General features: G+C 55.2%; 52 protein-coding genes (2 of these 52 only partly in view). 26 read left to right on the top strand and 26 right to left on the bottom strand.

Annotated elements, in window-relative coordinates:
- The 13 genes from HCU74_RS04050 to HCU74_RS03990 form a co-directional block, all read left to right on the top strand.
- Positions 1–140, top strand: the end of a protein-coding gene (locus HCU74_RS04050) for a phenylacetate--CoA ligase family protein (protein ID WP_168449103.1). It extends 1,171 nt beyond the left edge of the window; the window shows 140 of its 1,311 coding nt (coding positions 1,172–1,311); its start codon lies off the left edge, out of view; its stop codon occupies positions 138–140.
- Positions 137–829, top strand: coding sequence for a hypothetical protein (locus tag HCU74_RS04045; RefSeq protein ID WP_168449102.1), 693 nt, complete (start codon positions 137–139; stop codon positions 827–829). Before HCU74_RS04050 ends, HCU74_RS04045 begins: the two co-directional genes overlap by 4 nt.
- A 66-nt stretch (positions 830–895) precedes the next feature.
- The gene (locus tag HCU74_RS04040; protein WP_168449101.1) at positions 896–2,443 is read left to right on the top strand and encodes an AMP-binding protein; all 1,548 of its coding nucleotides are present in this window, start codon (positions 896–898) and stop codon (positions 2,441–2,443) included.
- A gap of 38 nt (positions 2,444–2,481) precedes the next feature.
- On the top strand, positions 2,482–2,814 hold the full coding sequence (locus HCU74_RS04035) for a hypothetical protein (protein ID WP_168449100.1): 333 nt from the start codon (positions 2,482–2,484) through the stop codon (positions 2,812–2,814).
- A gap of 60 nt (positions 2,815–2,874) precedes the next feature.
- Complete coding sequence (locus tag HCU74_RS04030) at positions 2,875–4,797, top strand: linalool dehydratase/isomerase domain-containing protein (RefSeq protein ID WP_168449099.1); 1,923 nt, start codon at positions 2,875–2,877, stop codon at positions 4,795–4,797.
- A gap of 70 nt (positions 4,798–4,867) precedes the next feature.
- Positions 4,868–5,674 (top strand): DUF2889 domain-containing protein, encoded by an 807-nt coding sequence (locus HCU74_RS04025; protein WP_168449098.1) that lies wholly within the window; start codon positions 4,868–4,870, stop codon positions 5,672–5,674.
- Between the two features lie 182 nt (positions 5,675–5,856).
- On the top strand, positions 5,857–6,078 hold the full coding sequence (locus HCU74_RS04020; protein WP_168449097.1) for a hypothetical protein: 222 nt from the start codon (positions 5,857–5,859) through the stop codon (positions 6,076–6,078).
- 579 nt (positions 6,079–6,657) lie between these two features.
- The gene (locus tag HCU74_RS04015) at positions 6,658–7,263 is read left to right on the top strand and encodes a cytochrome c oxidase subunit 3 (protein WP_210425095.1); all 606 of its coding nucleotides are present in this window, start codon (positions 6,658–6,660) and stop codon (positions 7,261–7,263) included.
- A gap of 11 nt (positions 7,264–7,274) precedes the next feature.
- Entirely contained in the window at positions 7,275–7,577 is a 303-nt protein-coding gene (locus tag HCU74_RS04010; RefSeq protein WP_168449096.1) for a cytochrome C oxidase subunit IV family protein, read from the top strand.
- A 57-nt stretch (positions 7,578–7,634) separates the two neighbouring features.
- On the top strand, positions 7,635–8,327 hold the full coding sequence (locus HCU74_RS04005; protein ID WP_168449095.1) for a hypothetical protein: 693 nt from the start codon (positions 7,635–7,637) through the stop codon (positions 8,325–8,327).
- A 35-nt stretch (positions 8,328–8,362) separates the two neighbouring features.
- A complete protein-coding gene (locus HCU74_RS04000; protein ID WP_168449094.1) occupies positions 8,363–9,406 on the top strand; it encodes an AraC family transcriptional regulator in 1,044 nt (347 codons plus the stop codon).
- A 158-nt stretch (positions 9,407–9,564) separates the two neighbouring features.
- Positions 9,565–13,074, top strand: coding sequence for an indolepyruvate ferredoxin oxidoreductase family protein (locus tag HCU74_RS03995; protein ID WP_168449093.1), 3,510 nt, complete (start codon positions 9,565–9,567; stop codon positions 13,072–13,074).
- 136 nt (positions 13,075–13,210) lie between these two features.
- Positions 13,211–14,278: an AraC family transcriptional regulator gene (locus HCU74_RS03990; RefSeq protein WP_168449092.1), complete on the top strand. Its 1,068-nt coding sequence runs from the start codon at positions 13,211–13,213 to the stop codon at positions 14,276–14,278.
- A gap of 188 nt (positions 14,279–14,466) precedes the next feature.
- Here the strand turns inward: HCU74_RS03990 and HCU74_RS03985 are convergent, their stop codons facing one another.
- From HCU74_RS03985 to HCU74_RS03940, 10 genes are all read right to left on the bottom strand, one after another.
- Positions 14,467–15,228: an SDR family NAD(P)-dependent oxidoreductase gene (locus tag HCU74_RS03985; RefSeq protein ID WP_168449091.1), complete on the bottom strand. Its 762-nt coding sequence runs from the start codon at positions 15,226–15,228 to the stop codon at positions 14,467–14,469.
- An 18-nt stretch (positions 15,229–15,246) separates the two neighbouring features.
- Positions 15,247–16,500: an MFS transporter gene (locus tag HCU74_RS03980; RefSeq protein ID WP_168449090.1), complete on the bottom strand. Its 1,254-nt coding sequence runs from the start codon at positions 16,498–16,500 to the stop codon at positions 15,247–15,249.
- A 44-nt stretch (positions 16,501–16,544) separates the two neighbouring features.
- Positions 16,545–17,228, bottom strand: a complete 684-nt coding sequence (locus HCU74_RS03975; protein WP_168449089.1) for a glutathione S-transferase family protein — start codon at positions 17,226–17,228, stop codon at positions 16,545–16,547.
- Positions 17,229–17,232: 4 nt separating this feature from the next.
- A complete protein-coding gene (locus HCU74_RS03970; RefSeq protein ID WP_210425094.1) occupies positions 17,233–18,681 on the bottom strand; it encodes an FAD-binding oxidoreductase in 1,449 nt (482 codons plus the stop codon).
- A gap of 6 nt (positions 18,682–18,687) precedes the next feature.
- Positions 18,688–19,002 carry a Rieske (2Fe-2S) protein gene (locus HCU74_RS03965; protein ID WP_168449088.1) on the bottom strand — a complete coding sequence of 105 codons (315 nt, stop codon included), beginning with the start codon at positions 19,000–19,002 and terminating at the stop codon, positions 18,688–18,690.
- A 22-nt stretch (positions 19,003–19,024) separates the two neighbouring features.
- On the bottom strand, positions 19,025–20,224 hold the full coding sequence (locus tag HCU74_RS03960; protein WP_168449087.1) for a cytochrome P450: 1,200 nt from the start codon (positions 20,222–20,224) through the stop codon (positions 19,025–19,027).
- Between the two features lie 121 nt (positions 20,225–20,345).
- Positions 20,346–20,762 (bottom strand): ester cyclase, encoded by a 417-nt coding sequence (locus HCU74_RS03955; RefSeq protein ID WP_168449086.1) that lies wholly within the window; start codon positions 20,760–20,762, stop codon positions 20,346–20,348.
- Between the two features lie 106 nt (positions 20,763–20,868).
- Complete coding sequence (locus HCU74_RS03950; RefSeq protein ID WP_210425093.1) at positions 20,869–21,630, bottom strand: SDR family oxidoreductase; 762 nt, start codon at positions 21,628–21,630, stop codon at positions 20,869–20,871.
- 13 nt (positions 21,631–21,643) lie between these two features.
- Entirely contained in the window at positions 21,644–23,044 is a 1,401-nt protein-coding gene (locus HCU74_RS03945) for an aldehyde dehydrogenase family protein (protein WP_168449085.1), read from the bottom strand.
- A 268-nt stretch (positions 23,045–23,312) separates the two neighbouring features.
- Positions 23,313–23,780, bottom strand: a complete 468-nt coding sequence (locus tag HCU74_RS03940; RefSeq protein ID WP_168449084.1) for a MarR family winged helix-turn-helix transcriptional regulator — start codon at positions 23,778–23,780, stop codon at positions 23,313–23,315.
- A 127-nt stretch (positions 23,781–23,907) separates the two neighbouring features.
- On the opposite strand from HCU74_RS03940, the gene HCU74_RS03935 reads away from it, so the two are divergent.
- Entirely contained in the window at positions 23,908–25,098 is a 1,191-nt protein-coding gene (locus HCU74_RS03935; RefSeq protein ID WP_168449083.1) for a phosphotransferase, read from the top strand.
- Between the two features lie 45 nt (positions 25,099–25,143).
- A complete protein-coding gene (locus HCU74_RS03930; protein ID WP_168449082.1) occupies positions 25,144–27,489 on the top strand; it encodes a TonB-dependent receptor in 2,346 nt (781 codons plus the stop codon).
- Between the two features lie 91 nt (positions 27,490–27,580).
- Here HCU74_RS03930 and HCU74_RS03925 read toward each other — a convergent pair whose 3' ends face one another.
- Genes HCU74_RS03925 through HCU74_RS03905 form a run of 5 tightly spaced genes read right to left on the bottom strand, consistent with a single transcriptional unit; the run spans position 27,581 to position 32,186 of the window.
- Positions 27,581–27,916 (bottom strand): hypothetical protein, encoded by a 336-nt coding sequence (locus tag HCU74_RS03925; RefSeq protein WP_168449081.1) that lies wholly within the window; start codon positions 27,914–27,916, stop codon positions 27,581–27,583.
- A 50-nt stretch (positions 27,917–27,966) separates the two neighbouring features.
- On the bottom strand, positions 27,967–29,469 hold the full coding sequence (locus HCU74_RS03920; RefSeq protein ID WP_168449080.1) for an acetyl-CoA acetyltransferase: 1,503 nt from the start codon (positions 29,467–29,469) through the stop codon (positions 27,967–27,969).
- A gap of 51 nt (positions 29,470–29,520) precedes the next feature.
- Entirely contained in the window at positions 29,521–30,465 is a 945-nt protein-coding gene (locus tag HCU74_RS03915; protein WP_168449079.1) for a flavin reductase family protein, read from the bottom strand.
- A gap of 15 nt (positions 30,466–30,480) precedes the next feature.
- Positions 30,481–31,392, bottom strand: coding sequence for an alpha/beta fold hydrolase (locus tag HCU74_RS03910; protein WP_168449078.1), 912 nt, complete (start codon positions 31,390–31,392; stop codon positions 30,481–30,483).
- The gene (locus tag HCU74_RS03905; protein WP_168449077.1) at positions 31,392–32,186 is read right to left on the bottom strand and encodes an enoyl-CoA hydratase/isomerase family protein; all 795 of its coding nucleotides are present in this window, start codon (positions 32,184–32,186) and stop codon (positions 31,392–31,394) included. Before HCU74_RS03905 ends, HCU74_RS03910 begins: the two co-directional genes overlap by 1 nt.
- Positions 32,187–32,445: 259 nt before the next feature.
- Here HCU74_RS03905 and HCU74_RS03900 point away from each other — a divergent pair, with 259 nt between their 5' ends.
- From HCU74_RS03900 to HCU74_RS03890, 3 genes are read left to right on the top strand one after another with little or no spacing between them, the layout of a single operon-like run.
- On the top strand, positions 32,446–33,654 hold the full coding sequence (locus HCU74_RS03900; protein WP_168449076.1) for an acetyl-CoA C-acetyltransferase: 1,209 nt from the start codon (positions 32,446–32,448) through the stop codon (positions 33,652–33,654).
- A 20-nt stretch (positions 33,655–33,674) separates the two neighbouring features.
- Positions 33,675–35,822: a 3-hydroxyacyl-CoA dehydrogenase NAD-binding domain-containing protein gene (locus HCU74_RS03895; protein ID WP_168449075.1), complete on the top strand. Its 2,148-nt coding sequence runs from the start codon at positions 33,675–33,677 to the stop codon at positions 35,820–35,822.
- Positions 35,823–35,872: 50 nt separating this feature from the next.
- On the top strand, positions 35,873–37,036 hold the full coding sequence (locus tag HCU74_RS03890) for an acyl-CoA dehydrogenase family protein (RefSeq protein WP_168449074.1): 1,164 nt from the start codon (positions 35,873–35,875) through the stop codon (positions 37,034–37,036).
- Between the two features lie 168 nt (positions 37,037–37,204).
- Here HCU74_RS03890 and HCU74_RS03885 read toward each other — a convergent pair whose 3' ends face one another.
- Complete coding sequence (locus tag HCU74_RS03885; protein WP_168449073.1) at positions 37,205–37,360, bottom strand: hypothetical protein; 156 nt, start codon at positions 37,358–37,360, stop codon at positions 37,205–37,207.
- A gap of 36 nt (positions 37,361–37,396) precedes the next feature.
- The gene (locus HCU74_RS03880; protein WP_168449072.1) at positions 37,397–37,585 is read right to left on the bottom strand and encodes a hypothetical protein; all 189 of its coding nucleotides are present in this window, start codon (positions 37,583–37,585) and stop codon (positions 37,397–37,399) included.
- Here HCU74_RS03880 and HCU74_RS03875 point away from each other — a divergent pair.
- Positions 37,584–38,264, top strand: a complete 681-nt coding sequence (locus tag HCU74_RS03875) for a cytochrome P450 (RefSeq protein ID WP_168449071.1) — start codon at positions 37,584–37,586, stop codon at positions 38,262–38,264. The genes HCU74_RS03880 and HCU74_RS03875 overlap by 2 nt on opposite strands.
- An 80-nt stretch (positions 38,265–38,344) precedes the next feature.
- Complete coding sequence (locus HCU74_RS03870; RefSeq protein WP_168449070.1) at positions 38,345–40,690, top strand: TonB-dependent receptor; 2,346 nt, start codon at positions 38,345–38,347, stop codon at positions 40,688–40,690.
- 139 nt (positions 40,691–40,829) lie between these two features.
- Here the strand turns inward: HCU74_RS03870 and HCU74_RS03865 are convergent, their stop codons facing one another.
- The 3 genes from HCU74_RS03865 to HCU74_RS03855 form a co-directional block, all read right to left on the bottom strand.
- The gene (locus HCU74_RS03865) at positions 40,830–42,023 is read right to left on the bottom strand and encodes a thiolase family protein (protein ID WP_168449069.1); all 1,194 of its coding nucleotides are present in this window, start codon (positions 42,021–42,023) and stop codon (positions 40,830–40,832) included.
- Positions 42,020–42,445, bottom strand: coding sequence for a Zn-ribbon domain-containing OB-fold protein (locus HCU74_RS03860; RefSeq protein ID WP_210425092.1), 426 nt, complete (start codon positions 42,443–42,445; stop codon positions 42,020–42,022). Before HCU74_RS03860 ends, HCU74_RS03865 begins: the two co-directional genes overlap by 4 nt.
- Before the next feature lie 75 nt (positions 42,446–42,520).
- Positions 42,521–43,855: an amidohydrolase family protein gene (locus HCU74_RS03855; protein WP_168449068.1), complete on the bottom strand. Its 1,335-nt coding sequence runs from the start codon at positions 43,853–43,855 to the stop codon at positions 42,521–42,523.
- A gap of 209 nt (positions 43,856–44,064) precedes the next feature.
- Between HCU74_RS03855 and HCU74_RS03850 the strand changes: the two genes are divergently transcribed.
- Positions 44,065–44,703, top strand: a complete 639-nt coding sequence (locus tag HCU74_RS03850; protein ID WP_168449067.1) for a TetR/AcrR family transcriptional regulator — start codon at positions 44,065–44,067, stop codon at positions 44,701–44,703.
- Here HCU74_RS03850 and HCU74_RS03845 read toward each other — a convergent pair whose 3' ends face one another.
- The 4 genes from HCU74_RS03845 to HCU74_RS03830 form a co-directional block, all read right to left on the bottom strand.
- Entirely contained in the window at positions 44,704–45,525 is an 822-nt protein-coding gene (locus HCU74_RS03845) for an SDR family oxidoreductase (protein WP_210425091.1), read from the bottom strand.
- 127 nt (positions 45,526–45,652) lie between these two features.
- Positions 45,653–47,281 (bottom strand): AMP-binding protein, encoded by a 1,629-nt coding sequence (locus HCU74_RS03840; protein ID WP_168449066.1) that lies wholly within the window; start codon positions 47,279–47,281, stop codon positions 45,653–45,655.
- A 49-nt stretch (positions 47,282–47,330) separates the two neighbouring features.
- A complete protein-coding gene (locus tag HCU74_RS03835; protein ID WP_168449065.1) occupies positions 47,331–47,756 on the bottom strand; it encodes an alpha/beta fold hydrolase in 426 nt (141 codons plus the stop codon).
- Positions 47,756–48,439 carry a TetR/AcrR family transcriptional regulator gene (locus HCU74_RS03830; protein WP_168449064.1) on the bottom strand — a complete coding sequence of 228 codons (684 nt, stop codon included), beginning with the start codon at positions 48,437–48,439 and terminating at the stop codon, positions 47,756–47,758. The genes HCU74_RS03835 and HCU74_RS03830 overlap by 1 nt, the downstream gene beginning before the upstream one ends.
- Positions 48,440–48,724: 285 nt before the next feature.
- On the opposite strand from HCU74_RS03830, the gene HCU74_RS03825 reads away from it, so the two are divergent.
- The 4 genes from HCU74_RS03825 (at position 48,725) to HCU74_RS03810 (ending at position 53,086) form a co-directional block, all read left to right on the top strand.
- Entirely contained in the window at positions 48,725–49,948 is a 1,224-nt protein-coding gene (locus tag HCU74_RS03825; protein ID WP_168449063.1) for a cytochrome P450, read from the top strand.
- A gap of 68 nt (positions 49,949–50,016) precedes the next feature.
- Entirely contained in the window at positions 50,017–51,492 is a 1,476-nt protein-coding gene (locus HCU74_RS03820) for an aldehyde dehydrogenase family protein (protein WP_168449062.1), read from the top strand.
- 13 nt (positions 51,493–51,505) lie between these two features.
- Positions 51,506–52,246, top strand: a complete 741-nt coding sequence (locus tag HCU74_RS03815) for an SDR family oxidoreductase (RefSeq protein WP_168449061.1) — start codon at positions 51,506–51,508, stop codon at positions 52,244–52,246.
- A 57-nt stretch (positions 52,247–52,303) separates the two neighbouring features.
- The gene (locus HCU74_RS03810; protein ID WP_168449060.1) at positions 52,304–53,086 is read left to right on the top strand and encodes an SDR family oxidoreductase; all 783 of its coding nucleotides are present in this window, start codon (positions 52,304–52,306) and stop codon (positions 53,084–53,086) included.
- A 217-nt stretch (positions 53,087–53,303) separates the two neighbouring features.
- Here HCU74_RS03810 and HCU74_RS03805 read toward each other — a convergent pair whose 3' ends face one another.
- On the bottom strand, positions 53,304–54,857 hold the full coding sequence (locus HCU74_RS03805; protein WP_168449059.1) for a carboxylesterase/lipase family protein: 1,554 nt from the start codon (positions 54,855–54,857) through the stop codon (positions 53,304–53,306).
- Positions 54,858–54,970: 113 nt separating this feature from the next.
- Positions 54,971–56,188: a dihydrodipicolinate synthase family protein gene (locus HCU74_RS20280; RefSeq protein ID WP_168449058.1), complete on the bottom strand. Its 1,218-nt coding sequence runs from the start codon at positions 56,186–56,188 to the stop codon at positions 54,971–54,973.
- 271 nt (positions 56,189–56,459) lie between these two features.
- Between HCU74_RS20280 and HCU74_RS03795 the strand changes: the two genes are divergently transcribed.
- A protein-coding gene (locus HCU74_RS03795; RefSeq protein WP_168449057.1) for a TonB-dependent receptor crosses the window boundary here: on the top strand, positions 56,460–57,671 show its 5' portion. It continues 1,113 nt past the right edge of the window; only the first 1,212 of its 2,325 coding nucleotides appear in the window; the start codon lies at positions 56,460–56,462; its stop codon lies off the right edge, out of view.

The raw sequence follows: 57,671 nt of genomic DNA, 5'->3' as shown, positions 1-57,671 counted from the left end.
GCGAAGATGCCCTGAAAGCGCGGATTAAGGAACGCATCAATGCAGAATTGGGATTGCCCTCTGACATTGAACTGATGAGCAATGAGGAAATGGTCAAACTCGGCCCTCCTAATAAAATTCCACGGGTGAGCAAATCATGACAGATTCCAGCCTACAGAAAACCACTCTGCTGCCCCTGACCATCGGGCGCTTTCGCAACACCGACGGCGGCTTTACCACTTTGCCGTTCTCGCTGGTGGAACAGGACCGCGCCCGGCGCTATGCGCTGCGGGTGTTGAATACCTTTCACTTCCGCACCGGCAGCAATATTCTGCTGACCAGCACCTTTGATGAAACCCTGCAATTCATGCCCTTTGAGCGCGCGGTCATGACCTATGGCATGGTTGTCGTCTCTGCCGATTCGACGCCTTGGGACGGCAAGCGCGTAGAGTCCATCGCCCGACGCTTTGACCTCACCGCTGCCGCAGGTATCAGCAAGAACGTAGTGGATGGCCTTAACCAGCTGGGTTTCAAAATCGAGGAACTGCTGTCCGGCATTCCCGTGTGGGCCAAACAGGACGCCTACGACGACCTGAAAGCACTGCCCGGAATGCAGGTCTATCGCTATCTGGAAGCGGGGCCGCTGGTCGGTTTCGAATGCAGCCAGGGCAATGGTGTACACATCGACCGCTTCGAGTGGAATATCGACGAGATCGACGGTGAAATTGTCGCCAGCAGCCGCCTGCCACGCTGTGTGGAATTCAACAACTTCCGCACCGGTCTGAAGGCTCACATCGACCGCTCGGCGTGCAACTGCGGCAACACCGATCCACGTATTATTCCCGAGTAACCACCACGGCGGAGCGGCGATCAACGCCGCCCGCAGATGCACCACCGCAGACAGGAGCTTTTCGCTATGACCCTCGGTCACCCCGCCTATCAGCAAATTCGCATGCACGGCCTCGGCGATGTTCTGCGCGAGCACTGCCGCTCCCGACCCGCCATGACGGCTGTTGTCGACGGCGAGTTCCGTCTCACCTGGCCGCAGCTGAATCAACGGGTTAACCAACTCGCCAACTATCTGCTGGCCAATGGCCTGGCTGAGGATGGCCGCGTGCTATGGCTCGGCCAAAACTCCTTCCGTCTGCTGGAGTGTATGCTCGCCGCCGCCAAAATCGGTGCAACTGTTTGCCCGATAAACTGGCGTATGAGCGCCGGCGAAGTCGCCGCGGTCATCGACGACTTCACTCCGCAGTTGGTGGTTTGGCAGCAACAGGATTTGGCCGACACCGCGAACCAGGCTCGGGACCATGCTAAACACCGCGCCCACTGGATTGCCCACGACGGCGACGATGCCGACAGCTACGAAGCCCTGTTAAGCCTGCACAGTGCCACTGACCCCGACTTAGCCGTACACAGCGACACGCCGGTGGTCGCCATGTATACCGCAGCCTTTGACGGCAAGCCCAACGCTGCCCTGCTCTCCCAGTCGGCCATGCTTTATCAGAGCCTGATGATCGCCTATGGCTACAGTATTACCGAGCAGTCCAGCAACCTGAACTCCGGGCCACTGTTTCACCTGGGCACCATGCTCGCCACACTCGCTACCTTTACCTTCGGTGGCAAAAATGTGTTTATCGCGCGGGTCGATGCCGAGGAAATGCTTAAGTTGATCGAAGCCGAGGCCGTCACCCACGCCTTTGTCGCCCAGCCAACCCTGTTACAGATCCGCGAAATCAACAAGGCGGGAAAATACGACACCAGCAGTCTGTGGTCCAGCCCCGAAGCTCCCGAGTGGAGTAGCCCCCTGTGCATGCCCAAGGACTCTCCTTTCGCACAGCAGGCACGTGTCTATGGGCAAACCGAGGTCATGGGCTTTACTACCTTTGGTTTTCTGGGCGGCGGCGGTGCCGGTCGAGTGTCGCCCCTGGCCCAGTTGCGGATTGTTGATAACGACGGCAACGAACTTCCACCGGGGGAAAGCGGTGAAATCGAAGTGCGCGGCATTCAGGTAATGAGCGGCTACTATCAGCGGGACGACGAAAACGAACGCCGAAATCACAATGGCTGGCATCGTACCCGCGATCTTGGCAAGCGACTCGACGATGGCTCCGTCGCCTTTGTCGGCCCCAAAACCACCATGATTAAATCCGGCGTCGAAAACATCTACCCCGCTGAAGTCGAAGCCTGCATTGCCCAGCACAACGCCGTTGCCCAGGCCTGTGTTATAGGTGTGCCCGACCCGAAATGGGAGCAAAATGTGAAGGCATTGGTGGTGCTAAAGCCCGGCGAAGACCTCAGTGCCGAGGCGCTGATAGAACACTGCCGCCAGCATATGGCGTCGTACAAAAAACCGAAGATTGTCGAGTTTGTCACCGAGTTACCCCGTGCGCCCGACGGTCAGCTGGATCGCAAAAAAGCAGACGCCATGTTCGGCGGCGGCGGCTATCCGGCAACCCACTAACATCGATGCGTAGCCGCTAGACAGAGAAGGTACTTGCAATGGCCTGTTGTATTTTTGCAGCAATGATAATCAGCAACGTACTGTTTCACTGGCGGCGGTTAAAGGCCTTTTTTGGCTACCATAGCAGCGCCAACCCGGGTCTGGTGACCGCCGACTCAGCCACCCCTGCCCCCAGAAATATGGCCCTGCGTTACCGCATTCGCCGCGCCGCACTACCCAGTCTGCTGGTGGTCGGCACAGCGGCATACGGCTCGGCCCACTGGCAGCATATGGTCCACGAATTGGGACTAGCCGGGCCATCGGTAGTTGCCGCCTCAACGCCCATTGATGTGGCGTTTTTTGACGGTGCCTATGAGGTCATGTGCGATTAATTTCCACGCCATTCAGGCGCACACATTTGAATTCCACAATAAGTAATTTTAGAGGTTTCTATGGAACAGGTCGTCAACACTATCGAGAAAGACCCGCGTTTTAATCGCGACGTGAGCGCCGGACCGCTGTCGAAAAGCCGGCTACGCCGCACCAAAACCTTCTTTTTCGCACTGGCGGTTATCGGCCTTTTGCCAAGCCTGTTTAATTTATCCCCGGCCCTGCAGAGTGCCGGCCTGGGCCTGCTTTGGCCCGGTGGTGGTTTCGCAGCAATGGGGGGCTGGGCACTGGCGATGCTCCCGCTGTTCTACGCCCTCTATTGGATTACCCTGGTCGTATGGTTTGGCAGCGGCAATATCCTTGCCCCCATTACGATCTGGGTACTGGGCGCCGTGGTGCCTGCAGCCCTTATCGGTGGAAACACTGAGGCCGATACCTGGCCCTATGGGGTTTACCTGATACTGGCTCTGGTGGCCCTGCGCGAGGGGCGCGACCTTTACAAAAACCGCAAGCAATTGCGCGACGCCATTGCGCGCCGTGAACAGCGCAAGGCCTACCTCCGCGAAGCCTTGCAAAAGGTGGATGAACGGGCCGTTGCCGAGCCGGTTCCCGGCAGCCGCGAGCTGGATGACAAGCAACTGGCCTCGGCCCGCTACTTGTTCGATCGCGCACTGCAACCTGTCGGCGAATTTGTCGGTTACAACAAAATCGACCAATTCCAGACCTCCGCCCTACGCTACCAGCTGAACACTGTGGGCTACGCCCTTGGCGAAATGCAGTGCCACTACACGCCCAATTTTCACGGCTACCTGAACACCGCCCAGCAACGCCTTATAGAACAAATGCTGCAGCGGCCTATCTGGGGCTACTGGCCACTGGAAAATATGTGGGGCAACTTCAATTTCAATTTCGACCCCTGCGCCAAAGACAATATTATGCTTACCGGCTTCTTCGGTTTGCAGATCTGCCAATACATGTCCAACACCGGCGATATGCGCTACGCCGAGCCCGGCTCGCTGACCTTTATCTACAACGATAAAAAAGTCTACAAGCACGATATTCACAGCGTGATTGGCTCGATTGTAAAGAACCAGAACGAGCAGGCCTTCTGTCTTTACCCCTGTGAGCCCAACTGGGTATACACCCCCTGCAACTTCATGGGCATGAAGGCCTTGGCCCTGTATGACCGCCTGTTTGGCACCCATCATTTCAGGGATATTTACCCCAGCTTTATTGAAAAACTGGATGCGGAATTTACCCAGGCCGACGGCAGTGTCATTGCCTTGCGCTCCAACCTGACCGGTTTCGCTGTGCCCTTCCCCTTTGCCGACGACGGTCGCGCGCTGTACTTCAATCCCATTGACCACCAGCGGGCTAAAGAAGCCTGGGGATTGGCTCGCCAGGAAATGTTCTACGAAGAAAACGGCAAACTGAAAATCAAACTGGAGGGCAAGGGTGTCGATATGGGCAACTACAGCCAGGGACACCAGGCCAACATTCAGAATATTCTGTCTGCCGCACGGGAATTCGGCGACGAGGAAGCCGCCAACACCGCCGAGGCACTGTTGGAAGAAATGTACCCGCCGCAAAACGACAATGGCACGGCGGTATACCCCGGTTCCTGTTCGACCAACACGACCCTGGCCAGAGCCTTTATGCTGGGCACCAACGACTACCGCAACTCCATTCTGAAGGGCCCTGCGGAAACCGCCCTGCAGGGGCCAATACTCACCGGCGTGGAGTATCCCCAGGTACTGGTGGCCAAGGCCTTCAGTCACACAGGCAAGGACCTGGAGCTGGTATTGGTGCCCGGCAAGGGTGACTGCGAGGTAGACCTGCGCATTGAACGCCTGGCTCCCGGTGGGACCTATACCGCCAAATTGGGCGAGGACGCCACTTCGGTTACCGCCGACGACAATGGTACGGCGATTCTAAAAGCCTCGCTCACGACTCGCCTGAGAGTGGTGTTGACCCCGGCAGCATAACGAACCCACGGCGCTCCCTTCCGAGCGCCTTTTTTTTTGTACCTCTTATTTATTATGCGAGGCAGCTGGAATGGTCGATAACATCGACGTGCAGTTTATAGACAGTAGCAAAACAGAAACCGGCACAGCGCGCCGCATGATCGACCTGCGCCGCTGGGACGCCCACACGGTGGTCGGCTGGCTCGAAGATGACTTCCATCACTTCGGGGTTACCCTGACCCACAGCGGCGACCGAATTACCGGCGTGTCGGCCACTGCGCAACGCTATCCCTGGACCACCTGCGCCTTCGCCCCGGAATCGCTGACTCCGCTAACGGGCCAAACAATGCTGCCGCGCTGCAGCGACATCGGCGGCATGATCCCCATGCGCCAGCAATGTACCCACATATTCGATCTCGCCGGTCTGGTGATGGCCCATGCCGTGCGCGGCAATGACCATCGACGCTACCAGACCATCACCGAAAGCCGAGAAATCCTCGGTTGGAAAGACCATAAGTCCCCCCTGTTCGGGCCAACCACCATTACGCTGCTACAGGACAATGCCGAAGTGATGGCCTGGCACTGTGAATCAGGTGCGATCACCGATCGCGAAAGCGGCCACCAACAGGCCCTGGGACGGGGCTTTCGCCAATGGACCGAGTCGCTGCCCATGGACAAGGCCGAGCATGCCACCGTGCTGAGAAGAGCACTGCTGGTGTCTGGCGGGCGTTCAATGGTCCACGACCGTTACCCCAACGCCGCCGCAATGGACCAGCCGGAGCTGTGCTACTCCTTTCAGCAGGAACGCCGGGATCAGGCCTTGCGCATGAGCGGAGCCACCCGTGACTACGCCAACGAACCCGAGCGTATGCTGAGCTGCGTCAACACCCGCCCCTGAGGAAATAACACCATGGCCCAGATCCTGATCGTTCTCGCCACTGTCGTCTTGCTTATCTGGGTGGTTAGCATCCGCAGGGCTCGGCGCGCGGAACAACTGTCGGGGCCCACCGCCGCCCCGGAAAGCCTGCGGCAAACCCGCTATGGCGAAGTCATCGGCTTTCGTGACCGCAATGAGCTGCTGTGCTGGCAGGGAATACCCTTCGCCGCAGCGACTACCGCAGCGCTAACACCCTGTTCATGTATGAGAATAATGATATCGACACGTTGATATTGGCAGGCCGACGTTCGGTATGGCCTCGGCTGGCACAGATCAGAAACTCCCTGCGCCCCAGCCAACAGCTGGATGAACTACTGATAAAATTCGACCAGCCCTCTGGCCTGCAACGCTATATGATTCGCTAAAAGCAAGTACACCAACGTAGACGAACCCGGGGCCGAATAACACTGTTTACATCGCCGCCCTTGCGGCTAAAAAATCACCCATCACGCAAGCCCCGCCAAGACGCCAGTGGCCCGGTTTACCGTGCCGAAGCCAGCAAACAGCAAACCTGAGTGATGCGTTTGCAGCCACAACCCGCACCGCTTGGGCTTTTTTCGTGCCCTGCGGCGTTATACAGCAACAGGCCATTGAGCTTGAGTATTTTGATGCGCTGCCCACACTTACTCCATGGTGCCTCTTGGGCCGAGCGGCAACACTGGACGAAAAAATACAATGCACCTGGGCTGACTACCCGGCCGCTAATGTCACGATTAGACCTGAGCTGGCACCCCTAGCTATTAATAGATTTGTCAATTTAGCGATACCCTGACAGACATGCTTTTACGCAATAAAAAACATTAAGACTCACTGCCGCCCGTCCCAGTGTGGCCCCTGCAAATTACCTCAGATCAATACATAAAAGCGGACAAGAAGTCGGTCTACTTAAAAAACTGAGTAAATACAGAGCAAAAAGACGCCGTGCAAAATAGGGAAACGCCAACGTGGAAAACAGCCTGAACACTGTGTCCGATGTTCATATAAAGGATGCAAGCGAAGTGCATATTCCGGGAGAAGCCGGAGCATGGGTATTTATTCTTGGCGATATGCTGATGTTTGCTCTGCTGTTTGGGGTATACGGCTACTACCGACAGGAGGATATTGCCACTTTCGACAGCTCCCAAGCAAGCCTGAACAAGATCTATAGCGTTATCAATACCGTGCTCTTGTTAAGCAGTTCATTACTGGTGGTGCTTGCCTTGCGCCACTGCCGCAGAGCCAAAGTGGGCAGCGCACCGATACTACTGCTGAGCGCCAGCGCCTGTGGTATTGCCTTCCTCACATTGAAAATCATGGAATACCGTGAAAAGTTTGCCAGCGGAATCTCTCTCAATACTAACGAATTCTTTATGTACTACTTCGTACTCACCGGCCTGCATTCGATTCACGTTGTTATCGGAATTGTTATCCTTTTTTACATGTTTATGCTATGCCGAAGAAAGAACCTTTCCGACAAGCACATCAGTGTAATGGAAAGCGGCGCGTCCTATTGGCATATGGTAGACCTACTGTGGATTGTGATTTTCCCCTTGCTGTATTTGCTGAACTAAAGAAGGCCGAAATGAAAACCGTAACAACAGGACAAGCTTTGCCAAGGGAGTCAGGCATATACCCCGTCGCAGTATGGGCTGTGCTGGTACTGGCCACCCTGCTTTCGTGGCTGACTGGGGTATTCGATATTTTTGGTGGTAGCACCACACCCTATACCCTGCTGGGCATTCTGTTGATCAGCTATTTAAAGTCGAGGATGGTAATTCTCGATTTTATGGAAATCCGCCACGCACCAAAGACTCTGAGGTTCGCTCTGGAGAGCTGGGCCGCAGCTGTAATCATCATGCTTTATTATTTTTTCGCAATCGGCTGACAAGCCTGTAGCAAGTACGAAAATCAGCAAAATTCTATAATAACAGGGAGAATAACAATGCCGTATCAACGTTTCAGTGCGTGGTGTGGGCCAGCTTTCGATGTCTTCTTTATAAGCGGCTGGTGTTTTATCGCCGGTTTGTTCCCGCCACAGGCAGCCACCGCCAGCGGCGCTGAAATCGCTGCGTTTTACGCTGACGGCACCAATAACATCAGAGCTGGTCTGCTCCTTGCGATGGCGAGTTGCACGCTGTACATCCCCTGGGTTGTGGTGATCTCTGCACAAATGAAACGAATTAAAAATGTCTCGCCACTATTGGTTCAAACGCAGAATCTCAGTGGCACTGCTGGTCTGCTGTTTTTCCTCATTCCCGTTATGATCTGGCTGACAGCGACCTTCCGCCCTGAGCGAGACCCTGAATTGATTCTGCTGATCAACGATCTGGGCTGGTTGATGTTCACCATTACTTTCGCACCCTTTGTCTGCCAACTATTTGCCTTTGCATTGGCCGTGCTGGGCGACAACAGCGAGAACCCACTCTTCCCCCGCTGGGCCGCCTATTTTAATTTCTGGGTGGCGGTGTCGTTCATACCTGCCATGTTGATTATTTATTTCAAAACAGGCCCCTTTGCGTGGACGGGCTTGATTGGTCTGTGGATTCCGTTGATCCTGTTTTCCGTCTGGATCTGGGTGATGTTCTATCTCTTGCTCAAGGCGATGGCAAAGCCGGACCCCGCATCGGCCACGTGATCACGGCATGACTCGGTATAGGGGGTCTCAGTAATATGACCTCACTCCCACGACGAGCCCTTTTACAGGAAGCAGTGCTGGCTGGTTGGGTGCTGGCGATTATTCGTGCGATGGAAATGGAAGGCATCCCCTTTAACAGCATCGTCGAACAGGCGGACATCGACCCGCTGATCCTGCAAAGCGGGCGCAATCGCTACAGTCAGGAGGAAGTCAGCCGACTGTGGCAGGTAGCGAAGACCCAGACCCAGAACCCGGCCTTTGGACTGACCGTAGCCCGACAGGTAAGACCCGCCACCTTTCATGTGGTGGGCCACTCCATGAGCTGCAGCGTCAGCCTCTACCGTGCCCTGCAGCGCTTCGCCCGCTATTGTCGACTGATATCCGATGCCGCCACTGCCACCCTTACACAAAGGGGCGACACAGTGGTACTGGAATTCTATTTCGATATGGGCAAGAAACCGCCAATTTACCAATCCTTTGACACCGTGCTGTCCAGTGTCGTGTATTTTTTGCGCTGGATTGCTGGCAAGCCACTCAAGCTCTTAAAACTCTGCCTGCGCCATCAGGGGCCAAAACTGGACCAACGCTTCTACGACTTCTTTGACTGCCCCATAGAATACGGTGCTGCGCAGGACAGCTTGCATTTTTCCCGAAAAGATCTCGACCGTCCGATACTCGCCGCCGACGAGGAAGTCGCGGCGATGCTGGACGACATTGCCAATCGAGACCTAGAAACCCGTATGGAGGGTCGCTTCACTGTGCGCGTGCGCGATGCCCTCGTTGCCCAGCTCACCACTGGCGCGCCCACCAAGGAACAGACCGCGAGAATGCTTCACCTCACCGAGCGCACCCTGCTGCGGCGCTTAAAGGAAGAGGGTTTGACCTACCTCACCGTACTGAATCAACTGCGGGAAGAGCTGGCATTTCAGTACATTCGGCGAGGGGATATGGATCTTAGCGAGGTCGCCACTCGGCTGGGTTTTTCTGACTACGGTGCATTCTCAAGGGCGTTTGCCCGCTGGACCGGTATCCGTCCCAGCAGTGTCAGCAAGGTGGACAGCACGTTTGCGGAGGAATAAGTGGCCGCCGCTATACGCCGCAATTGAACCCATTGCGGCACGCAGACCATAAATTGTCACGTTCGGCCCAACGGGGTCGTGCAGCGTTATTCATTGCTGTGCCCACGAGGCCTAAAGTTAACGGCAATACACAAACACTATAAAAATTGGGAGCCCCTATGCAGCTCAGACACGTTACCCTCGAAGACAAATACCTCGCTGACAAAAGCACTGTATTGATGTCCGGCACGCAGGCACTGGTGCGCCTCCCCCTTTTACAAAAGGCATTGGACAAGGCCCACGGGCTGAATACCGGCGGTTATATCTCCGGCTACAGGGGGTCCCCCATTGGCGGCTACGACCAGGCTCTGTGGCAAATTCAGTCTCTACTGAAAGAAAACAATATCGTCTTTGAACCCGGAGTAAATGAAGACATCGCCGCAACCGCAGTCTGGGGCACCCAGCAGTTAGCCGAAACCCCGGATGTCACCGTCGACGGCGTATTCGCCATCTGGTATGGCAAGGCGCCGGGGGTTGATCGCTCCTGCGACCCCTTGAAACACGGTAACTTCGGCGGCTCTCACCCCAATGGCGGGGTACTGGTGGTGGCGGGCGACGATCACGGCGGCAAATCTTCCACCCTCGCCGCCCAGAGCGAGCGCGCTTTCATGCACTGCGGCATTCCCATACTGGCGCCCGCCAATGTTCAGGACTGCCTCGACTTCGGTGCTGCGGGCTTTGCCATGTCCCGTTACACTGGGCTCTATACCGGCTTCAAAGCAACGAATGAAACGCTGGAGCTGACCGCAACGGTAGATGTTGACCTCGAGCGTTATAATTTCAACTACCCAGACAAAGGGGAGTTGCCGAACGAGGGTGTGCATTTCGTTTCGACCCATATCGACCGGCTGCGCAGCGATGTGGTGGTCAACCGCTACCGCATGCCCCTCGTTCATAAATTCGTTCGCGCCAACAATCTCAACCGGGTTCTACAGGACTCCCTCGACCGCAGGCTGGGAATTGTCACAGCGGGCAAGGCTACCCAGGATGTACTCCAGGCACTGACCAAGCTGGGGATCGACGACCAGCGCGCCGCAGAACTCGGCATCTCGGTGTATCAGGTCGGCTGCGTCTGGCCACTAGAGCCGGAAGGACTGGTAGAGTTTGCTGCCGGGCAGGAGGAGCTGCTGTTTGTAGAAGAAAAGCGCGCCATAATCGAACCTCAGGCTACCAGCATTCTCTACAACCGCGCCGATGCACCTCGCATCACCGGCAAACGGAACGAAGAAGACAAATTCCTGCTGGCCGAAGACATCCAGCTTACCCAGTCAGATATTGCACTGGCTATCTTCCAGCGCCTGCAAAGGCTTTCAATGGTCGACGGGGCATTGGCAAGCAAAGCGGGAGAGATCCACGCGGAACGGGCCTATTCCGAACAGAATGCCGTCGCTCCCATTGCCCGTTCGCCGTTTTTCTGCTCTGGCTGCCCCCATAATTCCAGTCTGAAGAAACCCGAGGGCAGCTACACCGCTGGGGGAATTGGTTGCCATTCCATGGCCTTGTATCACCACGACTACATGATGCCCAACACCCATATGGGCGGCGAAGGTGGTCAGTGGATAGGCCTTGCCCACTTCACCAAGCTGCCGCATATTTTCCAGAACATGGGCGATGGCACCTACTACCACTCTGGCCTGCTGGCAATTCGCGCAGCGGCAGCCTCCGGCCAGAACATCACATACAAAATCCTGTTTAACGATGCCGTAGCCATGACTGGCGGCCAACCTGTAGAGGGCAACCTGTCAGTGGGGGAAATCAGCCATCAGGTTTTGGCAGAAGGCGCGAAAGAGTGCGTGGTGGTCAGCGACCGGCCCGAACTCTACGGAGCCGACAGCGGCCTGGCACAAGGGGTTCAGGTTCATCACAGGGATGAGTTGATGGAAATTCAGGACAGACTGCGCAAAGTCGAAGGACTGACAGTACTCATCTACGAACAGACCTGCGCGGCGGAAAAACGCCGTCGCCGCAAGCGCGGTAAATTCCCCGATCCCGCCAAACGCATGTTTATCAACCCTGAGGTCTGCGAAGGCTGCGGCGACTGTTCGGTACAATCCAACTGCGTCAGCCTGGTGCCACTGGAAACCGAGCTGGGCCGCAAGCGGGCTGTGGACCAGTCCACCTGCAACAAAGATTACAGCTGTACCAAGGGCTTCTGCCCTTCTTTTGTCACTGTATTGGGTGGTGAGCCCCGCAAACCGGAAAAAGTCGAGCTCAGCACCGGACTCTTTGCCGACCTCCCCGAACCCGCACACCCTGACATAATCGACAGCTATGGCGTGATGATCTCGGGGATCGGCGGCACCGGCGTGGTCACCGTGGGCGCAGTGCTGGCGATGGCAGCCCATCTTGAATACAAGCAATCCTCGGTATTTGATATGACCGGTCTGTCCCAGAAAAATGGCGCTGTGTACAGCCATCTGCGCATCGCCAACAGCCGGGATAAAATTGGTTCCCAACGACTGGGCGCCGGTGAAGCCGACCTCGTATTGGCCTTCGATATGGTCGCTGCCCAGTCGACGGAGCCACAGCTCACCATTAACCGGCACAAATCAAAAATCGTCGCCAACACCCGGGTCTTGCCCACCGCTGGCTTTCAGAAAGACCCAGATATGCAATTTAATAGCCGTGAACTTCTGGAACGCTTTATCAACATGGTGGGAGGGGACGCGGTGTTCCCACTGGACGCCAGCGATCTGGGGCGCAGCCTGTGTGGCGACTCCATCGCCGCCAATATGATGCTGGTAGGCTACGCCACCCAACTGGGTCTACTGCCCCTGTCTGTCGCCGCTATTGAGCGGGCCATAGAAATCAACGGCGTTGCGGTCAAGTTCAATCTCGAGGCCTTCAACCTTGGCCGTCTGTGTGTGCATGCCCCACAGCAAATCGAGACACTCCTCGGCGGCGGGGCAGCCACCCCCGCTGCAGAAACCCGGTCACTGGAAAATATCGTGGCTTACCGTCACGAGTTGCTTAGCAACTATCAAGATACTGCCTACGCCGAGCGCTATGCCAGCTTGGTCGCTACAGTTGTCGCTGCAGAGGCCGCCTTTCCCGACAAAGATCTAGCGCTGGCCAAAGCCGTCGCGCGCAATGCAGCCAAATTAATGGCCTACAAGGATGAGTACGAAGTGGCCCGACTGTATTCAAGCCCCGAGTTTATACGTCAGCTCAAGCAAACCTTTCAGGGCGAGATGACCCTAAAATTCAATCTGGCACCGCCCCTGCTGTCGAAGACAGATCGCTACAGCGGCCTGCCCATAAAACGGGAATACGGCTCGTGGATGCTCGGCGCCTTCCGACTACTGGCAAAACTTAAGTTCCTCCGTGGTACCGCACTGGATATTTTTGGCTACACCGCTGAACGCAAACTCGAGCGGCAATTGATCGACGACTACTTCGCTTCGATAGACAAGCTTCTCAGCAGCCTCGATAGCGCCACCTACGACACTGCCGTAGCAATCGCGTCACTGCCTGAAGGTATTCGCGGTTTCGGACACGTAAAGGAGCGCCACCTTGAAACTGTACGCCGCGAGGAAAAGCGGCTATGGGCGACATTTAACAACGGCGGCATCGACCCCGCCCGGGCAGATCTGATCGCCGTAGACGCCGTCGAAGTGTACAAGCCCTGACAAAAGCACTTCATTGTCGAGACACCGCCAGCACTCCCTTGAATACAATGGGCTGCTGGCTGGACAACAGCATTGTTAAGGGGTGAAAACTTCTACTACAATGGCCAACCCATATTGATAAAACTATAAAATAGCAATGGTGAATGCAGCACCCAGCACACTAGCCAGTTCCCGAACAGCGCTCTCCGGTTACGTACTGGCGATGGCCCACGCCATGTCAGAAGCGGGACTGGATTACACCGCGCTGATGGCAGAGGTCGGGCTGGATGCCAGGCATCTGGAAGACTTTGGTTACCGCTACAGTCAGGAACGGGTCACACAGTTGTGGCGCTTGGCGGTTGAGCGTTCCGGCGATGCCAATTTCGGCCTCAAAGTCGCCAGGCATATCCGCCCCTCCAGCTACCATGTGGTCGGACAGGCGATGCTCTGCAGCGAAACCCTGCGTTCAGCAACCCGGCGCTTTGCCCGGTTCGCAAAGTTGGTTTCGGATTCCGCCGTGGTGCATTTCCACGAAGGCGACGCCCAGTGTGAGCTCTCCATTGCACTGGTGACCGGCGGCAGCCTGCCGCGCTATCAGGCCTTTGACACAGTACTAGCCGGCTTTTTGGAATACTGCCGCTGGATGCTACACGGAGAACTACAGGCCCTCTCTGTCTCCTTCAGCCACCCCCGTGGCGAAAAGCCCGAGGAATACGACGCCCTGTTCCGCTGTCCCATCCACTACGAACAAGACCTTAACCAGCTCGTGTTCAGCAATGAAGACATGAACCGCTCCATCCCCGGCGGGAACGAGGAACTGGCGTCACTGCTGGACGAATTGGCCTCGCGCTATCTGGCAGACAGGGTTCAGGGCCGTTTTTCACGGCGAGTGCGGGAAGTCCTGCTGGTCAAACTCCCCAATGGTGAGCCCTCCCGGGCCGACACTGCTCAGAGCCTGGCGATGACCGAACGTACCCTCGCCCGCCGTCTTACCGAAGAAAATACAACCTTCTATGAAATCCTCCGTCAGCTGCGGGAAGAGCAGGCCTATTCCTACCTGAAACACACGGAAATGAACATCGAAGAGATTGCCCTGCAACTGGGCTTCTCCGACCGGGGTACTTTCTCCCGCGCCTTTAAAAGCTGGACGGGAAAACGCCCCACCGAATGGCGTAGTGAGCAGGAAGCGCTGACTGGGGACATTGCCATTAGCGCGCAGGAATAACGAGCACAGCGGTCTGTTACCGGCAACAGTACCGAGGCTGTTATCGCGCTCGACAAGATCATTCCACAGGCACAAGCTAGTTTACGGTTATTGCCCGCTGAACCCGCGCAGCAGTTTAGTCCGACGACCAAAAACCCATAGAGGTTTTTGGTCGACAACTGCACGGACACAAGTCACCGCCTGAGCACTCAGGACTGCATCGCCATACCGAAGGCCTGTAGCGACGTGCCCGCACTCCAGCCTCCATCCACGGAGAGTATTTGCCCGGTGATGTAGGAGGCGTCGTCACTGGCGAGGAAGTGGATCGCTGCGGCCAGCTCTTCCGGTGTACCAATGCGTCCTAGCGGCGCAAATATTTCCGCATTTTTCTCCACCATGTCAGGTGCTTCGCGCATGGCCATCGGGGTATTTATAATACCCGGCGCGACCGCATTGACACGGACGCCAGCACCGCCGTATTCAATGGCTGCAGTTTGGGTAAGGGCAATAATTCCGCCTTTGGTGGCACCGTATTCCGACCACTGGGGAAAACCTCGCAAAGCAGTAATAGAGGTCAGATTGATAATACTGCCGCCGGGCTTCATTCTCGCGGCAGCCTCCTTGGTGCCCATCTGGGCGCTAAGCAGGTTTACCCTCCAGAATCGCAATGAGTTTTCCTCTGAGTCCACCTCTGCCAGCATACGACCGGTGGATATAGCGGCATTGTTCACCATAATATCCAGGCTGCCGTATTCCTCCAGGGCATAGTCGCAAAGAGCAGCTATCTGTTCCGGCTCGCCGACATCCACCTGCCGGAAGGCGCAGCCCGCCCTGCTCGCTTCTTCAGCGCAATCCACTATATCGGCCGCGACAACGTTGGCCCCCGCCCGTTTTAAGCGCTGGGCCGTTGCCTTACCAATCCCCGAGCCCGCCCCGGTGACAATGGCTGTTTTATTCTCTAGCGAAAACATCACACTCTCCTTTCTCTATCAGCTTGTTATTAATTTCATTGAAGACTGCGTAGAAGGTAAGCCCAGACAACACAGCGCAGCGGCACCGAGCAAAAGCGCGCTGCACAGCAGGGGCAGACCATAGCTTCCGGAAATATCGTGCAGCAGGCCCACTAAAAAAGGGCTCAGACCGTAGCCCACCGCAAACACACTGTACTGCCAGCCGTAAATAGCACCGTAATGCCGGCGCCCAAAATAGCTCACTGTCAGATAGGCAAGCAGATCAATCTCGGCCCCCGCCGCCAGGCCCAGTAGGGCCGCTGCCACATAGGCCCACGCCAGACCGCTGTACCACAACAAAGAAATACCAGCGGCAGCGAGAATCAACACCGATATCGAGAGCGGCACCGCAGGCATACGATCCAGTAAATAGCCAATCAATAAACGCCCTGCCACACTAGCAATTCCGACCGTGGCAGCAATACGCGCTGCGCTTGTCGCTGCCGCACCCAGGTCGATAAACAGCGGTTGCATATGCACCACCACCCCGGCAATGCCGCAGGCCATAGCAAAGGCCATCAAGGACAGCAGCCAGTAACTCCCCTTGCGCCGGGCCTGTTGGTGACTGATGCCTTCTGGCAACTGATGACCTGTAGGGATAGCACCAGCAGATGTATCCAGGCTCCCTGTATGGCAGCTTCGGGAGGGTTTGCGAAAGCCCAGCCAGACCACCGGCGCGGCCAGTGACGCAATTGCCGCCAGCATCAGATAGGCATAACGCCAACCCCAGCCTTCGCTGACATAGACAACCAGTTGTGGCACCCAGAACCCAGCAACGCCCGCACCGGTTAGCGCGACGCCCAAAGCGATACCTCTGGCACGGTAGAAGCCAGTGGTAACCGGCCTAACCAAAACAATGGGGGTGGAACCTACGCCCAGCAAGGCGACGATAAAATAGCCCAGCCACAGGTGGTACAGCTCCCGCATCAGCCACACCATCAGCACAATTGCCAATGCGTATAACAGCAGACTGAGCGCTCCTACCAGCGCTGCACCATAGCGGTCGCAGAGGCGGCCAACTGTACTACCGGTGATAAATACCGCAAAGGTAAGAAAGGTGACGGCCAGGGAAATATCACCCCGCGACCAGCCAAATTCCCCCTGCAGGTGGGGAATAAACGCACCGAGGCTATAAAACATGGTGGCCGTCATGCCCGCTGTTAAGCCAATGGCCGAGGCGTAGAGCAGGCCGTGGAGCTGGGCGAGTTCGCGAATTTGCTCTTTGTCCAACACCTGCGGTGCCTCCCGGTTTTCCCAATCCCTTTCCCCAGGGAAGTTCAGTCGCTATTGGCTTCCGCTGATTTTTCGGCCAGATAGCCCTCCATTGCGCCATCGCGCTGAGCTGAAATCTCGATCATGAAATCCAGCTTTCCAAGCTGCTCATAGAGTTCTCGCATCAGTGGCCTTTCTTCCCAGAAGTCCCAGCCATATTGTTGCTGACACACGGTTTCGGCCAGCCCTAGGGAAAAGTAGAAATAATAGCCTGCGCCCGATTTCGGCCCGCCCAACAGGAAACGGTTCTGCTGTAAAAGCAGCTCTACGGCATTCAGGCCCCGTTCGATAACGGGTCTCACCTCTGCCACGTGCAGTGGGTCGTTATGGAGATACCAGAACACTCCGGGAAACAGGCGCCGTGCAGGGGATTCCACATACAGCTCGACAATTTTCATCAGTTGCCCGCAGCGCGCCTGCTCCAGCGGGCTGCCAGGGAACAGCGGTTTATCACTGAAGACCTGATCAAGGTAAGCCACAATTACTGAGGTTTCAGAAATATAGGCCCCCTCGTGCAGAATAAAGGGAATCTTTCCCATCGGGCTTTTCAGTAGGAAACCAGCGTCCTGAGTGGCCCCGATATGCTTCTGATGGTGTTCAATACCTTTGTGACGGAGCGCTGCGAGTACTGTGTTGTAGCAATTGCTAACCGGCGAGCCATAGAGCTCAATCACTTCGTTATTTTTCATAGTGTTACCGCGTCAGATCGAAGACTTTGCCGGGATTAAGAATGCCCCGGGGATCCATACAGCGTTTAAGCAATTGCATCAGCTCGAGTTCTTCCCGCGTCCGGGAGAGGGAAAGAAAATCCTTCTTCTCCAGGCCGATTCCATGTTCCGCTGAAATGCTGCCCCCAATGCTCGCAAGCGGTTCGTAGACACAGTGCTCTACCTCGCGACGTGCCCCGGCCGCATTACTGCCGCAGCCCACGGCGATATGCAGATTGCCATCACCGACATGCCCCAAAAAGCACAGCTTGCCATCGGGCCACGACGCTTTGAAACGCGCAGTTACCGCTTGCATATAGGATTCCATATCTCCGACAGGCATGCTCACATCAAAGGCCTGAAAAGGCTGCAGATCACTGACCACGTGCTCTAAATTTTCCCGGAGTTGCCAAATGGCGTGCCGCTCCGTCTGCGATTTAGGAACCACGGCGTCGGCAATAATTCCTTCTTCCAGCGCCGCCATCAGTACACGCTCGAATTGGGGGTCGTCGATCGTGCTGTCGAAGCCGAGGGCTTCGGTAATAACATAGAAGGGATAATCCCCCTCTATCGGTGGCCGTTCACGACCGGGGCCGGTATTGATGCCATAGAAGCTGGCATCGAGAACTTCAAAGGCGCTGAGCTTGCCACCAAGGCGGCTGTCCATAAAGCGGAGAAAACGAGCGACACTGTCAAAGTCACGCAGAGCAACCATCGCGGCATTCTCGCTGCTCGGTTGTTCGAATAGTCGCAATACCAGTCGGGTAATTACCCCCAGCGTGCCCTCACTGCCGAGGAACAATTGTTTGATATCGTATCCGGAGTTATTTTTCAGCATTTTGTTCATTGAACTGATCACCGTGCCATCAGCCATAACGGCTTCGAGCCCCAGTACCAGAGAACGCATCATGCCGTAGCGAATCACCCGAATCCCCCCAGCGTTGGTGGCGGCATTCCCCCCCACCTGACAGGAACCCCGTCCTCCAAGATCAAGGGGAAAGATCAGGCCCTGTTCCTCAAGACTCTCCTGCAGGCTTTGCAGCACCACCCCCGCCTGGACGACGACAGTGCGATTGACGGTATCAAGCTCCTCGATCCCGTTCATCCTCTCCATCGACAGGATAAGATCATCTGCCTCGGTCTGGGTCGCCCTCACCCAACCGGACATACCTCCCTGTGTTACCACCGACTGGTCCTGCTCATTGCACAGACGCAGCACCTCCGACACCTCATCTGTAGAAGCGGGGCGCACCATCAGGCGACTCTCGACCTTTTCCATAAAGTAGCCAGGATAGCGGGAGCTGACTTCGTCTCCTTCCAGCAGACCACGCTCACCGACGATTTGCCGCAGGCGATCGATAAAGTCTGTGCGGTCCAGACGCGGAGGCGGAGTTTCCAAACTGTCCCTTGAAGACTCGGGGTTAAGCGTTACCATAACTGCTTACTCCACTTCTATCTTGACCGTGTCATCCTGTACCTGCACGGCGAAGACTTTCTGGCTTAACGAGGGGTCCATCAAGCATTCGCCGCTTTGCAAGTCGTACTCCCAGCCGTGCCACGGACATGATATGACCTTTTCCTGGGCAACAACTTCGCCCCGGCACAGTGGGCCTCCGGCGTGACCGCAGACGCCATCAACGGCAAAAAACTGGCCGTCGATATTAACCAGAGCAATCACCTGCTCACCGTGCTCGATTTTATGAATTTTTCCCGGGGGCAGCTCACTCACGCTGCCCGCTGTCACTGTTTGTGCCATTGTGCTCTCCCGCTGTATAAACTCAGGCCAGTTCAAATTTTACCGGCAAGGTCGCTGGTCCCCGCGCAAAATAGGAGTCTATCCAGCGCACTTCCTCAGAATTTTGCAGTGGCTCTAACTTCTTGAATCTGTCAAACAGTTTATTCACCGCAACGGCGGCTTCGAACTTACTCAAGAAGCTGCCCATGCAGAAATGCGGCCCCTGCCCAAAGGTACAGCTACCGCGGGTGTCCCGCGTAATATCAAAAACATTGGGATCGGGAAATTTTTCGGGGTCACGGTTTGCACTACCCAGCAGCGGCATCACCATGGTGCCTGCCGGAATAGTCACTCCACCAAGAATCACTTCACGTGTTGTGTGGCGAAACAGACTTTGCACTGGTGGCTGCCAGCGTAACTGCTCTTCCAATAGTTTTGGCACGAGACTGCGATCTGCTCGCGCAGCTTCAAAAGCTTCGGGATGGTCAAAATAACCGGCAAACAGCCCGCCCAAAAGATTAGTCGTGGTTTCGGTGCCGCCAATCAGCAGCAGAATGGCCAGATTAATAACTTCCAGCTTGCTCAGCCGTTCGCCATTAACCTCCGCCTTGATAAAGGAGCTGATCATATCGTCGCCGGGATTGGCTGTGCGGGCATCGACGATTTCGCTGAAGTATGCGCGAAGACTGTCAGAGGCGTGTTTTATCTCTGCCAAACGAGCATCGTCATAAACGGCGCGATTGGAGGCCGCCAACAGGTTGTCTACCCAGTGTTTAAAGTCGAGCCTGAGCGATCGGTCTATTCCCAGCATTTCCGCGATAACGCTCACCGGAAACAGCGCGGCGAAATCCCAGGCCATATCAAAAGTATTGTCCTTGGATACTGAAATAGCATGCTCGACAAGGTCGTCGCTGATCTGTCCTATTTTTTCCTCAAGCTTTTTCAGTTCCCGGGGCAGAAAGGCCTTCTGTGCCAGAGTACGGGTGCGCAAATGGTCCGGAGGATCCAGAGATATCATCGGCTGCACTTCCGGCGCGGGGTCGTATTCCCCCAACAAGATCGGCCAGAACTTTGAAGAGGAATAGGTCTCTGCCTCCGTCAACACAGTGATAATGTCGTCAAAACCCGCGACACAGAATCCCTGCATGGATTCTGACCAGATAACCGGTGCCTTGGCCCGCAACTCGTCGTAATAGGGATAGGGGTTCTGCTGAAAATCGGGGTTCATAGGGTCAAATTGCATGGTAATACCTCTGGCTCGACGGCGCTTAAGCCCAATCCGTGAAACAATCTTCGCTGACGAAATCGCGAAGAACCTGTTTACAACTCAAAGCTGAAGCTGCTACGCCGACACGGCCTGTTTGTTATTGGTTGACGATGCCGAGCTGACGGAATATTCGCAAAAGATCGCAGATACTTTCTTCGCGGATAATCTTGCCGTCTTCGTTCCATTCCATCAGCGTCATGCCACGGGTTTCAGTTTCCTTGCCCGCGGCGGGCAGGCCGAGAAAGTCCCCCGCGTGCTTCGACTTCCAAGTCCACTGGAAGCAGCCCCGGCGTTCGTCACCAGCGTAATCGAAGACATCGAAGTAATCGTATTTCACTTCGGGCTCGCTATTATCGAAAATTGCGTGGAAGTTCTTTAAAGCTTCCAGATCATTCTGTATTTCGATCTGCATATTGATGTCGATAAAGTAAAAATCCGGCGCATAGAGGCTAATCAATTCATCGCCTTTGCGATCGAACAGTTTGATCCAGTACTGAACCCAGTCTTTATTCATGCTGTTGCTCCTGTCGTTTATTGTTAATGTGTTTTCAGTCTAACTGAAGCACCCCAGCAATGAAGGGCCGCCGGGGCCAGTGGAGTGCCGTTGCGGACAAAGGCATCTATTTCAACAGGAAACCACCATCCAGTGCGGTGATCTGACCACTGACAAAGGCACCTGCGCGGCTGCACAGATAGATGCAAAAGCCACCAACATCCTCGCCGCTGCCCAGTCGCCCTCTGGGGGTCGCCTCCACAATGGTCTGCTGCAAGCCCGGTTGCGCAGCAAAAAAGCCCTCGGTCATGTCACTGGGAAAATAGCCCGGTGCAATGGCGTTAACGGTAATATGCTGGGCACTAAGATCGCTGGCCAAGGTGCGGGTCAATTGATGCAAGCCCGCCTTGCTGGCACCGTAGGCGTAGGCCATATTGCTACCCCCCATAATCCCTGCGATAGAGCCGATATTGATAACCCGTGCAGGATCCTCCGCATCGCCCGCGGAAATCATTAAGGGCAACAACATCTGCACCAACATAAAGGGAGTTCGCAGATTCAGGGCCATTATTGAGTCCCATTCTTCGCAGCCCACATCCTCCAGTGGCCCAGCGGCAAAGCTGCCCGCGTTGTTTACCAGAATATGCAGCTTCTCCTCCCTGCGCTCGAATTGTGCGACAAGCTCATCAAGGCCGGAATCACTGGATAAGTCGCAGGGAATACCAATATGCCCCGATGAGTCATCGGCGGAGCGGGAGGCAACATAGACCCTGGCACCGGCCTCAGCCAGCGCATCGGCAATCATTTTGCCGACCCCCTTGTGCCCACCGGTCACCAGCGCGACCTTGCCTTCAAGCCCAAACAATCTTGTCAGATAGGCATTGTTCACGGTTACACCCTCTTTATTTTTTTATATTCAGCACTTTGAGATTACAGAACTCCAGAAGTCCTTCCCGACCGGCTTCAACCCCCAGGCCAGAGCACTTGGTTGTGGGAAAGGGAACCGACGGGTCGATAGCGCAGTGCTGGTTCACCCACACGGTGCCTGCCTCGAGTCGAGCAGCAATCCTCTGTGCCGCGCTGGAGTCGGCAGACCACACCGAAGCACCGAGTCCGTAGGGAGAGGCATTGGCCCGCCTCACCGCGTCATCTACATCGCTGTATTTAATGATTGGCAGAATCGGTCCAAAGGGCTCCTCATCGACCAGTGGATGGCCATCACTGACATCCCGGACCAGAGTCGGAGTGATAAAATAGCCCTTGCCATCGGGCACCTCCCCTCCACAGATAATTGTGCCGCTGCGGCGCGCTTCCTCCAAAAAACCTTTAACCTTGTCAAATTGCGCCGCGTTCTGAATTGGGCCGAACTGAACATCAGGGTCCAGACCATTGCCCGTTTTGGCCTGGGAGAGTCCCGCAGCTAGCACTTCGCAAATTTCATCATAGCGAGACTCAGGCACATACAGGCGCTTGATAACCGCACAGATTTGCGCACTGTTAAAAAAGGCGCCGAATATCAGATCAGGGGCGATTGCTGCGATATCCACATCCGGCAGCAGGATTGCAGCGTCATTACCACTCAACTCCAGCGAGACCTTTTTCAGCTGCTCGGCCGCCGCGCTTAATATTTTCCGCCCAGTAACCGTAGAACCGGTGAACGCTACCTTAGCGACCTTAGGATGAGCCACCAGCGCGGCACCCAAGTCGTTCTGATCGGTGATTATATTGACCACCCCCGACGGAAATATGTCTGCCATCAACTCACCCAGTAACAGGGTAGACAGGGGCGTGGTCGGCGCGGGCTTCAGCACTATACTGTTACCTGCCAATACCGCTGGGGCCAGCTTGTTAATTGCCAAATACAGGGGCGCATTCCACGGCAAAATCGCGGCAACAACACCCAAGGGCACCCGCTGCACCTCTACCCGCATCGCCTCGTCATCCAGCAACACCTCATTATCCAGGCGCTGCTCGCTGTAGTAAGCACAACTTTTCTGCACCAATTGCGCCTCGAAATGCGCCAGGGGAAGTGGTCGCCCCACTTCCAAGGTGATTAGCCTGGCAATATCCGCCTCGCGGGCGGCGACCCTTTCACCGAGGGCACGCAGGCAGGCTGCGCGCTCAGCCAACGGAGTCGCCGCCCAGCCCAACTGAGCCTGGGCTGCCGCCGCAACCGCCTTCTCAAGTTGTGTTGCATCGGCCACCGGGCTGGCGCTGATAACCGACTCGTCTGCGGGATTGATGACATCGACCTGACATTTGCCGTCTACGAGCTTTCCGTCGATGAGTAGTTTGTAAGACATGGTGTCCCCTGCATCGTGATTATTGTTAAAAGTATGTTCCGTGCAAGGTAGCGGAACCCGGCCATTCACCCAAGGGCAGAGTGACTCGTAAGATAGCGATCCGTGCCAATTAAGGCACACAGGGGCAGATGAAAGGCCACGCACCAGCCGGACAGCAAGGCGGCAGGCACCGCGAAGCGCTGTGCGCTACGATGGGAGGGGGAATCTCGATAATTAGTATGATTCGGTGCGACGCAACCACGTCGCCCAAGAGGTGGCTAAAACTGATTCAGTACGCCGACTCGCTACTGACAAGATGCTCGATAATCTTATCCAGCGTTTCAACGGTTTCCCCAAGGGCCTCGCGGTCGACAGGGAAAGGCCATTTTTTGGTGAGCTTATTGTGCTGCTCCAGCGCGTACTCGTAGGCTTCCTCGCCCTTGGGGGTCAGGCTGACCAGGCGCGAGCCGCGGTGATAGGGGTTTTCGGCATATTGGAGGAAGCCGTCCTTCACCAACTTGTTCACCATCCGCCCAACGCCCTGTCGGGTCTGCCCGACCTCCTCTGCAAGGCGGGATGCGGTAATCGGACCGCCGTGCCTAACGATCGTCGCCAGCAATAAGCTGCCCGCCCGGGTCGGCGCATCCTCGCGCAGCTGGTAGTCCGCTGCACGCAGTAGCAAGCCGTTGAGCTTGAATATCTTTACTCGAAATTCGGTCGCCAATTCTTCCTCGGATTTTTCCTGCTGCCTGTCCATTGCATCCCGCCCATGTTCGCTGTGGGCGCATTATACCGATTCGCTTCACCGATAACGAACATGTCCACTTGACACCAAATGTAAACATATTTACATTTTAATCATTATATTAATTAAGGTGTTTACAATGACCAAGCCTCAGCCCTCCTTCAGCAGCGATACTTACCACCAACAGGCCCTCGTTGCCCTGGCCGACGCCGACCGTTCCGCCGCATTAGCCCCGGAATTGACCATCGATGGCCCCCATACCATGGCCGACGTCACACCCGAGTGGATTGAGCAGTCGATGGCCACCAATATCGACGGCGCCGCCTTGGTGAAAATGCACCCCGCCGATGAACACAGTGGCATGACCAGCCGCGTCAAATGGCAGCTCGAATGGAACCCCGCCGGTCAGCAGGCCGGACTGCCCACCACTGTATTTGTTAAATCCACCCCGGCCGAACCGGCCCACCGGGAGATGCTGAGCGTGCTGCATATGCACGATGCAGAGGTGAACTTCTATTTGGGCCTACAGCCCGAACTGAGCGATATCGCACCCAAAATCTGGTACGGCAAGGCCTACGCCGGAGGGCGTTTCTTGCTCGCAATGGAAGACCTCGAAGCCAGCGGCAGCAAACCTTTCTGGCTAAAAGACCAGGTAGGTATTGAGCATATGACAGCCGTCGCAACATCGCTGGCGATACTGCACAGCCGCTACTGGGAGTCACCGCGCCTGCAAACAGACCTGGCCTGGGCCCGCCCCCGCACCTGCCGCTTTGGCTGGCCCTGGCTTAATGATATGACCAAGCAAGTTCGCGGAGCCTTTATGGGAATGGCGAATAACACTGTACTGCCAGACTCCGCCCGCGAAGTGCTCGCGCTGTGGCAGCAACACGCCGATACCGCCTTTGATTATTTCGACACCCTGCCCCGCACCGTACTCCACGGCGACTCACACGTGGGCAACACCTACCGCAAAGCCGATGGCAGCGCTGGCCTGTTTGATTGGCAGGTAGTGTTCAGCGGCCACGGACTCCGCGACCTCGCCTATTTTTTGCATTCTGCTATGTCTGAGGAGGAGCGTCTGGAGCACGAGCAGTCGGTGTTTGACCACTACTTAAGCGAAATGGCCGCACGCGGTATCAAGCTGGACCGGGACACCTGCTGGAACCTCTACTGCCTGTTCGTGTTGGACAGATGGGATGCAGCGATTACCGCCTTTGTTCACGGCAGTTACAACCATGATCGAGAGGCCCAGCTGCGCGGACTGCAAGCAACCCGCGGTTGTATACAGCAACACAATATTGGTGATCGTTTGCTACAGCTTGTGCGCTGAACCGCCCGTTCACTGATCGTCGCAACAGATACGAGAAAAAATATAATGAACCTTCTGTGTAAAAAAGCTTCGTGTAAAAAAGCTCTGTGTAAAAAAACCGTGCTGGCCATAGCGATTGCTATGGCCGCCGAGCAATCCCTGGCTGCACTCGAAGAGGTAGTGGTTACGGCCCGAAGAAAAGCCGAAAACCTGCAAGACGTTCCTGCGGCGGTCACCAATTTTGGTGCCGAATCACTGCAGGACGCGGCCATTCAGGACATTAGCGGCATTGCCAATGTCACCCCGAGTTTGGTCTTTTCCAGTGCCAACGGCGCCAGCATAAACCCGATTATTTCACTGCGCGGACAGGTGCAGAACGACCCCTCGGTAATTACCCTTGACCCATCAGTGGGGGTATATCTGGACGAGGTGTATCTGGGCCGCGCCCCGGGTTCTCTGCTGGACATGTTCGATGTGGCTCGGGTTGAGGTGCTAAAAGGACCCCAGGGCACGCTCTACGGTCGCAATACTACCGGAGGGGCGCTCAAGGTGATTCCCAACAAAGCCGAGCCGGGTGGCGAAACCGGTGGCTTCTTGCGCGTGATGGCGGGGAACTATGGCGCCCTTCACCGGGAGGGCGCTATCAATATTCCGCTGGGAGAAACCCTGGCAGCGCGTTTAAGCTACTCTCTGCGGGAACGGAACGGTCATGCCAATGCCACCCTCGTCGCCCAGGATGACCCCGAGCAGGTTATCGGCCACTCCACGCCCGGCGGTAAAGATACCGAAGGCTACCGCGCCAATATTTTGTGGGACGCCAGCAATAACCTCACTCTGGAGCTGGGCTACGACTACAGCGACACCCGCACCAATGGCACCCCCTCCTACGATCAGGCCGGAGACCGTGCCCGCACTAACGCCGCCGGTGCCTTGTCGGAATACCAGCGTTCCTCCGATGATTTTTACAGTTACTGGACTGATGTACCCTCCCGCGCCCGCGCCACCACCGAGGGCACCTACCTGAAGGGCATCTACGATTCCTCCGCTGGAGAATTCAAAGCGATCTATGCCCTGCGTGACCTGGACTTCCCCTTTCTTGTCGATGCCGATGGCACCAGCGCGAAGGGCGTGATTCAGGACGCCCACCAGACCGCTGAACAAACCTCACTGGAGTTACAGTATTCCAATAGTTTTTTTGACGACCGGGTTTCATTGGTTTTTGGTTACTACGACTTTGAGGAAAGCGGCGGCGACGAATTCACTACCTACGCCTCGGAAGTTGTTGCAGCCGCCCTGGGCTTTCCCGCCCCTCCCGCTATACCACCAGGCAGCGTTCCGCTGCTCGACCAATACGGCGACGCCTACTTTGAAAACACCAGCGAATCCTTCTTTTTTCAGCTGAGTGTTGATCTGCTGGACAATCTTTCGGTCACCGTTGGCGCTCGGGATGTTACCGAAACCAAGTTGCTGGATCTGGACACCCGGGACACCGGGCTGGCCAATGACCTGCTCGGCCCCGACAGTAATGCCGTTGCAATCGCCGCGGGCACCCAGACCGACAACTGTCCCTACGCACCTGATGCACCGGGCGTCACCAACGACGGCGAGTCCTGTAATTTCAATCAGTCAACTGACTACGAATACAAGGTATGGACCTTATCTGCCGATTGGAGTCTGTCAGACACCACGATGTTGTACCTTAAAAAATCCCGGGGCGCCCGCAGCGGTGGCCAGAACTTCCGTGGGCGAAACGCAGAAACCCTCGTGCCTTTTGACCCGGAATTTGTCGTGGATCTCGAGGCCGGCCTGAAAACCGACTTTTTCGACAACCGCGTTCGCCTGAACCTTGCGACCTACCACAGTGATTACTGCGCCATTCAGTTTTCCAATGTGGTGGAAATTTCTACCTTTGTGGAAAACCTCGGAGATGCCACCATTGACGGTAGCGAACTGGAACTCACGGTTTCGATGTCGGACAACTTCACGGTGATAGCCACCGGCACACTGCTCAATTTTGAATACGATGACGAATCGAAAGAAGGGCCCTATGCACCGAATAAAAAGGCGTCGCTATCCCTTAACTACAAACACCCCTTTCACTGGGGCGAAATCGGCAGCGCACTGAACTACTCCTATTCCGCGAAAACCGCGCTGGACAACGATGCCAATGCCTTCCGCCACAACCCCTATCACAGCCAGGAAGCCGTGTCTTTCGTCAGCACAACGGCTTATGTGAACCTAACCGAACTCGACCTGCGCATAGGGCTGTTTGTGACCAACCTCACCGACGAGGAAACCTATGCCAATATTATCCCCTCCTTCCTCGATGCCGACCCGACAACCGGCGGCACGACGACCCTGGGGGAACCGAGGCGGTTTGGGGTAGAAGCGACCTGGCAGTTTACCTTGTAGCCGAGGAGCGGAGAGAAATCCGGGGCGCGCAGCCAATGGAAAAGCCTGAGCCCGACAACAGGCTCAGTTACCGTTGAGCTAACTGATCGCGCTAAAGGCGCTGCCCCAGCAACAACTTTTGCACGTCGCCGCCACAACGCAACGCCGCCACAAGAATATAGATCAGGCTGACCAGTCCGCCGCCCAACACACAGGCGACACCGGTCACTATACCCAGTGCAGAAAAACGCGCACGCCATGCGACCCATAGCCCCATCAACAGCAGGTGGGCGAAGAAATCCACATTGAACTGGGCTCTCCAGTTCAGTTGCTGTATATCACTGACAAATACCTGGCCCGCCGCCATACCCTGCTCGGCAAAGGCGACGGCGGTCACCGCCGCCACCCCTAGCCAGCACACAACAAGAAAAAATTGAAAGACTTTCATCGTTATTATCCTTGTCCAATTAAGCTTTGCTGCGAGCTCGCCCCGAGGGTCTACTGTGCCTGCCAGTAGTTCAAGCCATCGTCACCAACCTGACACACGCCTTCGGCACCTACCGCTTCGCGGCTGTCGCTGATGAGCAGTGCCAGGGTTTGTGCACAGTTCACCGCTGCCAGATGGCGCTTGCCCGAGGCAACACGGCAGATTACTGTGCCCCGCTCGGGCGCACCGTCGCGGCCGTACCAGACGACGTAGCTTTCAATGGTGGATGTGCCCTCATACTGAGGCAAGACCTCGGGTACATTCCCATAGTTGGCGTCCAACTCGGCCTGCAAATCGAGGTTTTCCACACCACCTGCTACCGGCTGGCCGTAGAGCATCACCGCGTGGTGCTTGGTCACAAATTCGCCATTGCCGTAAAGCAGGCCATTTTCACCGCGTCCGGCGCGTATCGCCCGCACCATGGCAACAATCGCGTGGCCCATGTAATTGTTGACCGGCGCGCCGAAGAAGGTCAGCCCGCCAGTGACTGACAGCGGTTTGTCTCCGCTCAGCCCCAGCGCCTTTTTGGCCAGCTTTGGCACACAGGGGAAGCAGCTGTAAAGCTCAACCAGATCAGGCTCGCCCTCAACACCGTTAATGGCCAGTGTCCGTTGCAGCACCGCCGACATCGCGTGGGCTTCGGTGTAGCCACTGCGGGAAAGAATATCCCTTGGCTCCGCGCCGCCGACACCGCTGCCGATGTAGATCAGTTTGTCCTCAGCAACGCCCAGTGCCATCGCCGTTTCGTAGCTGGTAACAATACAGGCCGAGGCCTGGTTGACCACTGGGTTGGCAATCATCCATTTAGTATAGGGGTGCACGACCATACGGTTTTTTTCCGAGGGCTGGCAAATATCCTCGGCAGACAGGGGCTTGCCCATCCAGGCATTGGGATTTTCCGCTGCCACTGCGGCCATGTTTGCGCCGATCTCGCCGGATTCCCGCTGGGCCTCAGCGTAGCTCTGGCCCCATGCAGCGCGAATCGCGTTGTCATACAGGGGGTAAACATCCACCGGCATATTCAGGCCGTATTTCAGTGCTTCGGGGTGGAAAAAATCGGCTTTTTTCGGGCGCGGTTTGCTTTCAGCCGGGGGCGTCCAATCGGGACGCTGTTGCAGTTTGCCGGCGGCCATCAACGATGCTGTGGCTTCGCCACCGCTAATCACCACCGCCTTTTGCGCACCACTCTGCACCTGTTTTGCCGCTTCGGTAAGATAAAGCGTGGGCATATTGCCACCCACGGGGCTCTCGTCACATTCAGCCCCGGAGATGCCGAGCTTGCCCGCTGCAACACCGGCAATATCTTTATAGGGCCAACCCATCTGATTAATAACCGTAAAGGCACTAATGGTGGATTTAAGGCGCTCAACCTCCACGCCGGCATCGGCAATGGCCTGTTCCGCCGCTGCGGCAATCAAGGCGGCTGGCTCGCGGCCTATGGTGCCCGCTGCCAATTTCTCTGTAATTTCCCCAACGCCAATAATGACGGCCTGATTTTTTATAGAGTCGGACATAATCTGTAGTACCCGTGTTATTAACACCTGTTAGCAGGCTCTGGTTAGTCTTCAGCTTTTCAGTAGTTTTCTGGCGGTGGTTTTGAGCAGTTCCTTGGCCAATACCGTTTCTGCGTAGGCGCCCTCGGGCAGCGCGTCATCTTCCAGCGCCTGAATAAACGCCACTTGCTCAAGCTGCAACTCGCGACCTGCCTCAAGCAAATTGGCGCGCAGGCCATCGGCAGCCTCTGTCAACGCGACAAGATTTTTGTCTGCCATATGTTTAAGTACGTCATCGTCGATGCGGTAACCGCTGATACGCACCATAGCGTCGATTTCGGTGGCACTGCGACCGTCATCAATCGCCAGAATATTCAATGCCGCCATTTCCGCCTCGGTAATTCCCCGCTGGCCCAGCTGCGCCGTGGCGCGCTGCATCAATTGAAAATACACCAGTCCCATGAGGTAGGTCAGGGAGTTGGCCGAGAAGCCCCTGGCCCGCGTGTCGTCAGCCACGGACTCGGGCTTTTTCTTGGGCACCGCCAAGGCGTATTTACCGCCGTGGAAGACCAGCGGTTGGCGGTCAAAATGTTCCAGCTTTTCCACCTGACCCACATAGATTTCGTGGTCGCCACCCTCGTAGCGATAGACGGTTTTGCAGTGGAACACCGCTGAACATCCGTCGAGTATAGGCACATCCCCTACGCCGCGATGGAAGTCAACCTCGGCAAATTTGTCGATACCCTTGGTAGCAAAGCGCTGGGAAAGGGGCTCCTGATCGGCGGCGAGAATATGCACCGCAAAATGCTCAGCACTGTGGTAGGTGGGAAAACTGCCCGCTGACTTGGCCAGACTCCACAACACCATCGGTGGGTCCAGAGAGACGGAATTAAAGCTGTTAACAGTCACACCGGCGTCTTGGCCATCGTTGCGCGTGGTTACCACCGTGACACCGGTGGTGAACGATCCCAGCGCGCTGCGCAATACTTTGGGATCAACAGGATGTGGGGACGTCATAATCTTCTCCTCGAATTAACGGGCAAACAGGGCCAGGGATGCCTGAGCAACCTCGGCGGGAAATTCCTGGTGCATATTGTGGCTGGCACCCTGCAGAACCAGATCGCTGCGGTGCTGATAACAGGCCAGTCTTTCCGCAAGCACATCGTCGTGGCCGGCAAAACACTCACTGACAAAGGAGTCTGTGCCTCTTACCACCAGCACTTTGGCAGAGATGTGACGCAGCAGCTCTTTGACCTGTTCCGGATGGGGATAAATCGGCGCAACCTGTCGCGCTTCAACCTCCGCCCGGGGTACAAAGCCCCCCTCCTCGTCAGCTTGTAAAAAGTGCTCCGCTAAAAAGGCGGCTCTGGTTTGGCTCAGGCGGGGGTTTTGCTGAGTCAGCCGCTCGACAAAGGCCTCACGACTGCTATAGGCCCGGGTTCGCCCCCGGGAGCCGTTTAACCAGCGGGCGACCTGATAGTGCAGTGGCTTGCCAAACTCACCACCGGGCATGGGCGCCAGGCCCTCAAGATTGACGAAGTGACTGACCCGCTCGGCGCGGGCACTGGCGTAGATACTCGACAGGTTCGCGCCCATGCTGTGGGCGATAATTTTCAGTGTTTCGGTCGGGGCATAGTGGCGAATGACCTGTTCCATATCGCCGAGAAAACCAATAAACATGGAGCCGCCGGGGCGCGGCTCCGAGTGGCCATAGCCGCTCCAGTCCGGCGCAATAAAATGCCAATTGCTGTCTTTGGCGAGAATTTCATCCACCACAAACTGCCAGGTTACCGAGGAGTCCATCCAGCCGTGGAACAGAAACACCTTCGGCGCCCCTGCTCGACCCCACTGGCGAATATGGTAGTTCACCCCTCGAATGGGCAGATATTCAGACCAGGACGGACTAAAGGTATTCGCGACCCCGGCGGCGTGAACGCCCCCCATCAGCGAACCTCGTACTTTTTGCCCGCGTTTCGCGCCGCCTCAACATCCAGCTCTGCCGCTGCCTTGGGGTTGCCGATTTCGCACAGACGCAGGGCGTGATTAAGGGCAGCGTCCCGAGGCATATCCAGCCCCTCCCAGATCGCACGCACGGTATATTGGGTGGCCGACGGTGGCTTGGTGGCAATTTTGCTTGCCAATTCATGGGCACGCGCCCACAACTGCTCCCGCTCGACCACCTCAGAGACCAGGTTAATACGCAGAGCCGTAGCGGCTGATACCCGCTCATCGCCCCCCATCAGCGAGATACGCAGCACCTCCTGCAAGGGTACTCGATAGGCCATACCCACAGGCTCAACACCACAGACCATGCCGTAGCTCACATGGGGATCAAAAAACTGGGCGTCTTCTGAACAAATCACGAAGTCGGCCTGATTCAGAAAATAAAAAGCCCCCGCACAGCACAGACCGTGCACCGCGACGATGACTGGCTTCCAGCATTGGTTAGAGCGGGGCCCCAGATAATCACCGGGGTCTTTGACATAAAAGGGGTTGGTAGACTGGTCGGCGCTGATGCCGGCTTTAACATCGGCACCGGTGGAAAAAGCCCGCCCCTCTGCCGCCCTGACCACAACCGCGTGAATGCCGTCGTCGTTCTGTATACGTTGCCAAACTGCCTCGAACTCCTCACACATTTCCAGAGTAAAGGCGTTCAAGGCCTCGGGGCGATTAATGGTGATCGTGGCGACCTTGTCGGCACAGTCAAACAGGATGGTGCGGTAGTCATCGCGAGGCATTCTACAAATCCTTATCGTCTTATTTATTGAGTAACGCGCTGTCGCGCGGCCCGCCAACCACAACCCACTACAAGCTGGAGCGGCAATCCAACAATTTTACACTATCATATAGATGATTTATATCATTGTAGCTGTTATAGTCCAAGCATTACTTTGCCGACCCCCGCCAAATAACAGCGTCCAGCACTATGCAATATGGCACGGGGGGGCCTAATAACAAGCCCGGAACACAGCCTGGAATAGAATAGCGAGACCCTACATGACCCAAGCTTATATTTTCGACCATGTGCGCACCCCGCGCGGTCGTGGCCGTCCTGATGGTGGCCTGCACTCTGTGCCGCCCATCGACCTCGCCGCCCAAACCCTTAAAGCCTTGCAATCCCGCAATAGTCTGGATACCTCTGCCGTTGACGACGTGGTGCTGGGTATTGTCACTCCAGTGGGCGAACAGGGCTGCAACCTGGCCCGCCCGGCCCTGTTAATGGCCGACTACGACCAGTCGGTGTCAGGTATACAGCTCGACCGTGCCTGCTCCTCGGGCTTGGATGCGGTCAACCTCGGTGCTGCGCAAATCATGGCCGGGCAGGCGGGTATGGTCATTGGCGGTGGCGTGGAGTCGATGTCCCGTGTCCCTATGGGCAGTCAGGGGGGCGCCTGGCCCCGCGACCCTGCGGTCATCAGCAAGACCTACTTCGCCCCCCAGGGCATTGGCGCCGACCTGATTGCCACCCGCAGCGGCTTTAGTCGCAGCGATGTCGATCATTACGCATTGGAGAGCCAGCGCCGCGCCAGCCATGCCTGGCAGCAGGGCTATTTCGACAAGTCGGTAATCACCGTGGTCGATGACCTCGGCCTGCCCCTGCTGAGTCGCGACGAACATTTACGTGCTGGGATAAGCCTGGAGGATCTCGGCGCACTGAAACCCGCCTTTGCGGCAATGGGTGAACAGGGCGGCTACAACGCCATCGCCCAGCAAAAGTATCCCGACGTGTTTGCCATTAATCATGTCCACACCGCAGGGAATTCCAGCGGTATTGTTGACGGTGCCAGCGCCGTTTTGCTGGGCAGTGAAGCCTCCGGTAAAGCCGCCGGACTGACACCACGGGCACGGATACGGGCCTTTGCCAGTGTCGGCAGCGAACCCACTATTATGCTGACCGGCCCCGCCGCCGCCAGCCGCAAGGCGCTGAAGAACGCTGGCATGTCACTGGCCGACATCGACCTGTTTGAACTCAACGAAGCCTTCGCCTCAATGGTGCTGGAATATATGCGCGAACTGGATATTCCCCACGACAAGATCAACGTGAACGGCGGCGCGATTGCCATGGGTCACCCACTGGGGGCCACCGGTGCCATGCTGGTGGGCATTGCGCTGGACGAACTGGAACGCCGCAATTTGCAGACCGCGCTGGTTTCCCTCTGTGTCGGTATCGGCATGAGCGTCGCCACCATTATCGAACGCGTGTAACAGAGCCGCAGGTAAACACCATGACTCACGAATTTAACACCCTACGCTATTCCGTAAACGATCAGGGCATTGCCATTCTGTTGATGGACATCCCCGGCAGCAACGCCAACGTAATGGGCGATGCCTTCCGCGACGAACTTTCTGCGGCTATTGATCTGATTTCCACAGACCAGAACATTATCGGTGCGGTGCTCAGCTCAGCAAAAAACGACTTTATGGCCGGTGGCGACCTGAATGCCATGGTCGAACTGTTTGCCGATGTCAGCGACCCCGCCGTGGCACTGGACATCGCCAACAGTATCAAGCCGACACTGCGCAAACTGGAAACCTGCGGCAAGCCGTTTGTCGCCGCAATTAACGGCCCAGCCATGGGTGGCGGCCTGGAATTGGCGCTGGCCTGCCACGCTCGTATTGCCGCCGACTCCGCCAACATCATTATGGGATTGCCGGAGGTTACCCTCGGGCTGATGCCCGGTGCCGGTGGCAGCCAACGCCTGCCACGGATGATCGGCATTCAGAAAGCACTGGAAATCATGCTTCAGGGCCGTCCCTTTAACGCCAGTAAAGCCCTGGAACTCGGCATTATAGACGGCGTTGTGGCCAGCGATTCGCTGGTCGAAGCCGCCTGCCAGAAAATCCTTGACGGTGTTGATGCCCAAAAACCCTGGGACGAAAAGGGCTTTCGCCTGCCCGGAGGCAGCGGCTTTTTCGACCCCGACCTGGGCAACCTTTACAACTACCTGACCACCACAATATGCCGCGACACCCAGCGCAACACTCCCGCGCCGCTGGCCTTGCTGACCGCCGTTGCCCGTGGCACTGCGGTGCCCTTTGACGCGGGCCTGCATATTGAGTCGTGTTACTTCGCCAAACTGATTCTCGACCCTACCGCCCGCAATATGGTGCGCACCCTGTTTGTTAGCAAGGGCGAGCTGGATAAATTGCGCCGTCGGCCCGACAACGTGCCTAAAGCCCGGTTCTCTCGAATAGGCATCCTCGGCAGTGGGCTGATGGGCGGAGGCATCGCCCAGAGTGCCGCCAAGGCGGGAATCGACGTTGTCCTGCTCGACATCAGCGACGAGCAGGCAGCAAAGGGCAAGGCCGTCATCGCCAAGGCTTACGACAAACTTATCAGCAAAGGCAGAATGACCCGGGACAAGGCCGACACCCTGCTAGCCAAAATCACCGCGTCCGGAGACTACCGTCTCCTGGCCGACTGCGAACTGGTTGTGGAAGCGGTTTTTGAAGATGTCGCACTCAAGCAAAAAGTCTTCAACCAGGCCCGGCAGCATATGCCCGCCGATGCCATTCTCGCGTCAAACACCTCCAGCTTACCGATCAGCGAACTGGCCGAAGGCCTGACCGCCGCAAACCGTTTCCTCGGCCTGCACTTTTTTTCACCGGTGGAGCGTATGCCTTTGGTCGAGGTGATTCGCGGCAGCCATACCAGCGATCAAACCCTGGCAGAGGCCCTGGATTTTGTTGCCCTGCTGCGTAAAACCCCGATTATCGTCAACGATTCCCGAGGCTTTTTCACCTCTCGAGTGATTGCGGCCTACCTGCAGGAAGCCTTCGCCATGGTGGCCGAGGGCATTTCCCCTACTCTGATCGACAACATCGCCAAACAGGCGGGCTTTGCCATGGGGCCACTGGCGCTGATTGACGATATCGGTCTGGAGAACGGCTACAAGGCATCCCTTGCGGAACGGGCAGCACTGGGCGAGCACTGGGTGGAACCCGCAGGATTCAAGGTTCAGCAAACCTTCAACGACGCTGGCCGCCTCGGTCGTCGCGCCGCTAAAGGCTTTTACGACTATGTCGACGGTGTGCGCCAACCCTCCACCGCCGTCGCGGCGCTCTACCCTCCTGCCGAAGGCGAGCTGGACTACACTCAAATAAAACACCGCCTGCTCTACGTGCAGGCACTGGAAGCCGCCCGCTGCTTCGAAGAAGGAGTGATTTGCGATGCGGCCGAAGGCGATGTCGGCGGAATTCTCGGCATCGGTTTTCCCAGCTATACCGGCGGCGTGTTCTCGTTGATTGACACCCTCGGCCCGAATCGATTTGTGGCTGAGCTGGACCAGTTGGCCGACACCGTGGGCGAGCGCTTCCGCCCCAGTCAATGGCTGCGCGACCGCGCTGAGAACGGCAGCAAATTTTACGCATAACCGGCGGCGCCTCCAGTGGGCGCGACTACACATAATATTGGGAGATACCGATGAAAGCCTTGGACATACAGCCCCCTGCGGCGATGCAGGAAGAAGAAATCAATATGTTTTCAGACGCCGCCAGTCGCTTTTTCGAACGCCACGTCACCCAGGAAGTGGCCGAGCGGTGGCGCAGCCAGCACTACTGCGACCGCGACATTTGGCTGAAAGCAGGCCAAGCGGGTTTGCTGTGCACCATGATGCCGGAAGAATACGGCGGTAGCGGCGGCGACTTTCGCCATGAAGTCGTCATTATCGAGCAGCTGTTTCGTCACGACGCCAACGGCATGGGGATTACCCTGCAAAACGCTATTCTCGCGCCTTATATTCTGTTGCACGGCACCGAGGAGCAAAAACAACGCTGGCTGCCGGGCCTGGCCAGCGGCGAACTGATCGGCGCCATCGCCATGACTGAACCCGGCGCGGGCTCCGACCTGGCAGGTGTACGCACCACGGCTAAAAAAGACGGCGACGGCTATCTCATCAATGGGCAGAAAACCTTTATCTCCAACGGTTCCCAGGCCAACCTGATTTGTGTGGTGACCAAAACTGATACCAACGCCGGTAACAAGGGCGTGTCATTGATGATGGTTGAAACCGACAAGGTTGAGGGCTTTCGTCGTGGCCGTATTCTCGACAAAGTCGGCTGTGAAGCCGCCGACACCTCCGAGCTGTTTTTTGAAGACGTGCGCGTACCCGCCGACAATCTGCTTGGCGGAGTGGAGGGCAAGGGGTTTGGCCAACTGATGGCCGAGCTACCCAAGGAGCGGCTCATCATAGCCCTGCAAAGTGTGTACGCCATCGACGAGGCATTGGCAGCCACCATCGAATACACCAAAGACCGCAAGCTGTTTGGCCAAACGGTGATGGATTTCCAGAACACCCAATTCAAACTGGCCGAGTGTAAAACCCTCGGCACGGTCACTGCGGTGTTTGTGTTCCACTGTTTGGAGTTATTGCTCCAGGGCAAGCTCGACAACAATCTGTCGGCCATGGCAAAACTCCACGCCTCGGAAGCCCAGGGCAAGATTATCGACGAGTGCCTGCAATTGTTCGGTGGCTACGGCTATATCAACGAGTATCCCATTGCCCGCCTCTATCGCGATGCGCGAGGTCAGCGTTTGTGGGGCGGCACCAGCGAAATAATGAAAGTCCTGATCGCCCGTTCGCTGTAACCGGCTTGTAGATGTTCCTGTTTGATTAGGAGTTGCTTTAACGACTGTTCCAGCCCATGTTCCCGATAACCTGGTTTACCCGTTCAATCACAACACCGACGCTGGCCTGCTGAGTGACCCACAGGCCCGCTTCACGGAACTGGCACAGAAGTTCCCCAACGGACTGTTTTACAGTCCGGAGATGGGCAGCCCCATCATTTGCATAAACACGGTGACGGGCAGCACTTCGGCAAATTCGTGGACAAAGTCGCAGGATTTCTTCTCAAGAAGATTGTCGATTAGCTGATTGGCCAGTAGGCGAATTTCTCCTTCGAGCTTGCGCATATGTCCGGGACTGAACTGTTTCGCCAGAATTTTGCGCTATTTGGCGTGCTCCGGCGGGTCGATATTAACCGGAATCAAGCGATATCCGCCACCGGTGGGGGGAATGTTAATTTCCTTGCTGGAAAATATCGCCGCTTCGTTAGCAACCGTGGTGTAGGTGGTGTAGTTGGTCGTTACCCAAAAGCTGCCACTGAACCGCATCGACGAATTTCGTGAATGGGCCATGATCGCCCTGACGGAAACCGATCAGAACGTACGCCTGCCGGTGTTGATGAATATCGTCGGCTTTATGACAGAAAGCCTGCAAGCGCGGCAAGCCACACCTGAAGACGACCTGATTAGTACCATCATTCATGCCGAGGTCGATGGCCGCCCTATTACCATGGAAGAAGCCCAGGCCTTTTGTCTGCTGCTGTTCCTTGCCGGCCTCGACACAGTCGTTAACGCTATGTCCTTTGGAGTAAGGCACCTTGCACATAACCCTGACATGCAAAAGTCCCTGCGCGACAACCCTGATATTGCACCCGCCTTTGTCGAGGAATCACTGCGCCGCTATTCCTTCGTTAATATCGGCCGAATCCTGACCTGTGACTATGAGCTGAATGGCCAGATATTGAAGGCTGGCGAAATGGTGCTCGCTCCGCAAATTCCGGCGAACCTCGACCCCAGTGCCTTTGACGAGCCCACAGCTTTCAAACTCGACAGAAAGGGCAGCAACCGCCATGTGGCGTTAAACACTGGCCCGCACAATTGCCTGGGCGCCCATCTCGCGCGCATCGAATTGGCTCTGACTTACCAGGAATTTTGCAAACGCATGCCGGAGTTCAGCGAAGACCCCGACACGACGCCCACACTGGCCGCAGGCCCGGTAATGGGTATGCGCAACCTGCAACTTAACTGGTAACTGCTTACAAATACTATTTATGAATACAACATCACTTAATAGACCCCAACAATAATACAACCATATTAGAGGCTTCTTCGATGAAAACGGTCACCACCCCTCCCCGCTTCGGGGAAAAACGCAGTATTGGACGTAAAAGCGTGCTGGCGGCGTCGCTTGCTGTCACAGTAAATAGCGCGCCGCTACACGCGGCGATGCTCGAGGAGGTTGTGGTCACGGCCCGCCGCTCGGCGGAAAACCTGCAGGATGTTCCCGCTGCGGTGACCAACTTCGGCGGCGAGGCGCTGCAAGACAGTGGTATCAGCGACCTGAGTGGTATCGCCAACATCACCCCCAGCCTGGTTTTCGCTCCCAGCCCCGGTGTAGGGGTTAACCCGCAGGTTGCGATACGCGGTCAGGTACAAAACGACGCGACGGTATTGACCGTCGATCCCGCCGTGGGGATTTATCTCGACGAGGTCTATCTGGGACGCTCCCCGGGATCGTTACTGGATATGTTCGATGTTGCGCGGGTGGAAGTATTGAAGGGGCCGCAAGGGACTCTCTATGGCCGCAATACCACCGGGGGCGCATTAAAGGTCATTCCGAACAAGGCCGAACCGGGTGGAGAATGGGCGGGCTTCCTGCGGGGTATGGTGGGCAACTTTGGGCAATTGCACACCGAAGGGGCGATGAATATGCCCATCACCGACAGTTTCGCCGCTCGCCTTAGCCTGTCACGGCGCAATCAGGACGGATACGGCAACGCTACCGTGGTAGACGCTAACGACCCGGAAACCATCATCGGCGAATTTCAGCCGGGTGAGAAAAATACCGATAGCCTCCGTGTCAATTTGCTCTGGGACGTCACCGACAATGGCGTGCTCGAACTTGGCTTTGATTCGACCGAAACCGGCACCAATGGCGCGCCGAGCTATGACCGAGGCGGCGATCGCGCCCGTGCACCGGCGGGAGTGATCAGCAGTTACGAGCGTTCATCGGACGACCACTACAGCTACTTTACCGATGTGGAAACCAACGCCGACGCGCGGACTGAAGGGGTTTATTTCAAGGGTACTTACAACCTTCCCTGGGCGGAGATCAAAGCGGTGATCGCTCAGCGGGATCTCGACTACAGTTTCACTATTGACCCCGACGGCACCAGCGCCAGAGGTGTTTTCACCGACACTCGGCAACAGGTGAAACAAACCTCCTACGAACTCCAGCTATCGGGCTCCCTTTGGGATGAGCGCATACAGTGGATTATCGGCTACTTTGATTTCGAAGAAGATGGCAATGACAAAACCTACACCTTCGCCTCTGACGTAGTCGCCGGTGCCGCTGTACCGGGTTTACCCTCAGCCATTCAACTACCGGCCACCGGTACAGCCCCGCTGCTGTCGGCAACCGGCGATGCCGATATTCTCAATACCAGTGAATCGGCATTTTTCCAGATGACCTGGGACGCTACAGATACCCTGTCGCTGACCGCAGGTGGCCGCATGATCGAGGAAAACAAGGGGCTGGATATCACCCAGTTCGACACTGGACTGGCCAACGACGCCCTCGGCCCCAACCCAAGCAACGACTGTATCTACGCTGACGACCCCGAAAACGGACAATCGAATGGCACCGATGCGTCCAGCTGTTATTTCCGTCAAGACACGGACTACGAATACAACACCTGGGTGCTCTCTGCCAGCTGGAACGTTACTGACGACGTCATGCTGTACACCAAGAAATCCCGTGGGGTACGTTCCGGCGGACAGAACTTCCGCGGTCGAACCAACGAGACCCTCGTGCCCTTCAACCCCGAGTTTGTCACCGACACTGAAATCGGCTTTAAAGGCGAGTTTTTTGACAGCCGGGTAAGGGTAAACCTTGCCGGTTACTACACCGACTATAAGGACATACAGTTCTCTGACATCGTGGGCATTTCAACCTTTATCCAGAACCTGGGGGATGCCACGATTCAAGGTAGCGAAGCGGAACTGACCGTTGCCGCCACAGACTATATTACGGTTATCGCGACAGGCACCTTAACCAATTTCGAATACGACGACGAAACCCTGCAGGGGCCCTTTGCCCCCCACAAGAAGGCGTCTCTGGCGATCAACTACAAGCATCCTGTCAGCTGGGGTGAGTTTGGCAGCAACCTGTCCTATGCCTATAGCGACAAGGTGCCGCTAGACAACGATGCCAACGCCTATGAAAACAACCCCGCCGTCTCACAGGAGGCCTACGGTCTGCTCGGCTTTACCGCTTACATGGACTTTACCAGCAGCGGGCTTCGCCTCGGGGTGTTTGGCAACAACCTTACCGATGAGGAAACCTTCGGTAACGTAATTCCGTCCTTTGTTTTTGCCGACCCACTGGTAGGTGGTGTGGCCACGACCGGAGCACCGCGCATGTACGGGCTGGACATTACCTATCGTTTCGGATTGTAGCGACAGAGGGGGCGTCCCTCGGGCGCCCCGTTATGTGATCCAGATCATTCAAAATGCCGTCCGGCGAAAAGTTCGCCGGACGTAATCGGCCAGGAATAAAGTCTATATGGCCTGGGCTTGACCGTTACGGACAACTCTATTATTCAGCCACCAGCAACATACACCCCGCCAGCGGCCCTCCCGCCGTTGACAACGCGGCAACGTGGGCCGGCTTGGCTAATTGACGATCACCCGCCCTCCCCCACAACTGCAAGCACGCCTCGTGAATCTGGCCGTAGGCATGCATACGCCCCGCTGATAGCGCCCCACCATTAGTGTTAATCGGCAGCATCCCATCAAGGGCAATATTGTGGCCACCGTCGATAAAGTCTCCCGCCCCATAGCGTTCGCAAAAGCCAAAGTTTTCCAGCCAATTGATGGAGTGAAAACTGAAGCCATCGTAAAGCTCGGCAAAATCGACATCCTTGGGTTTCAGGTCGGTGCGCGACCACATCATCTCAGCGACTTTAGGCTGAGCCTGGGTTTCCAGCGCATCGAGCTGCGCCCAGGAGTTGCGGTAGGCCATACTGCTGCCGATCGCTTCGATGTTTATCGGTTTATTCGGCAGGTCCTCGGCGCAGTCCCGGCGGGAGATAATAATAGCGGTAGAGCCATCTATCGGAACGTCGCAATCAAACATTCGCAGCGGTGTGGATATCATCGGCGAGGCCAGATAGTCGTCCAGCGTCATCGGCGAACGGTACACCGCCTTTGGGTTCAGCCCCGCGTTACGCCGCCCGTTCAAGGCAATTTGTGCGTACTGCTCTTCGCGTATACCGGATTTGTGAACATAGGCTTGAAAGTACATGGCCTGCTGAACCGCCGCAGCGTAGGTATGGTAGGGCGAGTACCATTGAAAAAGTCCGTGGTCACGCTGTCCTGGGGTCATTAGCGCGTTGGCGAAAGCGGTTTTACGTGCGGTGGCTTCAGTCAACGTTCTGAAAACCAATACGTGCTTGCAAAGCCCCGCCGATATCGCACCTATAGCATCGAACACGGCGGCGAATTGCCCCGGTCCCTCCGGCGCACCGCAGTACCAATTGACCTCCAAACGCAATGCATCCTGTATTTGGGGAATTCCAACAGTGGAAAATCCAGAGGTGTTGTAGTCGGCGCCTGGCCAGGTCGCGATGCCATCAATGTCCGCCCGAGTCAGGCCCGCGTGGGTAATGGCTTCCATGCAGGCATCAACCGTTAACGCCATACCGGTTTTTGCGCTACCACGGGAAATTTCTGACTGACCGATACCGGTAATCGCGGTGTTTTTTTCCGGGTATTCAGACGAGTGATTCATACGGTAACATCCGGCTCAAAAAGGGGAACCCACAAGTCCTCGTTCTGCTCAAACAGCACTTTTACCCGCATACCGATATGCACATCATCAAGGTCGCAGTGAACAATATTACTCACCAGGCGCACATCCTCTTGCTCGGCAATAGACACCAACGCAACAACATAGGGAACTTTAAGGTAGGGCATCCACTGTTTGTGGTTAATGGTGAAGCTGGTAACCACCCCCTTGCCCGAGGTCGCTGAGGGTTCGACGTTACGGCTCTCGCATTTCGGGCAAAAACGCACCGGTGGGTGGATGTAATATTGGCAATCCTCGCAGCGAAAAATGAGCAGTTCGTTGTTCTCGCCGCCGGTCCAGAAAAAGCGGGTGTCGTTGTTGATTCCTGGAAGCGGTCGCACCACTCCCTGGTCGGTATCAAGCATCGTAGTGACTCCTTGGCAATGGGTTAACCCCCAGTGCGGCGTTCCACCCGGGGGTATCGATAATGGCCTGATACTTCAGGACGCTTCGGTGGAAGCGCCCTCCCCCTCACCGACATTGGCAGCAAACAGTTTGACAAGGTCGCCGGAAGTGACAACGCGACCGCCCGCTTCGGCGTGGGGGTTGTGGCCACCGGAAGACACCACACTGGTGTCTACACCGTCGCGTCGCGCCACCGCCTGCAAAGCGCCCACGGTACAGTTTTCCCGACCGAGCATACTCAGGGGATCAAAGCTGAATTCGCGGATGGCATTGAGATGGGTCACCTTGTTAATCACTCGCTCTGGCAAGTCTTTTACGCTGTCCCAAAGGACATCAGCCGCACGGGGCCACACGCAATCCGAGTGGGGGTAGTCCGTTTCAAAGCAGATGATATCTTCACCGATGTCAGCGTAATTTTTTATACCGAACTGATCGTCGATAAAACAGGTGATGAAATGCTCGCGAAACACCTCACTGGGCTTTTTGCCGCCAAAGGACATATTCGTCCACTGATTGTGCTGTTCAAAGGAGAAGTCGGCCCGCTCCAGCAGGTAGGGAATCCAGCCGATGCCACCCTCAGTGAGAGAGATTTTCAGGTTTTTATATTTCCCCAGTGCAGCGAGGTGCATCCAGTCCGCCGCGGAATTGGCGATGGATATTGGCATACTGGTGATCCAGCTATTAATGGGCGACTCCATTGACGGGTGGGGTGGTTGATAGCCTGTGCCGATATGACAGTTCACTACCACTCTCAGCTCGTCACAGATCGCCCAGACCGGATCCCAGTATTCATTATGAATAGAGGGCAGCCCCTTTACCGTAGGATTGTCAGGTAGGCTGATCGCATGACAGCCTTTTTTTACCACCCTTTTGATTTCTTCAACACAGGCCAGATTATCCCATAGCGGCACTATCGCCAGCGGGATCATGCGACCAGGGTGGGCACCCGCCCATTCGTCTATGTGCCAATCGTTATAGGCCTTGACCATTCGGGTCGCATTGGTGCGATCCTTCGCGCCAACAAAAAAGCCGCCATCAAAACCGACAAAGGTGCCAAAGCACATTGAGCTTATGACACCGTCGGCATTCATATCATCAATACGCTTGTCGATATTATAGGCCGCTTCGCGGATTTGGCTGAGCGCCGTCGGTTCGCAGCCGTATTCGGATTTCGGTCGGCCAACCACAGCATTAAGACCCACATTCACCACTTTGCGGTCTTCGAACACCCAAAAATTCATACCGGCATCATCGGTCATAAATGTGGGCGCCTTGGCCAGTTCGGTCGCGCTAAGGTGCTGTTTGAACATATCGGGTGGTTCAATGACATGGTCATCAACACTCATTAGAATCATATCTTCTTTATTCATTCCGGCGGCCTCTCGTTATAACTATGGGTTAAGTTGGAGCGATGCGGGCGGCGGACATCAGCCCTGTCACCCCGACATTAAAACCATTATAGGCCGCCGAATCGGCCCTTATAATTCGCATTAGGTCACCGTCGCCAGAACATTTCTCCTTGATTTTATTAGCTTTTTATCCATACTATTAAAAACTATAAATTATTCGCATTTTTCCCATGCAAGTACCCAAACCGCGCAAGCAACCTAAACAGGAACGCTCCCGTTTGCTGGTCGAATCGGTCAAGCAGGCCTGTCGTGAAGTGCTTAACACTGAAGGTGCCAACGCGCTGACAACACTGCACCTTGCAGAGGTCACGGGAATCTCTGTGGGATCCCTCTATCAGTATTTCCCCAACATTGAATCGGTTGTTGCCGCCGTTTACGAAGATCTGCTCAGGGAATATCTCGAAGAACGAAAGGATGCAGCGTTACAGAAATACAGCGACATCACTACCATCGACGCGCTGAGATCAATGATCGAGGGTTCGGTCGGATTCCACAGCCGCCTGTTAAGGCTTAATTTTAAGTTTCACTGCCGCTACCACCGTTGTTTCGACCTCGACAAAGCCTACGACGAAATTGCAGGAACACAGCAGTTCTCACTGACGAGCCTCACTAACGCCCTGCTCAAGGAGAATAGCGATATCAGCAAAGAGGAAGCACAGCGGTGCGCGCTTCTTGCCACACTTTGCTTCAAGGCCATGATTATGGAAATTATGGACGAGCAGCCAGAGCTGCTGTTTGAGGAGAGAATTTCTGACGAGCTACTCGCAATGAGTAGCGCCGTCATACCCAACAGGGTTAATCGGGGTTGATTATTCCAACCCCAACATCATTTTAATTGCTGGCTCCGGGTAGCTATCCGTAATAGCAGAGGACATATGTCCCGCATCCACCGGAAGCAACACCCCACTCACCCCACTCGCCGCAGGGGAGGCGAGAAACACCATTACATTCGCCATTTGCTCTGGTAGCAAGTAGTTGATACCCGCCGCCTCGCGGTATCCATGACCGAAACCCAGCCAAACATCAGCGTTCGCACGCGCCAGAGGGGTATCGGTAGGACCAGGCAAAATACTGTTTATGCGCACGCCCTTGCTCATCAGGCGCAATGCCGAAGACGCCACATAGGCGTTGGCGGCTTGCTTGCTGAAGGAATAATTATCGTTACCTGCGTTATCCGCCAACCAGGTCTCGGCCTCTTGCCAGCTTGCCGTGCCGAGGAAGTCTTTAAGCTGTGCCAGGTTTTGCTGCCAAGGAAGACCTGCAATAGATGAAATCAGCACTACCGACGCCTGACTGGAAAGTTTGTTATTAGCCAACAGGTTTTCAATAATATAACGCTGGCTAATGAAATTGATCTGCATAATGCCACCTGTGCCATCGGCAACACCGGCACATGACAAGACCACGTCGAATCGTTCCGTAAGCTGGGCCAATACTTCATCGACACTAACCTGACTGCGCAGGTCGACCTTAAAGTAGTGTTTAACAGGATAGTCTACCTCGGCCACATCCAACACACAGAGCTCGGCGCCGAGACGGTTCATCAATAAGCCGCACGCACGTCCCATACCACTGGCGCCACCAACGATCAGCACTGATTTTCCGCTAAAATCCCCTAAAACCTTATCCATTGCTTTTCCTTTATAGTGAGTGATTAAAACCAGGCGGCCTCCTCTGACGACGTCCAAGCCGGGGCACTTCGCCGCCAGCCCTGCCGTGTCGCAATCGAATCAAGCCAGCCCACGCGAGGCATTTCCCCTAGCGGCGCTGCATTTCGAAATCGCTTTTTTCCCGGTCCCAGGTTGCCGCAGTACACCCCTCCTCCCGGAGTTGATACTTCAAAATCTTCCCGGTGGGATTACGTGGTAGATCGCTCCTGAATTCGATATAACGCGGCACTGCAAAATAGGGCACCTTATCCAGACACCACTCGCACAACTCACGTTCACCCAGGGTCTCGCCTTCCTTCAACACCGCAGTGACCTTAACGTCGTCTTCACCCATCTCTGAAAACACAGCGTGTACTGCGACATCGCTAATTGCGGGATGAGAAGCGAACGTTTTTTCCATCTCAAAGCTGGAAATATTTTCTCCGCGGCGGCGTAAATAATCTTTTTTGCGATCGAGGAAATAGAAATACCCCTGCTCGTCCAACTTGCCGATGTCGCCGGTGTGCAACCACATATTGCGCATAACCTTCAGGGTATCAGCGGGGCGATTCCAATACCCCTCAAAACAGACATGGGCATATTTTGGGCGCACGACCACTTCTCCGGCCTGCCCTCTGGGCAATTCTGCATCGTACTCATCGACAATCATGACGTCGAAATCATCCTGTAACCGGCCCGAGGTCTCCGGCGGTGCGCCTTCGTCGCTGAGCTTGCCATATACCACCATCGCCGCTTCGGTAAAGCCGTAACCCACCGAGCCCAGCACCCGAGCTCCAAAACGATCCCTCCACACTTGCTTGAGCTGCTCGGGAAACGGGGCCGTTTGCACAGTGTGCAGCTGCCCATAGCAACGTTTGCTGCTCTCACTGTCCGGCGCGGTGCCAATAAGTGGGGCCATCGACCCCAGCAGGCTCGCCATGGTTGCGCCGGAGCGTTCAATGTCAGGCCAGAACCCGGAAAGCGAGAAACGCGGGTAAACCGCGACTCTGGCGCCGATCATCGCCATCATCATAATGCTGCTGAGTGCGTTCATATGAAAAAGCGGTAGCGCAGTCCAAATGGTGTCGCTCTCGGTTGGCTCCCAGCAAAACAGCGCCTGCCGAGCGAGGTTGCATATATAATTGTGGCTGATCATGCACCCCTTCGATGGCCCGGTAGTGCCAGAGGTGTAAATCAGCATACTTAGATCGCCGCCCCTCACTTCGACACCACTGGCATCGACCCTTGCACTGGAACCTCCTTCCGTGAGGGAGCTAAAGGACCGTACAGGAAGCTCACTGTTGGCGCCGGAAGGGATCTCTCCGCGACACACCAGGGTTTTTACGCTGGGTAATTGCCCGGAAAGGTCGAAGACCCGGCTGAGATAGTCGGCCTCTACAATTACCAGCTCCGAACCCGCATCGCATATCTGGTGGCGCAAAAACTCACCTTTATAGGCGGTATTGGTGGGCACCGCGATAGCGCCCAGTTTGTTAATGGCAAACCACAACAATATGGCGTCGAAACTGTTGTCCAACACCGAGGTCACTGTTTGACCCTTCTCGACACCCAGCGAGGCAAGCCCACGGGCAAGTTGATGAGCTTGCTCGTTAACCTGGGAATAGGTATATAAATCACCTGTGAAATCGAGGAAAACCCGATCCGGGTACTTTGCCGCAGCGTCTTCCAGTACGTTGTTAACCGTAGTGAGTGGCGCGGAACTCCAGCCCTTTGACATAACGCATACCTTTTACAACGAAGTGTTTAGAATTTCTAAAATGACGTAATTAAATTGCATGTTCCCAATTCCGGCGACCCTGTTTCCTCCGTGCATCAGCAGCATCCTGTACGCTGGCGAAGCCGTCGGGGGCTGAGGTCATAAACCCTGTTATTTGCTCTACACCGTCGGGATTGACCTTGGGCACTACATCCACCAGTACCGGTGGGCGCGAAAAAGGTCGCACCAAAGCCTCAACATCCCTGGCAAAATGTACCAGTTCGTATTCACCGCGCGCGCTCCAGTCACTGTCGCCGTGTCCACGCAGATCAGCGCTCATAGCCAGGTAACCATTGTTGGCCAGTGTCGTCGCCGCCGCTCCCCGGGAATGTCGTGTTTGCCCACCTCCGTGAAGTAGCACTACCGGTTTGCTGTCAGTGTTTCCACGTAATTCCGTGGCTACAACAACGTCGTTGAACGACGCAATCCTTTGCATCAGCACACTCCCTTGCCTCCCGGGAAAGACGGCATATCGCAGGAGTCGCGGATAAAGTTTCTAACCGTGAGATAAAGCAAGTGGCTGAAATCTTCATCTCCTATTTTCTCGGGGTAGTAGCGTAGTGCCGCAAAAAACAGACTATTCAATTGACTAAGTGCGAGATTGGCGGTTTCAGCAAGATGCTTCACCGACCTCCCGGGATATTCGCTATTAATAGCTGGAACGAGATGATTTCGGCAAAATTCCTCGCTATCAGATAGTTCAACAAAACGCTTCCCGACATCAAAGAACAGCTTATATTGCTCGTAAAAACCGGAGTGCAATTTCCGCATCGACGCGTGCCAGGTTACGGCATCGTCGATGATAAAGTGAATGAGGGAATCCAGGCCATCGCGACCGATCAATCCGGCGGTCACTTTCCCCCGAGCAACAAATTCGACAAACTCCCGTTCAAATAAGGCCGCAATGACAGCGTCAAGGTTGGGGAAGTATTGATATATTGAGCCCTTGCCGACACCTGACACTTCCTCCAACACCGTGACATTAAACGCCTCCTCACCGTATTCCTGTAGTATCTTCTTACAGGAATCCAGTATGACATTTACCATCATATGAGAGCGCTTCTGCTGAGGCTTTTTCTTGGGCTGTGGCGGAATGATGTAAGCGACGTCTTCAAGCATTTTCACGACCCTGTTGTTATTTTTGGCCCGGCAGCAAAAGCAGTATTCGACGGCCTATTGGCTCACAGGCCAGTTGTTATGCCTACAACTCTACTGCCGCAGCCCTTTCGGGGCAAGGCGATCATCAAAAATGCGAAAGCCTGAATCCATAAATATTATTTTGTATTTATATCAATCACTTATCGCGATAACAGCACCCTTGAAAAGCGACAAATCTTCACTGGCAAGAGCTTCTTAAACACTCTAGATTAATACGACTCTCGACAACGATAAGACAGTTTAACTATGAGTGATGCAACCCCTCGAGCCGAGTACGCCGCGCCGGACCATGTTCCCGCGAATCTTATAAAATCAGTTGATTATAACGACGACCCTGCGCTCAGGGTTGACCCCTATCGAGCATTGGCCCACCTCCATGATGGCCCGCCCATATTCTGGAATCCCTTAAACACCAGACACGGCACGCCGGGCACCTGGGATGTCCCCCGAGCGAGCTATATGCGAGAAATACTCTCGGATCAGGACACCTTTTCGAGCAAAAACAGCGCGGGTTTTTCGGCCTTGATTGGCGAGAGCTGGTTAATGACACCCCTGGAGATTGATCCGCCAGACCACACTTTCTACCGCGCCTTTCTTAACCCCCTGTTTTCGCCCATAGCAGTAAGAAAAATGGACGAGCGTATACAGGCCAGGGCGCAGGAACTCATCGATGGTTTTAAAGGTCGCGGCGAATGCGAATTTATTACCGAATTTGCGCGCCCCTTCCCCATCGCAATTATTATGCAACTACTGGGTTTGCCGATAACGGAACTCGATATTTTCATTGATTGGGGCCAACGCCTTCTCCACGGCTCTACGATGGAAATAAAGGCACAGGCCGCTGCGGAAATCCACGATTACCTTAAGCGACGTATCGCGGAAAAGCGGCGCAACCCACAGGATGATTTCATTAGTTATATCTGCAAAACCGAGGTAGATAGCCGTCGGCTTGATGATGGGGAGTGTATGGGCATCTGCTACCTGATGTTCGTCGGCGGACTGGATACGGTGGCATCTTCTCTTGGCTTTCAGTTTCATCATTTAGCTACCCACCCAGAGCATAAAAAATATTTGCAGGACAATCCTAAAAAAATACCCTCTGCAGTCGATGAATACCTTCGTCGTTTTTCCTCAGTAATGACTGCCCGTCAAGTCACCCGGGATATCGAGTTTCACGGTGTGGCGATGAAACAGGGCGACTGGATAACACTCTGCCAGCCCACTACATCAATCGACCCATTGGAATATAGCAACCCCATGGAGGTGGACTTCAATCGACGGCAACGCCATCTGGCCTTTTCCTTTGGCCCGCATTTTTGCCTTGGCAAGCACATAGCCTTTCGGGAGCTGAATGTCGCTTTGGAAAAAATTCTGTTTCAAATGCCCGAACTCACCCTCGCTCCCGGATCAGAGGTCATCACCCACGGCGGTGCAGTGTTTGGGGTCGCCCACCTGGAATTGCAGTGGTAACGCAAGCGGCCTGAATTTACGTGCAATTACGACCGCACACCCTATTTACAGCAAAACGGAATAAAAAAATGAATACGACTAGCCTACCTACCGCGTTATTTATCGACAATGAATGGATTCCAGGAGACGCAGAGCCTCAACCGGTGATTAATCCCGCCGACGAGTCTGTCATCGGGCTCGCTCCCATCGCCTCGGCAGCCCAAACAGAACACGCTATAGGCGCCGCCAAGGCCGCCTTTGATAACGGCCCGTGGCCACGTATGACCACGGCTGAACGTGTTGCGACTATGCAGAAATTGCACGATTACTTCTATTCACGTAAAGCCGAGATCATTGAGCTTATCCGCCTGGAAACGGGCTGTTCGCAGCAGTTAGCAGAATTCCTGCAGTTTGAATTACCGATGAAGCATGCTCGACAGCTGATGGCCGATGCCCTGCAAATTCAGTCTGAGATGATTCGACCTGAACTTACGCCATCACCTCAGGGCACTACGGTACTGGGTACAGCGGAAATTATCTACGACCCCATAGGTGTCGTCTCCGCCATCACTGCCTACAATTTTCCGTTTTTCCTTAACGTGGTGAAGATCTACCACGCGTTGACGATGGGAAATACGGTCATTCTCAAACCCTCGCCACTGACCCCCTTCGAGGCGCTGATATTCGGCGAAGCGGCCCTGGCGGTGGGCTTGCCCAAGGGGGTATTGAATATCGTTAACGGCGACGTGGACACAGGCACTCTGCTCAGCACCGACCCCAGAGTCGATATGATTACCTTTACCGGCTCAGACACTGTGGGCGCGGCCATTGTTGCCCAGTCTGCCCCTGGACTGAAGAAAACACATATGGAGCTGGGCGGAAAGTCGGCGCTTATTGTGCGCGAAGACGCCGACATCCAGCAGGCCGCCGCAACGGCGGTCGCCAATTTTACCATTCACGCTGGACAGGGCTGCGCGCTTACCACCCGGATTCTCGCTCACCAGAACATTCGTCAACCGTTGCTCAATACGATGGTGGAAATGTTGAAGCACACAAAAGTAGGTAACCCCGCGGATCCCGGTGTCGCGATGGGGCCCCTCATTCGCAGCAACGCCCGCGCCCGGGTTGAACGCTATGTTGGCATCGCGATGAACAGTGGCGCGAAGCTGGTATATGGTGGGCGGCGGCCTGACATAGAGAAGGGTTATTACTATTTACCAACGCTGTTTGACGGCGTAGACAATCACGACGTCATCGCCCAGGAAGAAATTTTTGGCCCGGTGGCTGCCGTCATCGGCTTCGACAACGACGACGAGGCGATTGCTATTGCCAATCACTCCAATTTTGGCTTGGCGGGGGGGATTTTCTCCAAAGACGCCGGGCGCGCCTACGAAATAGCACGACAAATCAGAACCGGCGGCGTAGCCATTAATGGCGGTGCAGGCACCGTGCTTTCCAGCGCGCCCTTTGGTGGATACAAACGTTCGGGTTTCGGGCGCGAGTACGGCCGTCAGGGCTTGCTGGACTTCACCGAAACCAAAGTGATTTCCTTCCACGCTGGCTAGCCAGGAGCTAACAATGACCACTCAAACCGTACTTATTACTGGTGGCAGCAAAGGCCTCGGGCTGTGCACAACACAACGGCTGCTGGAAAAATCCTTTCAGGTAATTGTGCTCTCACGCAGTCAGGGCCAACTCGGGGAGCTATTAAAGAACTACCCTAATCACCTTCATTGGATTCACGCCGACTTTGCCGATAAAGACTCCATTGCCAGGGCATTTAAACAAGTTAACGGTGTCAGCTCAAACATCAATGCATTGATCTTGAATGCTGCTCAAACCATCCCCATGCCATTTTCACAAATGGATACCAGCGATCTTGAGCAAAATATTGCCGTCAATATCACATCGGCACTGCTGTGCCTGCAATATAGCCTGAAACTATTACGAGGTGGCCGCGCTATTTTCATCTCAACCGAGTCGGTGGATAAACCCTTCCCCCTGCTCTCGATATACGCCGCTACCAAGGCAGCGGTTGAAACTGCGTTTACCGGACTACGCGGCGAGCTGTATAAGGATTTCGGTATTCAGCTGACCTCATTGCGCGCTGGCTATATGGCTGACACGGCCTTCGGCGAAGCCTGGCCGCCGGAGGTCGCAGAAGCCTTTTTCAAGCTCGCGGAAGACTCCGGCAGCCTCCGCTCCGGCGGATCGCCTATGCCAGCAAGTCGCGTAGCCACAATGATCGAGCACATTATCGAGTTACCACAGGATGTAACAATCAACCGGCTTGACGTACGTAGCGGCGATTCGAGTTAAGCTCGACAACGACAACACACGCTTTAAACTCAATAATTCGACAAACAGGGCACGCCCATGCACCAAACTCATTCACTCGTTATTGGCGCCGCATCAGGCATGGGGCGCTGCATTGCAGAACGACTGTCCAAGGCAGGACGGCTTACCATCGCCGACAAAAATCAGGCAACGTTAAAGGAACTAGCTGCAGAGTATATGGCCGACGCGGTTTATTGCGATATAAGTGACTTAGAGAGCATCAAAAGCCTTGCTGCAGCCTGTATAGATATAGATAACATTGTAATTACTGCAGGCGTCTCGCCTGTGATGGCCTCGGTTCAGCAAATTATCGACGTTGATTTTATCGGTACAGCCCACTGCATTGACGTTTTTCGAGAGTTAGTCAGACCTGGCGGCGCGATGGTGTGCATTTCCTCCATTGCCGGTCGTAAATTTACGACAAACGACCCTACTGTTATTCAAGCCCTGGAGGCCCCCTTCTCCGATCAGCTTATTACAAAGTTGAAAGACGCGGGGATGGATATGACAGACCGAAACGTCGCCTATGGCATCGCGAAATTTGGTGTCATCCATCTGTGCCGAAAAGCGGCGAAATCATGGGCTGAAAAGCAAGCCCGCATCAATAGTATCTCGCCGGGTATTATCGATACCCCGATGGGAAACCCCGAACTACAGCAGCAAACTGAGGTTCTGCGTTCGCTTATCGATGCAACCCCATTGCAGCGCATGGGGTCGCCCGACGACATTGCCGACTGTATTGAATTTTTACTCAGTGCAAAATCTGCCTTTATTACTGGCACAGATATTTTGGTGGATGGTGGAATATGCAGCGTCGCATAAGGCCTTATGACGTAGACGTTGCATACGCGAATGCTATCGGCGGAACATCAAAGCAGTTGTGGGGCGGCACCAGCGAAATAATGAAAGTCCTGATCGCCCGTTCGCTTTAAGCAGACTCGATATACGCCCATACGGGGCGTATATCATTTAAACGCCCTGAATGTCGCCCAGCTCAAGCAAATCTCATACGCCCACGGCCTTATTGGGCGGGGAAATCTCACTGAGAGATCTCAATACTCGCCCACAACTCTCTCGCCCAGCCTTTCGGGTCGTCAACCAATTGCCAATTCACATCGATCAACATCGTTTTACGCTGCGGTAGGCTATAGCTTGGCCAATCAGGTATTGCCGGGCAGTCTGGCTTACCCGTCTTTGCAAAGTTCATCCAGGCCTGACTAACAGACCGGAAAATATCCTCAGCTTCAATGCTTTCGCCGACCAGTCCTGCACCCACTTGGAGGTTGCCGAAAACGAAGGGAATCTCAACGCCATGACATGCTTTGAGCTTGCCCCCCAAGGCTGGTGATGGCCAATCAAAACGGTACATAAATACCGGTGCAGACTGTGCGGCCTTGGCATCCGCGAGTTTCACCGAGTGATACCAATATGTCCGATCGGTTTCAATAGACACCAATAAATCCGCTGCGCTCGCATCCGGTTCATTATGGCGATATATGTCAAGTACATCTGCCGCCCTGTCGCCGGCAATGCCCTCAAGACGCTCCAGTAATTTCTGCTCATTAAGCGAACCTGAGCGATATTCCGGGTCAAGCAAAAGAAAAAGTGCTTGTTCGTCACGATTTGTTCCTATAAGGATAGAAACATCATCGCATAGCGGTGAAGCCACTTCGTCAAACGGGTGAGAAGGCATTACCTCGCCATCCAATACCGGACTGAATCCACCGTAGATAAAACCGGGCTGCCGGGACTGTCCCAGCTTTGACTGAGCAACAACACTGTGTGCCTCCAACAGCCTGCTAACTGGAATATCCTGCAGCTGGCTAAGGTTTGCGCGGGCTATACCCAGCTGATCTAACAGCGCATCTGCCAACTGACGCCCGTAATCCGCCGTAACGACTCGCGTACCCGGGCCACTTTGAATTATCGCTCGCTTGAATAGCCCTTTCGCCGCAGGCATAGCCATTAGCAGCGCGCATTTCCGGCCGCCACCGGATTCGCCGAAAAGGGTAACTTGCTCAGGGTCTCCGCCAAATTTCTCGATATTGTCCCGCACCCATTGCAGTGCCAAAACAAGGTCAAGCTGGCCCACGTTGGGCTTTTGACCGAAATCTTCAGACCCAGCGCCGTCAAGTAACAAGTAACCGAAAAGATTAAGCCGGTGGGTAACGGAAACGATTACAACATCCCCCGACGATGCCATTGCGGTTCCATCGTACAAGGCCTCATTACCTGAGCCAAAGGTATAATACCCCCCGTGTATCCAGAACATCACCGGACGCTTTCGATTGTCAATCGACGGCGAATAAATATTCAGTCGCAAACAGTCTTCGCTGGCCTCGCCGTTAACCGATCCGAACAATGCCGCCAGCGGACTCGAGGCAATCAACCCAAGGTCTGGCTGGGGACAGTGCGGGCCGTAGGCATCGGCTTCAAAGACGCCATCCCAGGGCTCCGCTGGCACCGGGGGGCGAAAGCGATTTTTGCCGCCGGTGGGTGCGCCATATCGAACTCCACGAAAAACAGCTATACCGCTCTCATAGCGTCCCCTCACCCGCCCACACTTCAGGGTGACTTCTGGTTGCGGGTCCATTCCTTTCTCCCAAAGTACTGAAACTAACGTCTCTCGCAAGACAGAGTATTGATACTACAAGACTGGAGAGCAAATTTCAGCGTAAGTCCGCAACCAGATTTAATTGGAGACCGCTACTTTATGTACAGCGGATGAGTTTGAAAATCATTCACCCTTACTCCCCGCGCCCAAGCGGCGCGGCCCACAATAAACTCTTCCTCATCTGCGTCGTTAATCGGTAAACCGGAGCGTTGAAAAGCCTGGCGCATAGTACGCCTGTCCGCTGCCGTCAGAGGGGGCACTTGTTCAATAGATTTACCCAAATCAGGCAACAAGCCACCGTTACCTCCACCTAGCCAGGAATAGTACTTCAAATGCAACCAGGGATGCCCCCCAACCACAATGGTCGGGGCTTGCAACCTGTAAAATTCCTGAATCGCCGCTTGCATCTGCTCATACGTGGCGAAAGCCTTGTTGAAATCTTTTTCAATCACAGAACTCATTAGATTAACTGCCAGGGGGTTACCCGGGGTCTGAACGGCTTCTGCGCACCACTGGCCGCTGTATTGAATATTACTAAATGAACGTGATAAAAGCGGGACAAAATCGAGATTGACCGGCGCGCAAAGCAAACTTTCCGATAACTGATCGCAAATCCGAAAGGTCGTCGTCAGATCAACGGGCTGGGATATTTTTATCGCGACGATATTTGGCAGCGCTGCGAGGCGTTTAAAAACGCCGACCGGAATTCCCTGAGGTCCAAGATGACGCATATTCGGCTGGATATTTGCGTACAAAATAATGGGAAGCGCAGTCGATTCCGCACACTCTCGATACATTTCATACAGCGCCTCCTCTGAGGTGCTACTGTCGCCGTAAAACGAAAGTAACACATGTGAGAATCCCATACTCTCGAGTAGTAACAAGCGATCAATGACCGGCTTCGCTCCGTTAGCTACCCTGCCCCCCGCGCCCGCTGAAATAAAGAGCGCGTTTTTACGACACTCATCAATGATAACCTCGCTCATCGGGCGCCAGCGTGGATCGGACTCTTTCACCCACACAGGAAATACAGCCGTAGAGCAAAATCCCTGTGCCGCAGTATTGCGTACTTCGATACGAAGGGCGTCCTCGTCAACAGTTGTAAGGTCTGGATGAAACGAGGGTAGCAGGATATTCTCAATTCCCCTCATGTTTTCGCGGGCCCATTTTTTTTGCGCACTCAAAGAATCCGCATTGTCATCGGCCAGGCCGGATGATCGCGTCATCGACGCAGCGTACGACGCTACTGTAGTAGCAAATGCAGCGGTGCCCATCACAGCAGCTGCCTTGATTATGTCTCTACGATTCACTTACGCCTCCTGATCACCCACTATTCAACCACTCCACTCGCCTTTCTTTCGTCATCCATGTAGCTCGCTACAGCCACGTCACTACGAGTAACGATAGTGGAGTATCTATGGAGAACAACTTTTGTGTCCAATGCATAATAATTTCAAGACTGAATACCTCTGGTTATCGGCTTACAACAATAACTCCAACGCTGAACTCGACCGATAACCTCAGTGCATCAATTTAAAGAAATAAACTCATTGGACGTAATGCCTAGGAACGAATTAACTTATGCACAACATTAATAACAAACGTCATATGGGAAAATGTTCCATGCCTATGAGTTCAAGGGTTGCATCCAAAAGTATAAAAAATCTCATTAACACCAGCGCGATATTCGCAGCGCCTTTTCTCGCCGGTAACATGGCCTACGCCGAAGGCGATGAAAAGGAAAAGGTTAAGTCAAAAAAGGGATTTGAAGAAGTAGTGGTAGTGGCCCGAAGAGTGGAGGAGTCACTGCAGTCTGTCCCTCTTGCCGTCACCAATATCAGTGCACAGGACATTGAAAGTCGCGGCATTTCCTCCGGAACCGACCTTAGCGCCGTAGTACCGTCCCTAAGCGTTCATCAGGGGGGGCTGGCCCAACCGCCCAGGTTTGCTCTTCGAGGAATAAAAAGTGGGGTTACCAGCTATTTTGCGGAAATACCCGTGCGAAACAATGAGATCGAGTTTCAATTATGGGATGTATCCTCGATACAAGCGATAACAGGGCCACAGGGCACTTTGTTTGGACGTAATAGTACGGGTGGCGCAATTCTCTTCGTGCCACAGAAACCTACCGATAACTTTGAAGGCTACTTAAAAGCAAAAGGTGGTAGTTACAATTATCGCGAAGGCGAAGGAACACTTAACATTCCGGTCAGCGACTCTTTCAAAATGCGAATGGGCGGCCAGGCCAGATACCGCGATGGTCTCGTTGAAAACGAATCCGGCCCGGATCTCAATACCCTTGATCGCCAAAACTATCGATTGTCTCTGGCATGGGAGCCCAGCGAAACGCTGTCAAACGTTACCGTTATGAACTATACCGAGCGTGACGAACATCCTGGAGTACAAATCAACCAGGACGGCCCGGTTGCACAGCAGCCAACAGGGATTGTGCGACTGCTTTACACCCCGATTTTTTATCAACAGTATCTCGACGAGCAGGAGGAGCGCGGACAGCGATCAGCTGATCTTCCCTACCCCCACACTTCAAATGATACTCGATTCTCCCTGAGCAATATTCTATCGATAGACATGGGGTCGTCAACGCTTCGCTATCTCACTGGATATGGAAAGTCCAGGGAAGACGTGTTTGCTTCTATTATGTCTATTCCACTACCTGTTGTTGTTGGCGGAGTAGACATCAACACACGGCTCATCACCCAGGAGCTACAAATTCTGGGTAGTGCATTTGACGACAAGGTGGATTACCAAACGGGCATTTACTACGCACATGAA

It is taken from the genome of Spongiibacter thalassae (assembly GCF_012272835.1).
GTDB classification, from domain to species: domain Bacteria; phylum Pseudomonadota; class Gammaproteobacteria; order Pseudomonadales; family Spongiibacteraceae; genus Spongiibacter; species Spongiibacter thalassae.
Note: the sequence above shows the minus strand (reverse complement) of the source record. Positions and strands in the feature narration are given on the sequence as shown.

Coding starts and splice junctions, on each gene's coding strand:
- HCU74_RS03850 (WP_168449067.1), top strand. CDS start 44,065: ATGCAAGTACCCAAACCGCGCAAGCAACCTAAACAGGAACGCTCCCGT.
- HCU74_RS03940 (WP_168449084.1), bottom strand. CDS start 23,780: ATGGACAGGCAGCAGGAAAAATCCGAGGAAGAATTGGCGACCGAATTT.
- HCU74_RS03870 (WP_168449070.1), top strand. CDS start 38,345: ATGAAAACGGTCACCACCCCTCCCCGCTTCGGGGAAAAACGCAGTATT.
- HCU74_RS03840 (WP_168449066.1), bottom strand. CDS start 47,281: ATGTCAAAGGGCTGGAGTTCCGCGCCACTCACTACGGTTAACAACGTA.
- HCU74_RS03855 (WP_168449068.1), bottom strand. CDS start 43,855: ATGAATAAAGAAGATATGATTCTAATGAGTGTTGATGACCATGTCATT.
- HCU74_RS03860 (WP_210425092.1), bottom strand. CDS start 42,445: ATGCTTGATACCGACCAGGGAGTGGTGCGACCGCTTCCAGGAATCAAC.
- HCU74_RS03895 (WP_168449075.1), top strand. CDS start 33,675: ATGACTCACGAATTTAACACCCTACGCTATTCCGTAAACGATCAGGGC.
- HCU74_RS04030 (WP_168449099.1), top strand. CDS start 2,875: ATGGAACAGGTCGTCAACACTATCGAGAAAGACCCGCGTTTTAATCGC.
- HCU74_RS03960 (WP_168449087.1), bottom strand. CDS start 20,224: ATGCAATTTGACCCTATGAACCCCGATTTTCAGCAGAACCCCTATCCC.
- HCU74_RS03835 (WP_168449065.1), bottom strand. CDS start 47,756: ATGCAAAGGATTGCGTCGTTCAACGACGTTGTTGTAGCCACGGAATTA.
- HCU74_RS03875 (WP_168449071.1), top strand. CDS start 37,584: ATGATCGCCCTGACGGAAACCGATCAGAACGTACGCCTGCCGGTGTTG.
- HCU74_RS04025 (WP_168449098.1), top strand. CDS start 4,868: ATGGTCGATAACATCGACGTGCAGTTTATAGACAGTAGCAAAACAGAA.
- HCU74_RS03970 (WP_210425094.1), bottom strand. CDS start 18,681: ATGGTAACGCTTAACCCCGAGTCTTCAAGGGACAGTTTGGAAACTCCG.
- HCU74_RS03845 (WP_210425091.1), bottom strand. CDS start 45,525: ATGGATAAGGTTTTAGGGGATTTTAGCGGAAAATCAGTGCTGATCGTT.
- HCU74_RS04010 (WP_168449096.1), top strand. CDS start 7,275: ATGAAAACCGTAACAACAGGACAAGCTTTGCCAAGGGAGTCAGGCATA.
- HCU74_RS03955 (WP_168449086.1), bottom strand. CDS start 20,762: ATGAATAAAGACTGGGTTCAGTACTGGATCAAACTGTTCGATCGCAAA.
- HCU74_RS03925 (WP_168449081.1), bottom strand. CDS start 27,916: ATGAAAGTCTTTCAATTTTTTCTTGTTGTGTGCTGGCTAGGGGTGGCG.
- HCU74_RS03805 (WP_168449059.1), bottom strand. CDS start 54,857: ATGGACCCGCAACCAGAAGTCACCCTGAAGTGTGGGCGGGTGAGGGGA.
- HCU74_RS03930 (WP_168449082.1), top strand. CDS start 25,144: ATGAACCTTCTGTGTAAAAAAGCTTCGTGTAAAAAAGCTCTGTGTAAA.
- HCU74_RS04045 (WP_168449102.1), top strand. CDS start 137: ATGACAGATTCCAGCCTACAGAAAACCACTCTGCTGCCCCTGACCATC.
- HCU74_RS03885 (WP_168449073.1), bottom strand. CDS start 37,360: ATGCGCAAGCTCGAAGGAGAAATTCGCCTACTGGCCAATCAGCTAATC.
- HCU74_RS03920 (WP_168449080.1), bottom strand. CDS start 29,469: ATGTCCGACTCTATAAAAAATCAGGCCGTCATTATTGGCGTTGGGGAA.
- HCU74_RS03820 (WP_168449062.1), top strand. CDS start 50,017: ATGAATACGACTAGCCTACCTACCGCGTTATTTATCGACAATGAATGG.
- HCU74_RS03965 (WP_168449088.1), bottom strand. CDS start 19,002: ATGGCACAAACAGTGACAGCGGGCAGCGTGAGTGAGCTGCCCCCGGGA.
- HCU74_RS03880 (WP_168449072.1), bottom strand. CDS start 37,585: ATGGCCCATTCACGAAATTCGTCGATGCGGTTCAGTGGCAGCTTTTGG.
- HCU74_RS03905 (WP_168449077.1), bottom strand. CDS start 32,186: ATGCCTCGCGATGACTACCGCACCATCCTGTTTGACTGTGCCGACAAG.
- HCU74_RS04000 (WP_168449094.1), top strand. CDS start 8,363: ATGACCTCACTCCCACGACGAGCCCTTTTACAGGAAGCAGTGCTGGCT.
- HCU74_RS03830 (WP_168449064.1), bottom strand. CDS start 48,439: ATGCTTGAAGACGTCGCTTACATCATTCCGCCACAGCCCAAGAAAAAG.
- HCU74_RS03900 (WP_168449076.1), top strand. CDS start 32,446: ATGACCCAAGCTTATATTTTCGACCATGTGCGCACCCCGCGCGGTCGT.
- HCU74_RS03910 (WP_168449078.1), bottom strand. CDS start 31,392: ATGGGGGGCGTTCACGCCGCCGGGGTCGCGAATACCTTTAGTCCGTCC.
- HCU74_RS03810 (WP_168449060.1), top strand. CDS start 52,304: ATGCACCAAACTCATTCACTCGTTATTGGCGCCGCATCAGGCATGGGG.
- HCU74_RS03915 (WP_168449079.1), bottom strand. CDS start 30,465: ATGACGTCCCCACATCCTGTTGATCCCAAAGTATTGCGCAGCGCGCTG.
- HCU74_RS03890 (WP_168449074.1), top strand. CDS start 35,873: ATGAAAGCCTTGGACATACAGCCCCCTGCGGCGATGCAGGAAGAAGAA.
- HCU74_RS03825 (WP_168449063.1), top strand. CDS start 48,725: ATGAGTGATGCAACCCCTCGAGCCGAGTACGCCGCGCCGGACCATGTT.
- HCU74_RS03945 (WP_168449085.1), bottom strand. CDS start 23,044: ATGTCTTACAAACTACTCATCGACGGAAAGCTCGTAGACGGCAAATGT.
- HCU74_RS03865 (WP_168449069.1), bottom strand. CDS start 42,023: ATGAATCACTCGTCTGAATACCCGGAAAAAAACACCGCGATTACCGGT.
- HCU74_RS03935 (WP_168449083.1), top strand. CDS start 23,908: ATGACCAAGCCTCAGCCCTCCTTCAGCAGCGATACTTACCACCAACAG.
- HCU74_RS03975 (WP_168449089.1), bottom strand. CDS start 17,228: ATGAAAAATAACGAAGTGATTGAGCTCTATGGCTCGCCGGTTAGCAAT.
- HCU74_RS04035 (WP_168449100.1), top strand. CDS start 2,482: ATGGCCTGTTGTATTTTTGCAGCAATGATAATCAGCAACGTACTGTTT.
- HCU74_RS03995 (WP_168449093.1), top strand. CDS start 9,565: ATGCAGCTCAGACACGTTACCCTCGAAGACAAATACCTCGCTGACAAA.
- HCU74_RS04005 (WP_168449095.1), top strand. CDS start 7,635: ATGCCGTATCAACGTTTCAGTGCGTGGTGTGGGCCAGCTTTCGATGTC.
- HCU74_RS04040 (WP_168449101.1), top strand. CDS start 896: ATGACCCTCGGTCACCCCGCCTATCAGCAAATTCGCATGCACGGCCTC.
- HCU74_RS03815 (WP_168449061.1), top strand. CDS start 51,506: ATGACCACTCAAACCGTACTTATTACTGGTGGCAGCAAAGGCCTCGGG.
- HCU74_RS03985 (WP_168449091.1), bottom strand. CDS start 15,228: ATGTTTTCGCTAGAGAATAAAACAGCCATTGTCACCGGGGCGGGCTCG.
- HCU74_RS03990 (WP_168449092.1), top strand. CDS start 13,211: ATGGTGAATGCAGCACCCAGCACACTAGCCAGTTCCCGAACAGCGCTC.